Consider the following 55,469-nt stretch of genomic DNA (forward strand, 5'->3'; position numbering starts at 1 on the left):
CGTCCGACCAGCCCCCGACCGCCCACGGAGCGGCCCCGGCAGGGCAGGGCGCGACCCCGGCAGGCCAGGGTGCGGCCCCGGCCGGTCCGGCCCCCGACGGGTCCTGGCCGCCCCCGCCCCCGGCCACCCCCTCCCACAGCTCCTACGGCTCCTACGGCGACGGAGCCGCTTACGGCGGTGGCGGACCGTCCTACGGCGGTGACGCCGGCGGTCCGGGCACCGGCTGGGGAGCCTCCTGGCAGCAGCCCGCGCCCAAGCCGCGCGCCGGACGCGGCGGCCTGGTGGCGGCGGTCCTGGTGGCCGCGCTGGTCGCGGGCGGTCTGGGCGGCGGTCTCGGCTACACGCTGGCCAAGGACCGGGACGACCGCGGCTCCACCACGGTCTCCGCCCCCGACAGCGCCACGCAGGTCAAGCGCGCGCCGGGCACGATCGCCAACGTGGCCGCCAAGGCGCTGCCCAGCACGGTGACGATCCAGGCCGAGAGCAGCGACGGCGAGGGCGGCACCGGCACCGGGTTCGTCTTCGACACCCAGGGCCACATCGTCACCAACAACCACGTGGTCGCGGAGGCGGTGGACGGCGGCCGGCTCACGGCCACCTTCCCGAGCGGGAAGAAGTACGACGCCGAGGTCGTCGGTCACGCCCAGGGCTACGACGTCGCGGTCATCAAGCTCAAGAACGCCCCTTCCGATCTGCGGCCGCTCGCCCTCGGCGACTCCGACAAGGTGGCCGTCGGTGACGAGACGATCGCCATCGGCGCGCCCTTCGGCCTGTCCAACACGGTGACGACGGGCATCATCAGCGCCAAGGACCGTCCGGTGGCCTCCAGCGACGGCAGCTCCAGCAGCAAGGCGTCCTACATGAGCGCCCTGCAGACCGACGCGTCCATCAACCCGGGCAACTCCGGCGGCCCGCTGCTGGACGCCTCCGGGGCGGTCATCGGCATCAACTCCGCGATCCAGTCCACGGGCAGCGGCGGCTTCGGCTCCGGTCAGTCCGGATCGATCGGCCTGGGCTTCGCCATCCCGATCAACCAGGCGAAGTACGTCGCCCAGCAGCTGATCAAGACCGGCAAGCCGGTGTACGCCAAGATCGGCGCGTCCGTCTCCCTGGAGGACTCCTCCGACGGCGCGAAGATCACCGACCAGGGCACGGGCGGCGCCGCCGCGGTCGAGTCCGGCGGCCCGGCGGACAAGGCCGGCCTGAAGCCCGGCGACGTCATCACCAAGCTCGACGACCACGTGATCGACAGCGGCCCCACCCTGATCGGCGAGATCTGGACCCACGAGCCCGGCGACAAGGTCACGATCACCTACAAGCGGGGCGGCCAGGAGCACACGGTGGACCTGACGCTGGGCGCACGCGAGGGCGACAGCTGACGGGGCCACCCGCCGCGGCCGACGGGCCGGTAATCTGTACCCGCGCCGTCGGTCTCCGCCGGCGCGGGGAGGTGTGCCCGAGCGGCCTAAGGGAACGGTCTTGAAAACCGTCGTGGCAGCGATGTCACCGTGGGTTCAAATCCCACCGCCTCCGCAGAAGTTGTGGATACGCAGGTCAGAAGGGGTGCTCCTTGATGAGGGGCGCCCCTTTTGCATGCGTTCCTCTCTGAACGCGGGCCGGCCTCTGGCTGTCGGCTCAGAAGCCTGCGGCAGCCATCACGCGGGAGCGCAGGGGCTCGGTCGTGAGCATGTCGGCGAACTGCCACGAGTAGTTCGTGACCTCTTCCTCTTGCAGTTCGACCGCGTCGGCGGTGGTGCGGAACAGGAACCGGAAGTCGAAGTGCGGGTGCTCTGGTTCGTTTCCTCGGCCAGCTCGCGCAGGGCGGCGTCCCGCAGGCTTGTGTCCTCGGCCTCGATGTGCCCGCCGGGCAGCAGCCACTTGCGCAGGGCCCGGTGCCCGATGGTGAGGACGCGGCCGTCCGGGCGGACGAGGGCGGCGCCCGTCCTGTGGAAGGCGAGCTGAACCGGCCGCACGGTGCGGATGCGGCCACGGTGCGGTGCGGCTACTCCACGGCCGGGTCCTCCTGGGTCTGGCGTACCGCGCGGCGTACCGCCTGTTCGACTTCGTGGGGGTCGGTGCCCGTCGCCGCGGCCCGGGAGGTGATCGCCTCGTGCACCGCGTCCGAGGCCGCGCAGAAGCGGCGCCGCTGCTCGTCGTACGCCTCGCCGGTCAGGCCCGCCAGGCGGGCGCGTTCCTCCTCGGCGGTGCGTTCCAGCCTGATCAGTTCATCCGGTATGTCCGTCACGTTCGGATCGTAAAAGGGTTCGCGCCCTGGCGCCTGCCCAGCCGCCCGGGGCCGTCGCTCAGCGGCCTTGGTGCCCGGTCATCCGGGCCGCCGACGCGATCGTGGCGCGGGCCTCGCGCTCGGCCAGGCCGGTCGTCCGGGCCGCCTCGGTCAGGGCGTCCGCCAGGGCGGGGCCGAGGCCGTTCTCGTAGGCGCGGCAGGCCGCCCAGAACAGGCGGGTGTTGCGCTGGCCCTCGTGCGCGCAGAGGACGAAGTGGACCAGGCCGTGACCCTGGTCCCCGGGGGCGGTCGGCGCCGGGTGGCTGGACCGGGGCGGCGGGACCAGGAGGCGGAGCAGGGCCGGCGGGCAGGGGGCCGGAGGCAGCTGGGCGGTGCCGGGGGCCACGGTGTAGACGCCGTGCTCGGTGCGGGAGCCGGGGCCCACCAGGTAGCCGCCGGCGCCCCGGATGTCGATGCCGGGGGCGAGCCGGCCGGCCGAGTTGGGGACCACGGTGTCCGGCGGGCCGCTCAGCCACAGGTGACGGCCGCCGCTCGGGGTGAGTACGACGACCGTCTCCGGGATCGTGAACAGGTGGCGCAGGGCCAGTTCGCGCAGGGCGGCGGCGGAGTCCGTGCCGGACTTGGTGTCCAGGTCGACGCCGATCAGGTGGTACGGCGGCAGTCCACAGGCGATGCCGTAGCCGGTGGCCCAGGGTGCGGCGGCGAACAGGGCGCGGACGCGTCCGGGGTCGGTGGTGGCGTCGTACACGCCGTGGCCGGGGCGGCCGCAGGCGCCGTGGCAGGGCGGTCCGCCCCGGGCCGGTTCGTCGCGGTGCGGTGAGCGCAGGGCCGGGAGTTTCGTCCGGGACAGGGGGATGACGGCCAGGCCGCGCTCGGCGGCGGACAGGGCGTGCGCGAGGGCCAGTGCCGTGGCCTGCCGGTCGGTGGTGGCCATGACTCCATAGTCGTACAAGTGTTCGATGAAGGGAAGGGTGGATGTCGGTTACGCGCCGACGGGGGGTGCGTGGCGAGATCTGTGGCGGAACGATTCACCCGTTGTGTCGCTTATGGGGCGGAAGGGCTTACCGGTCCTGTCTCGGGCGGGAAACGGCTAAAGACGCCGATAGGGGTTTATCGACTTGTCATCACGCTTGAGTGCGAATCATGGCTTCCGACGTGGTTCGCCGGTGATCCGCTGGGCAACTCTGGTTCCGCGACGTCGTCCACGAGCGTCAAGGCGGCCGGCCGACCGCCTCGACACGAGCAGCGGTTCACACACTTCGGGCCCTCGGGCCGCTCAGTGCTTGGTTCTGGAGGAACACATGGCAAGCATCCGTACCGCCCGCGTTCTCGCCGCCGTCTCCGCCCTGCCGCTCGCGGCCGTCCTCTTCACCGGTGTCGCGGCGGCGGACAACGGCGCCTTAGCGGCCGACGGATCGAACGCCGGGGGCGGCGGGGGTGCTCGGCAGCGGTGTCGGTGACAACCGCAACGCGTCCGTCAACTTCACGCCGTTGTGGGGGTGAGTGTCTGGGGCATGAGTTCGTGGGGTGGGTGAGTTCGTGGGGGTGAGTTCCTAGGGGGCTCCGTCGAGGTTCTTCGTGGGGAGGGGCCTCGTGGGGTGAGGTGCTTCAGGGTCGTGACACGGCTGCGCGGCGGTTGCTTCGGTGCCGCCGCGTTGTCGTGTCCGGCGACCTTGACAGCAGCTGGAGGAGTTCGGTTCTGCGGCAGGGAGCGGGCGGGACTCCGTGGCCGAGCGGCGGCTGCCGCCGAACACCCGCGGGGGTCCCGGCATCAGGGCTGGTCCTGACCTCGTACGGGTGAGTCCTCAGGGCCGTACCCGGTCACTCCCCAGGGTCGTCTCCGGTGGCTCCTCGGGGTCGTACTCGGCGGCTCCTCAGGGTCGTACCCGCAGACGGGGCGGACCCGTGCTCCACCTTCAGGAGGTGGAGGCAGCCCTACCCCTACAACCTGAGGGGGACCCGCCATCAGGACCTGCGGCCGATACCCGGGCGGGGTCCCCGCTCCTAGCGTGGAGCCATGACCACACCCGTCTGCACCAGCGCCTCGGCCGCCGCCGCACCCAGGCGGCAGACCCCCCTCTATCCGACGTTCGCGGCGTACGTGCGGGCCCGCCAGCCGGTCCTGCTGCGCACCGCGCGCTCGCTGACCGCGAACCCGAACGACGCCGAGGACCTGCTGCAGACCGCGCTGGCCAAGACCTATGTCGCCTGGGAGCGGATCGAGGACCACCGGGCGCTGGACGGCTATGTGCGCCGGGCGCTCGTGAACACCCGTACCTCCCAGTGGCGCAAGCGCCGGGTGGACGAGTTCGCCTGCGAGGAGCTGCCCGAGCCCGAGCCGCTGCCCCAGGGCGAGGACCCGGCCGAGCGGCAGGCGCTGCGCGACGCGATGTGGCGGGCGGTGCTGAGGCTGCCGGCGCGCCAGCGGGCGATGGTCGTCCTCAGGTACTACGAGGACCTGAGCGAGGCCCAGACCGCCGAGCTGCTCGGGGTGTCGGTGGGCACGGTGAAGTCGGCGGTCTCCCGGGCGCTGGGCAAGCTGCGCGAGGACCCGGAGCTGACCCCGGCCCGCTAGACCGCCGCGCCCGTGGTGACCACCGGCCCGCCGGAGAACTCCGCCCTCGGTGACCGGAGCGTGACGCACCCCCTAGTGACATACCGCGTGGTATGTGCGCAGAATCAGCGCAACCTCTACCACCGCGTAGGCAATGTCGCCCGGGAGGACTCCGTGCTGAGCACCATGCAGGACGTACCGCTGCTGATCTCCAGGATCCTGACCCACGGGTCCACGGTCCACGGATCGTCGCGGGTGACCACCTGGACCGGGGAGTCCGAGCCGCACCGGCGCACCTTCGCCGAGATCGGGGCCCGTGCCGCCCGGCTGGCCCACGCCCTGCGGGACGAGCTGGGCGTGACCGGCGACGACCGGGTCGGCACGCTCATGTGGAACAACTCGGAGCACGTCGAGGCGTACTTCGCCGTGCCGTCCATGGGCGCGGTGCTGCACACCCTCAATCTGCGACTGCCCGCCGAGCAGTTGGTGTGGATCGTCAACCACGCGGCCGACAAGGTCGTCATCGTCAACGGCTCGCTGGTCCCGCTGCTCGCGCCGCTGCTCCCGCAGCTGCCGACGGTCGAGCACATCGTCGTCTCCGGTCCCGGCGACCGCGCCCCGCTGGCCGGTGCCGCCGCCCGGGTGCACGAGTACGAGGAGCTGATCGCCGGCCGGCCCGACCACTACGACTGGCCCGAGCTGGACGAACGCCAGGCCGCCGCCATGTGCTACACCTCCGGTACGACCGGCGAGCCCAAGGGCGTGGTCTACAGCCACCGTTCGGTCTACCTGCACTCCATGCAGGTCAACATGGCCCAGTCGATGGGCCTGACCGACCAGGACACCTCCCTGGTGGTGGTGCCGCAGTTCCATGTGAACGCGTGGGGGCTGCCGCACGCCACCTTCATGACCGGCGTGAACCTGCTGATGCCGGACCGCTTCCTCCAGCCGGCCCCGCTCGCCGAGATGATCGAGTCCGAACGGCCCACCCACGCGGCGGCCGTCCCGACCATCTGGCAGGGCCTGCTCGGCGAGCTCACCGCGCGGCCACGGGACGTCTCCTCCCTCGCCCAGGTCACCATCGGTGGCGCGGCCTGCCCGCCGTCCCTGATGACGGCCTTCGACAAGCTGGGCATGCGGGTCTGCCACGCCTGGGGCATGACGGAGACCTCCCCGCTGGGCACGGTGGCCCGCCCGCCGGCTCACGCGGCCGGCACCGACGAGGAGTTCCGCTACCGCGTCACCCAGGGCCGCTTCCCGGCGGGCGTCGAGGCCCGCCTCACCGGTCCCGACGGCGCGCGCCTGCCCTGGGACGGCGAGTCGGCCGGCGAGCTGGAGGTGCGCGGCCCCTGGATCGCGGGCGCCTACTACAACGGCCCCGACGCCGAACCCCTGCGCCCCGGCGACAAGTTCAGCGCGGACGGCTGGCTGAAGACCGGGGACGTCGGCACCGTCTCCCCCGACGGCTATCTCACCCTCACCGACCGGGCCAAGGACGTCATCAAGTCCGGCGGTGAGTGGATCTCCTCGGTCGAGCTGGAGAACGCGCTGATGTCCCACCCGGACGTGGCCGAGGCCGCCGTGGTCGCCGTACCCGACGACAAGTGGGGCGAGCGCCCGCTGGCCACGGTCGTCCTGCGGCCCGGCGCGAGCGCCGACTTCCTGGCCCTGCGCACCTTCCTCGCCGAGGAGGTCCGGATCGCCCGCTGGCAGCTGCCCGAGCGCTGGACCACCGTCGAGTCGGTCCCGAAGACGAGCGTGGGCAAGTTCGACAAGAAGGTGCTGCGCCGGCGGTACGCGGAGGGGGAACTGGAGGTCACCCGCCTGTGACGGCGGTACGGACGCCCCGGCCGTGACGGTCGCGGGTACGTGCCCGGCCCTCTCCTGTCGCTGAACGAGGCCGGGGCCGGAGCCCACACGTGGTGGGTTCCGGCCCCGGCCTGCGGTGTCGGCGTCTCGGCGTCAGCGCCGGCCGGTCCGCAGCGTCGTCGCCCAGCCCAGCGCCAGCCACACGCCCGCCACCGCGCACACCCCGGCCCAGCCCCAGTGTCCGAAGGCGGGCCCCGCGGCGGCCGAGGCGAGGGCGCCGCCGGCGAAGCCCGAGACGACGTAGGCCGTGTTGGCGGTGGCCGGTGTGGTGGTCGTGGTCAGGGCCACGGTCTGGTTGGCCACGTGCGAGGCGACCAGGGCCGCGTGGATCGCGATCGCGGCGGCGAACAGCGCCGGCAGCACGTGCCCGCCGAGCCAGAACAGCGGTACGGCGACGGCGGCCAGCGCGAACGCGGTGCCGACGACCCGCGCGGCACCGAACCGGTCCACCAGGCCGCCCGCCAGCGGCGCCACCGCGCTCGCGGTCAGCCCGAAGAGGCCGAAGAGCCCGGCGGTCGCGGTGGACAGGCCGTACGCCGGCCCGGTCAGCAGCAGGGACAGCGAGGTCCACAGGGCGCTCCAGGCGCCGAACATCCCCGCCTGCCGGAGGCACGCCCGGCGCAGCTCGGGGGAGCGGCGCAGCAGCCCCGGCAGCTCGGCTATCCCGGAGAACAGCCCGCCCTGCCGCGCCGGCCGGTCGGACGGCAGGGCCAGCGCGGTGGCCAGCCCCAGGGCCAGGGTGAGGACGGCGGACCCGGCGAACACCCAGCGCCAGCCGAGGCCCTGCCCGGCGAGGCCGCCGAGCACCCGGGCCGCGACGATGCCGGTGAACAGCCCGGCGATGACGGCGGCGACGTGCCGGGCACGCCGGTCGGCCGGGGCGCGGGCGGCCACCAGCGGGACCAGCAGCTGCGGGATGACGGTCGCCGCGGCGGCGACGAAGACGGCGGCGGCCAGGGCCGCGGTGCCCGGTGCCACGGCCGCGGCGAGCAGCGCGACCGTGGTGGCGACGGAGAGCCAGGCGACGAGCGGGCGGCGGTTGACGCGGTCGCCGAGCGGCGCGAAGAAGAGCAGGCCGGCGGCGTAACCGAGCTGCGCCACGGAGGCGATCCAGGCGACGGCCGACGGGGTGGTGCCGAAGTCGTGGGAGATCAGCGGGAGCAGCGGGGCCGCGAGGTAGATGTTGGCGGCCGTGACGGCGGTGCAGACGGCGATGAGCAGGAGGAAGAGGGAGCCGGAGGCCGGTCGCTCACGGATGGGTTCCCGGACGGGCGATGCCTGGTGGGTGGTGGTGGCTGACGGCATGGGGGGAGCTTCTCCTTAGAGCCGGCTCACACAACTAACTGGTTGGTTGACAGACGTCAACAGCGTGCGTCAGCGTCCGCATTCCCGTCAACCAAATAGTTGGTTACCGACTCCCGGGCGCCTACCCTGTCCCCATGGCAACAGTGAGGGACCCCGAGGCCACCAAGGCCCGGATCTTCGAGGCGGCGGTCGCCGAGTTCTCCCGGCACGGCATCGCGGGCGCCCGCATCGACCGCATCGCCGCCGCGGCCAAGGCCAACAAGCAGCTGATCTACGCCTACTTCGGCAACAAGGCGGAGCTGTTCACGCAGGTCCTCGGCCGGTGCATGGTCGACCTGGCCTCGGCCGTGCCCGTCGACCCCGACGACGTCGACGGCTGGGTGGACCGCCTCCTCGACTACCACGCCACCCACCCCGAGCTGCTGCGCCTGCTCTTCTGGGAGGGCATCGAGTACGGCACCGCCGAACTGCCCGACGAGGAGGCCCGCCAGGACCACTACGCCCGCAAGGTCACCCAGATCCGGGACGCCCAGGAACGGGGTGTCATCACGGACACCATCCCGGCCGGCGACCTGCTGATCCTGCTGATCTCCCTGACGAACTGGGTCTCCGCGGTCCCGCAGATGCGGCGCATCCTCGCGGGCCCGGGGGACGGCGACCAGGACCGCCTGCGGACCTCCGTGAAGGAGGCGGCCCGCAGGCTGGTCGCGCGCTAGTCCGTTGCCGTGTCCGGCAGGCGGGGAGCCTAGTTGGTGCCGATCCGGGCCAGCAGGTCGACGATCCTGCTCTGCACCTCGGTGCTGGTGGACCGCTCGGCGAGGAACAGCACGGTCTCGCCGGAGGCCAGCCGGGGCCGGTCGGCCTGGTCGACGGCGGCGGTGTAGACGACCAGCGGGGTGCGGTTGAGCTGCCCGTTCGCCCGCAGCCAGTCCACGATCCCGGCGCGGCGGCGGTGCACCTGCATCAGGTCCATCACCACCAGGTTCGGCCGGAACTGCCCCGCCAGCGTCACCGCGTCGTTGTCGCTCGCGGCCCGCGCCACCTGCATCCCGCGCCGCTCCAGCGTCGTGGTCAGCGCCAGTGCGATCTCCGCGTGCTCCTCGATGAGCAGCACCCGCGGCGGATGCTGCTCGCTGTCCCGGGGCGCCAGCGCCTTCAGCAGTACGGCGGGATCGGCGCCGTACGCCGCCTCGCGCGACGCCTGGCCGAGCCCGGCCGTGACCAGCACCGGCACCTCGGCCGCCACGGCGGCCTGACGCAGCGACTGCAGGGCCGTCCGGGTGATGGGCCCGGTCAGCGGGTCCACGAAGAGCGCGGCGGGGAAGGCCGCGATCTGCGCGTCGACCTCCTCGCGCGAGTGCACGATGACCGGCCGGTAGCCGCGGTCGCTGAGCGCCTGCTGGGTCGTCACGTCCGGCGCGGGCCACACCAGCAGCCGGCGCGGGTTGTCCAGCGGCTCCGGGGGCAGCTCGTCGTCCAGCGGCTGCGGGCGCGGGGTGTCCGCCACCTCCACGGCCCCGCCCGGACCGTCCAGCGGCTCCGGTCCCTCGGCGGCGTCGGGCTCCGGGGCGCCGATGGCGTACGACCGCCCGGCACCCTCGGTACCGGGGGCCGGCCGTCCCGGCATGGGCGGCTGACCGGCCGGCGAGGGCTGCGGCGCCTGGGGCCGGCCGACGGGTGCCGGGTGCCCGGGCACCGGCTCGGCCGCCGGGTGCGGCCGGGCGTCCTGGCGGGCGGCCGGGTCCGGGGGCGTGCCCAGCTTGCGCCGGCGGCCGGAACCGCCGGGCGCGTGCGGCGGCGGGGTCGCCGTCGGCTGCTGCACCTGCGCGGCCTGCCGGGCGAACGGCACGCCCTGTCCGAGCGTTCGCACGGAGATCGCCCGGCCCTGCGTCGAGTCCGGGTCGACCGGTGTGCCGCCCGCGGCCTCGGCGGGCAACGGCTGCGCGGCACGCGGCGGTTGACCGGCGTGGGGGGCGGCGGGAGCGGCAGGTGTGGTGGGGGCCGGGGTGCCGTGCGCCGGTGTGGGAGCCGGGAGCGGGGTTCCCGCGCCGGCGGTGTCGCCGGCACCCGGCCACTGCGGCGGGACGCCGGCCGCGGGGCCGCCGACGGGCGGCGCGGGCACGGGCCGGGCCCCCGGCGCCTGACCGGGCGCGGCCTCGGCGGGCAACGGCAGCGGGCCCGGACCCGCCACCGGGGTACCGGCGGGCGGGGTGCCCGGCTGCGCGGCGGCCGGAGCCTGCGGGGCCCGCGCGGGGGTGGGCTGCCCGGCGGCACCCTCGACGGGAGTGCCCTGGGCGGGAGTGTTCTGGGCGGGCATGCCGTGGGCGGGGGTGCCCTGGGGCGGCGTGGCCGGGGCCGGGGCCGCCGGGGCGGGCGCCGCCGGCGCGGACGGGGGCTGTCCCGGCGTGCCCTGGGCGGGTACGGGGGCGGCGCCGGGCCGGGCGCCGGGAGCCACGGGACCGCTCTGGAGGGGACCGCCCTGGAGGGGGATGCCCTGCCCGATCGTGCCCTGCGCGGCCGTGCCCTGCGCCGGAACGCCGGGCGCGGGGACGTGCGGACCGGGAACCGGCGGTACGGCGGCGGTCCCCTGCGGCACCTGGCCGTCAGCGTCCGGCACCGGCAGGGGCCGGGCCTGGCCGGGTACGGTCCCCGGCGCCACCGCCTGGGCGGCCTCGGCGGGCTGCGCCACGGCCCGGCGCCGGCGGCCGGTCGGTGCGCTGGTCGGGTGAGGCTGCGGCGGGGTGTGGTCCTCGGCCTGGTCGAGCGGTACGGCGTCGTGACGCCCGTCGACACCCGGCAGCCCCTCGACGGACACCGGCATCTGGGCGGGCAACTGCACCTGACCGGGCAGCGGCCCGGCACCGGGAACGCGCGGCCGACCGCCCTCGGCGATCCCGGCCCCCGGAGCGACGGGCGTACCGGCCACACCGGCGTCCGGCGCCGTGGGCACACCGGCACCGGGAGCCACCGGTACGGCCGTACCCGCGCCCGGGACCGTACCCGCGCCCGGGACCGTACCGTCGCTCGGGACCACGCCCGCGCCCGGGACCGGAGCCGTATCACTCATCGGGGCCGGAGTCTCCTGCGTCCCCTCAGCCCCATGGGTCCCGTCGGCCTCATGGGTTCCGTCTGTCGCGGGGGACCGGTCGGCGTCGGCCGGAGGCAGGGCGAAGACCGTGCGCGGACCGCTCGCCTCCTGCGCCGCGGCACGCTCCGCTGCGGCGGCCAGCGCGCGCCGGCGCCGCCCGCCCGGCGCCGCTTCGGCACCGGCCGCGGACCCGGCTTCGGCCGCCGGAAGGGCGGGCGGCAGGGCGGCCTGCGGCGCGGCGTCCACCTCGTGGCGGGCGGGCCGGCCCGTGCCCACGGGCACACCCTGCGGCGGTACGGTGCCGCCCAGCCCCGTACCCGAGGCGGCGGCCCCCGCGCTCTGCTCGGCCGAGGTCACGACGGCTCCTTCGGCCACGCCGGCGCCCTCACCGGTACCCGCGTCCACACCGTCGGCCGGCCGGGCGCGGCGCCGTCCGGTCCCGCCGGACGCGCTCTCCGCGCCCTCGGCCGCAACCGCGCCGGTCTCCCCGGCGGGCGCGGCGGCCCGCCGCCGGCGCCGTCCGGTCGGGGCCGGTGCCTCGATCTCACCGGTGTCACCGGCACCGGCCAGGTCACTTTCCAGGAAGGCGTCGGTGGAGGACCGGCGGGCCCGCCGCCGGCCACCCCCGCCGCCCTGCTCGGCCGCGCCGGCGTCGTCCCCGGCGGCCTCACCGGCGTCCGGCAGCGGCGCGGCGGCCACGGCGTCCGGCAGCGGCGCACCGGCGACAGCGTCCGGCAGCGGCCCGCCGGCCACGGCATCCGGCAGCGGTCCGCCGGGCACGGCACCGGCCACGGCGCCCGCGATGCGCGCGCCGGCGGCGTCCAGGGCCTGCGGGGCGATCGCGCCCGCTCCGCCTCCGAGGGGCACTTCGAGGACGTACGCGCTGCCGCTCATGCCCGGCACCTCGTGCGTCTGGAGCACGCCTCCATGGGCGCGCACGATCCCGCGCACGATCGGCTCGTGCACCGGGTCTCCCCCGGCGTACGGCCCGCGTACCTCGATCCGCGCGACCTCGCCCCGCTGGGCGGCGGCGACCACGACGGTGTTGTCCAGGTAACCGCCGGCCGACACGGGCGTGTTGCCGGTGGCGTCGACCCCGGCGACGTCCGCGACGAGGTGCGCGAGCGCCACGGCGAGCCGCTGCGGGTCGACCTCGGCCTCGATGGGCGGCGCGTGCACGGCGAACTGCACCCGCCCCGGCCCGATCAGTTCGACGGCCCCGTCCACACCGGCGGCGACGACGGCGTCCAGCATCACCTTCGTACGGGTGATGTCCTCGGTGCCCGTGTCCAGCCGCTGGTAGCCGAGGACGTTGTCGATGAGGGTGGTGATCCGGGAGTACCCGGCGGACAGGTGGTGCAGCACCTGGTTGGCCTCGGGCCACAGCTGGCCGGCGTCGTCGGCCGCCAGCGCGGACAGCTCGCGCCGCAGCTCGTCCAGCGGCCCGCGCAGCGACTGCCCGAGCAGGGTCAGCAACTGCTCGTGCCGCCCGGAGAGGGCCTCGTACCGGTCCTTCTCCCGCTCGGCCAGCGCCGCGTACCGCTCCTCGCCGGCCGCCAGCTCCTCCGCGTGCTTCTCGCGCTGCTCCTCGACCTCGGCGTCGTGCTGCCGGCGCAGTTCCTCGATCTCGGCGACGTGCTGCTGGCGCAGCGCGGTCAGGTCGGAGGCGTGTTCCTCGGAGAGCCGCTCCAGCTCGTCGGCGTGCGCCTTCTCCAGCGCGGCCTTCTCCTCCACCACCGCGTCGTACGGCCGGCGGTCGGTGAAGGTCATCACGGCGCCGACGAGCTGGTCGCCGTCCCGCACCGGCGCGGTGGTCAGGTCGACCGGCACCTTCTGGTCGCCCTTGGACCACAGCACCTGGCCGCGCACCCGGTGCTTGCGGCCGGAGCGCAGGGTGTCGGCGAGCGGCGACTCGTCGTACGGGAAGGGCGAGCCGTCGGCGCGCGAGTGCAGCACGAGGGTGTGCAGCTCCTTGCCGCCCAGCTCACCGGCCCGGTACCCCAGTATCTGGGCGGCGGCCGGGTTGACCAGCACGATCCGCCCGTCGGTGTCGGTGCCCACGACACCTTCCGCGGCCGCCCGCAGGATCATCTCGGTCTGCCGCTGCGAGCGGGCCAGCTCCGCCTCGGTGTCGACGGTCCCGGACAGATCCCGGACCACGATCATCAGCAGCTCGTCGCCGGTGTAGCCGTAACCGTCGTACGCCTGCTGCCCGTTCTCCAGGTTCGCGCTGGTCACCTCGACCGGGAACTCGGTTCCGTCGGTGCGCCGCGCGACCATCCGGGTGGGCTTGGTCCGCCCCTGCGGGGCCATGTGGTCGGGCCGCCGCATCGAGCCGGGGATGAGCCGCGAGTCGAACTGCGGCAGCAGGTCGAGCAGCCCACGGCCGACGAGAGCCGTGCCCGGCGTCTCGAAGGCCTCCAGCGCGATGGTGTTGGCGTTGACGACGGTTCCGTTGGCGTTGACCAGGACCAACGCGTCCGGCAGCGCGTCGAGTATGGCTGCGAGGCGAGCAGCGCCTCGGGATGGCCTGCTGCTCACGAGACGCCTTCCTCCCTGTTACCGCACCTTGCCGACCGCTCGGGCCATCTTGCCAAGGGGCCCGCGACGTGTCACGCGAGGGAGTCTAAGGGCACGGGTCGTCCTCGCGGCGCCGGATGGCGGGGAGGTCCCACGAGGAAGTGACGGCGAACGCATGACCGATACCCCGGCTGCGCGAGACCTTCCCGGCTCCTTTACGGAACCGGCGCGCCCGCCGAACCCACACGTCACGCCCGCCGCCGGCGGTCGGGTCGGCCCGACGGGAGCCACCGGTCCAGGGCTCGGCTCAGACGGGGGTGCGGGTTCGTGGGGTGGCCTGGAGAGGGGTGCCGGTACGTGGGCCGGCCTGGGCCGGGTTGCCGGTCTGTGGGTCGGTGCGGGCGGGGCCGCCAGTCCTTGGGTCGACGGGGGCGGGGCTGCCGTTCTGCGGCCCGGCCCAAGAGGAGCCGCCGATGCGCGGCAGCAGGGGCACCATGTGGTCCCACCGGGCGATCCGGCACCCGTCCCCGCGGTCGTACGTGGCGTCGACCGGGCGTCCGGCCCAGGTGCCGGTGATCCGGGCGGTGGCCGGACCGCCGTGGACCATGGCGCAGACGGTGCCGGGGGCGACCGGCGCGAAGGGATCCCGCCCCCACCGCGTGTTCTCGTCGAGCACCCGGCAGGCCCCGGCGACATCCGGGTGCCGGCCGGACTCGGGGTGGCAGCGCACGTCGTACCTCCCGTCCCGCCCGACACCGGCGTGCCGGATCACGACGGTGAGGTGATCACCCTGGTCCTCGGGCCGGACGGGGGGCGGCATGGCCCCGGACGGGCGGTCCTCGGGCCGGACCGGCGGCGGCATGGCCCCGGCCGCGGCGGCGGGTACGGCGGCGAGGGGGAGGAGGCAGGCGGCGACGGCGAGGGACGCCAGGACACGGTGGCGGCACCGCGCGATGACCGACGGGATGGACGGGACGGGTGGGACCGGAAGGACCGGCAGGACGGAGACCATGCCCTGTCAACGCCGGACGGGCCGCGACGTTGCGCCGCGCCGTCCGGGAGGTCGGACCGTGCCGTCCGGGACGCTGGGCCATTCCCTCGGGAAGCCCTTTGCCCTGTGGCCCGACTGCCTAGTACCGTGGGGGGCGATTGGTGACAGGGCACTCGCCTGTGTCATCATCTGCACGCACCACTCGCGCGCTCGCGTGAGCGGTTGTGCTGGAGGCGTCGCCTAGTCCGGTCTATGGCGCCGCACTGCTAATGCGGTTTGGGCCTTAAAGCCCATCGAGGGTTCAAATCCCTCCGCCTCCGCTCCCAACCGAAGCCCCGGTCCCCAGGACCGGGGCTTCGTCGTTCCCCCGGTTCACTCCCCCCACCCTGAGTCTGCGGACGTTTCCGCAGGTCAGAGGGGGTACGGGGACCGGATTTCACATGACGGCGGCAGTCATGTAATGTTCTTCCTGTCGCCGCGAGCGGGCCGAAAGGACCGGGAGCGAAGGCAGAAAATAAGAAAACAAGCACTCGTAGCTTAACGGATAGAGCATCTGACTACGGATCAGAAGGTTGCAGGTTCGAATCCTGCCGAGTGCACACAGGTGAGAGGCCCCGGAGAAATCCGGGGCCTCTTGCGTTTCAGGGGCGTACAGCGGCGGAGTACAGCAACCCCGTCAGCCGGCACCGCTGAGGTGTGGCCCACTGGCCGAGACGCCCGCGTCGCATCTACGCCGGTGAACGGAGAAGGGTGACCATGGCGCGGACCGAGTACTACGACGATTCGGCGGCACCGGATCCGAACAGCTTGGTGGTCGCCGCGTCCGCCGTGGTGACCGACGACGAGGGACGCATTCTCCTCCAGCGCCGACGGGACAACGATCTCTGGGCGCTGCCAGGCGGCGGTATGGAGATGACCGACTCACTCCCGGGAACAGCCGTCCGCGAGGTGAAGGAGGAGACCGGCCTGGACGTGGAGATCACCGGGCTCGTGGGCACGTACACCGACCCTCGTCACGTCATCGCCTACTCGGACGGTGAGGTGCGCAGGCAGTTCAATGTCTGCTTCACCGCCCGTGTGGTCGGCGGCCGGCTCGCGATCTCGGACGAGTCGACGGAGGTGCGGTTCGTCCAGCCGGAGGAGATCGATCAGCTGCCGATGCACCACACGCAGCGGCTGCGGATCCGTCACTTCCTGGAAGGCCGGGATCGGCCCTATCTCGGCTGATTCGGCCCGGGGTGTGTCGGACCCACCCCGTACCCTCCCCGGTGATGGCACAGGTCTGGAGATGTTCGGGGCTTCGCTGGTCGGTGGATGGGCCGGTGTTGGTGTGGGGTGGTGGGCGGCGTAGCGCGCTGGCCCGGGGGAGGCGGATCGCCTTTGCCGTGCCGGAGGGGGGTGTGCGGGCGTGTGCCGGGGCGCGGGGGAACGAGTGTCCGGTGCGGGCCGTCGTACCGGGACGGAGTACGGGCGGCCGGTGCGAGGAGTGCGCGCGGCTGGCGCGGGCGCACTCGGTGGCCGCCGACACGGTCGCCGACGACCCCCGGCCGTACCGGGTCTACCTGGCCTGGTTCGGGCCGGGCCTGGTGAAGGCCGGCATCACCGCCGTGGAGCGCGGACCGGCCCGGCTGCTCGAACAGGGCGCCGTCTGTTTCAGCTGGCTCGGCACCGGTCCGCTGATGGCCGCCCGGCGCGCCGAGGAGCTGCTGCGGGCCGCGCTGCGCGTGCCGGACCGGGTTCCGTACACCGAGAAGCGGGCGGTCCGGTCGGCACTGCCGGGCACCGAAGCGGAGCGTGTCGCCGAGGTGCGGGAGCTGCACGCGCGGGCCGTCGCGCTCGCCGGGTGGCCGGAGTCGCTGCGCGCCGAGCCCTGCCAGGTCGTGGACCACGTGGGGGTGTTCGGGCTCGCGGGGGTCCCGGAGGCGTACGGCGAGGTGCTGGAACTCGTGCCGGGCGGGAGCGTGCGCGGGGAGCTGGTCGCGGCCGCCGGACCCGATCTCCATCTGGCCGTCGGCGGGCGCGGAGCCGTCGTCCTCGACACCCGGCTGATGACGGGGTGGGAGCTGGTGCCGGCCGAAGGGGCGGTGGACGGATGCGCTTTCCCCGTCCGGGAGTTCGGCAGGGAGCCGGACGGGCTGTTCTGACCGGCGGGGCACCGCCGGTATCCGGCTCCCGGGCCGCCCCAGGCGTTTCTCAGAGAAAACACAGAATCCGGAAAGCGTCTTCTCAGAGCGCCCCGACAGGGTGACCGGCATGACCACGACCTCGCCCCAGGGGCGCACCGAACTGCTGAGGCCGGACGGGAGCCCCGTCCGCGTGCTTGTGGTGGACGACGAGCTGTCGATCACCGAACTGCTGAGCATGGCCCTGCGCTACGAGGGCTGGCAGATCAGGAGCGCGGGCGACGGACAGGGGGCCGTCCAGGCGGCCCGCGAGTTCCGGCCCGACGCCGTCGTGCTCGACATGATGCTGCCGGACATGGACGGCCTGTCCGTGCTCGGGCGGCTGCGGCGCGAACTGCCGGACGTGCCCGTGCTGTTCCTCACCGCCAAGGACGCGGTGGAGGACCGTATCGCCGGGCTCACCGCCGGCGGCGACGACTACGTCACCAAGCCGTTCAGCCTGGAGGAGGTCGTCGCCCGGCTGCGCGGGCTGATCCGCCGGTCGGGCGCCACCGACCGGCGCTCCGACTCCGTGCTCGTCGTGGGCGACCTGACCCTGGACGAGGACAGCCACGAGGTCTTCCGGGGCGGTGAGTCCATCCACCTCACCGCCACCGAGTTCGAACTGCTGCGCTTCCTCATGCGCAACCCCCGGCGGGTGCTCAGCAAGGCGCAGATCCTGGACCGCGTGTGGTCGTACGACTTCGGCGGCCAGGCCAATGTCGTGGAGCTGTACATCTCCTACCTGCGGCGGAAGATCGACGCCGGGCGCGAGCCGATGATCCACACGCGGCGGGGGGCCGGTTATCTGATCAAGCCCGCCGCGTCGTGAGCGGACGGCGGCGGCCCGGTCCGCGACGGCGCCGGACGGGTCAGCCGCGCACCCTGCGGACCCGGCTCGTCGTCGCGTCCGTGACGCTGATCGCGGTGGTGTGCGCGGTGATCGGCACGGTGACCACGCTGGCGCTGCGCTCGCATCTGTACGGCCAACTGGACGAGCAGCTGCGAGAGGCCACGGCGCGCGCGTCGGGCGCCTTCGCGCCGCCCGGCCCGGACACGGGCATCGGCCTGCCCGGCCAGGGAGCCCGCCAGCCGCGCCGCACGCCGGCCGACCTCGGCGAGTTCGTCAGGCACGGTCCCCAGCCCAGCGGCACGGTCGCGGCCGTCGTCAACGGCGGCGCCGTCGGCTACGGCAAGGTCGGCGAGAAGTCCGCGTCCACGTTCGCCATGAGCGCCAAGGACCTCACCGACGCCCAGAAGAGCGCGCTCGGGGAGGTGGCCCGGGACGGCAGGGCGCACACCGCGCGGCTGCCGGGGCTCGGCACGTACCGGGTCCAGTACCGGAGTGGCTACTACGTCGGCATCCCCACCCGGGAGACCGACAGCAACATCAACACCCTCATCCTGGTCGAAGTCTGCGTCACCGCCGCCGGACTCGTCGCCGCCGCCATCGCCGGCTACGTGCTCGTCGGTGTCGCCACCCGCCCCCTGCGCAGGGTCGCCGCCACCGCCACCCGCGTCTCCGAACTGCCACTGCACACCGGCGAGGTGAACCTCAGCGAGCGGGTCCCGGTGGCGGAGTGCGACCCGCACACGGAGGTCGGCCGGGTCGGCGCCGCGCTCAACCGGATGCTGGATCACGTCCACGGCGCCCTGCACGCCCGCCAGCAGAGCGAGACACGGGTACGCCAGTTCGTGGCCGACGCCAGCCACGAGCTGCGCACCCCGCTCGCCTCCATCCGCGGCTACGCCGAACTCACCCGACGCGGACACGAGGAGATCGGCCCCGACACCCGGCACGCCCTCGGGCGGATCGAGTCCGAGGCCGGGCGGATGAGCCTGCTCGTGGAGGACCTGCTGCTGCTCGCCCGGCTCGACGCGGGCCGGCCGCTCCAGTGGGAGCACACCGATCTGGTCCCGCTGGTCGTCGACACCGTCAGCGACTCCCGCGCGGCGGGCCCGGACCACACCTGGCGGCTCGACCTGCCCGACGCGCCGGCCCTGGTCTCGGCGGACCCGGTGCGCATCCAGCAGGTGCTGGTCAACCTGCTGGGCAACGCCCGCAAGCACACCCCGCCCGGTACGACCGTCACCGCGCGGGTGCGCCGGCACGGGCCGTGGATGTGCGTGGACGTGGAGGACGACGGGCCGGGCATCCCGGCCCGGCTGCTGCCGCACGTCTTCGAGCGGTTCGCCCGGGGTGACTCCGCGCGCTCCCGGGCCACCGGGTCCACGGGCCTCGGGCTCGCCATCGTGCAGGCCGTGGCCGCCGCGCACGGGGGCGCCGTGACCGTGGACAGCGCGCCCGGCCGCACGGTGTTCACGCTGCACCTGCCCGCCCTGCCCGCCCTGCCCGCCGCCGGCCCCGTACGGGAAGCGCACCCCACCGCCCCGGCCCCGGCAGCACCCCCGCGTCCCCACTCACAGCCGCAGCACAGCGCCACCACATGGGCGCGACAGGGGGCCTGAGAAGAGTCGGTGCCATGCGAACCGACTCTTCTCCCGGCACCCTGCCGGCGCGGGAGCACCTCCCGGCCGGAGACGCCGGTACGCCTGTCCTGGACGTAGTGATCCCCGTCTACAACGAGGAGAAGGACCTCCCGCCCTGTGTGCGCCGGCTGCACGAGCACCTCGCGCGCACCTTCCCGTACGCGTTCCGCATCACCATCGCGGACAACGCCTCCACGGACACCACCCCCCTGGTGGCGGCGCGGCTGGCGGCCGAGATACCCGAGGTGGGCACCGTACGGCTGGAGCAGAAGGGCCGGGGACGGGCGCTGCGGACCGTGTGGTCGGCCTCCGACGCCCCGGTCCTCGCGTACATGGACGTCGACCTGTCCACCGATCTCAACGCCCTGCTGCCGCTGGTGGCGCCGCTGATCTCCGGCCACTCGGACCTGGCGATCGGCTCCCGGCTGGCCCGCGCCTCCCGGGTCGTACGGGGTCCCAAGCGGGAGTTCATCAGCCGGGCCTACAACCTGATCCTGCGCGGTTCGCTCCAGGCCCGCTTCTCGGACGCGCAGTGCGGCTTCAAGGCGATCCGCCGGGACGTGGCCCAGGTGCTGCTGCCGCTGGTGGAGGACACCGGCTGGTTCTTCGACACCGAACTGCTGGTGCTGGCCGAGCGGGCGGGCCTGAGGATCCACGAGGTGCCGGTCGACTGGGTCGACGACCCCGACTCCACCGTGCACATCGTCAGGACGGCCACCGAGGACCTCAAGGGCGTGTGGCGGGTCGGCAAGGCCCTGGCCACCGGTTCGCTGCCGCTGGACCGGCTGACCCGGCCCTTCGGTGACGATCCGCGCGACCGCGAGCTGACCGGCGTGCCGCACGGCCTGGCCCGCCAGCTCGTCGGCTTCTGCGTGGTCGGCGGTCTGTCCACCCTCTTCTACCTGGTGCTGTACAGCGCCTTCCGGCAGGCCGCCGGCCCCCAGACCGCCAACGCGCTCGCGCTGCTGGTCTCCGCCGTCGCCAACACGGCCGCCAACCGCCGGCTCACCTTCGGGGTGCGCGGGCGGGGCGGCGCGGCCCGGCACCAGGCGCAGGGCCTGGTCGTCTTCGGCATCGGGCTCGCCCTGACCAGCGGCTCGCTCGCCGCCCTGAACGCGGCCGGCGACAGCCCGGCGCACTCCACCGAACTGGCGGTGCTCATCGCCGCCAACCTCGCGGCGACCGTGCTGCGGTTCCTGCTCTTCCGCGCCTGGGTCTTCCCGGACCGGACGGACACCGGCTCGGCCCCGACCGCCCCGGTCCCGACGGCCGCCCGGCCCGCCCCGGCCCCGTACGCGTGGCCGCACCAAGCCCCCACGTACCTCCACGCCACCGAGACCACCACAAGCGCCACCACACCACTGCGGCCGGCGTGCCCGCACTCCACCGACCCGGGGGACACCCGATGACCACCCATGACGCCCCGCCGACGACCGCGCCCGGCGCCACGACCGTACGGGAGCCGGCCGCCGGGCCGGGACAGCCGTTCGTACGGCGGCTGTGGCGCGGCCGGCCCGAGGACCCCCGCTGGGCGCGCCCGGCGCTGCTGGTCCTGCTGGCCGCCACCCTCCTGCTCTACCTGTACGGCCTCGGCGCCTCCGGCTACGCCAACTCCTTCTACTCGGCGGCCGTCCAGGCGGGCAGCACGTCCTGGAAGGCGTTCTTCTTCGGCTCGCTGGACGCGGGCAACGCCATCACCGTGGACAAGCCGCCGGCCGCGCTGTGGCCGATGGCGCTGTCCGTGCGCCTCTTCGGCCTGAACTCCTGGGCGATCCTGGCGCCCGAGGTGCTGATGGGCGTGGCGACCGTCGCCGTCGTGTACGCGGCCGTGCGCCGCCGGTTCTCTCCGGTGGCCGGTCTGGTCGCGGGTACGGTGCTGGCGCTCACCCCGGTCGCGGCGCTGATGTTCCGGTTCAACAATCCGGACGCGCTGCTGGCCCTGCTGATGTCGGCGGCCTGCTACCTCGTCGTCCGCGCCCTGGAGGACGGCCGGACGAAGTGGCTGGTGTGGGCCGGGACCGCGGTCGGTTTCGCGTTCCTCGCCAAGACGCTCCAGGCGTTCCTGATCCTGCCGGCGCTGGCGGTCGTCTACGCGGTGTGCGCCCCGGTGCCGCTGAGGAAGCGCTTCGCCCAGCTGGCCGCGGCGACGCTCGCGCTGGTCGTCTCGGGCGGCTGGTGGGTCGCGGTCGTCGAGCTGTGGCCGGCCTCCTCCCGCCCGTACATCGGCGGTTCGCAGCACAACAGCTTCCTGGAGCTGACCTTCGGCTACAACGGCCTCGGCCGGCTGAACGGCGAGGAGACCGGCAGCGTCGGCGGCGGTGGGGGCGCGCGCGGCGGCGGGATGTGGGGCGAGACCGGCTGGGACCGGATGTTCGACTCCGAGATCGGCGGCCAGATCTCCTGGCTGCTGCCCACCGCGCTGATCCTGCTCGCCGCCGGCCTGGTGGCCACGCGCGGGGCCCGCAGGACCTCGGTCACCCGTGCCTCGTTCCTGGTCTGGGGCGGCTCGCTGCTGACGACCATGGTGGTGTTCAGCTACATGGCGGGCATCTTCCACCAGTACTACACGGTGGCCCTCGCCCCCTACCTCGCCGCCGTGACCGGCATGGGCGCCGGGCTGCTGTGGGAGCGGCGGCGCGAGGGATGGGCGGCCGTCACGCTCGCCGCGTCCCTCGTCGCGGCGGCGGCCTGGGGCTACGTCCTGCTCCACCGCACCCCGGACTACCTGCCCTGGCTGCGGTGGCTGGTCCTGGTCGGCGGGCTGGTCGCGGCGCTCGGCCTGGTCTTCGCCGGCCGGCTGACCCGGCGGCTCGCCCTCGCGACGGCGGCCGTGGGCCTGGTCGCCGCGCTGGCCGGACCGGCCGCGTACACCCTCAGCACCGTCCGGCAGGGCCACACCGGTTCGATCGTCACGGCCGGTCCGGCGGGCGCGAGCATGATGGGCGGCCGGGGCGGTGGTCCGGGCGGCCCCGGTGGCGGCCGCACCTGGGAGGGCATGCCCGGCCAGGGACAACGGAACCAGCAGAACCAGCAGGGGCAGCAGAACCAGCAGGGCGGACCCGGCGGGCAGGGCAACGGTTTCCCGGGCGGCGGTTTCCCCGGCGGCACACCGGGCCAGAACCAGCAGAACGGCACCCCCCGGAACGGCGCCCAGCCGAATGGCGCCCAGCCGAACGGCAACGGCTTCCCCGGCGGCGGCCGGACCCGTGAGGGCGGCATGAGCGGCGTCGGCGGCCTGCTGAACGGCGCGAGCGTGCCGGCCGAGGCCAGGAAGCTGCTGGAGCAGGACGCCGGTGACTACACCTGGGCGGCCGCCTCCACCGGTTCGCAGAACGCGGCGAGCTACCAGCTGGCCACGGGTGAGGCGGTGATGGCGATCGGCGGCTTCAACGGCACCGACCCGTCCCCGACGCTCGCCCAATTCAAGAAGTACGTCGCGGACGGCAGGATCCACTACTTCATCGCGGGCGGCGGCATGGGCGGGGGCATGGGCGGCGGCAACGGCACCGCCTCCCGGATCAGCTCCTGGGTGCAGAGCACGTTCACGAAGGTGACGGTGGGCTCGGCGACGTTCTACGACCTGACGCGGAAGGCGGACGACTGAGTCCGGAGACCGACCGGAAACTGTGTTGTACACCGTATAGCAACGCCTATACGGTGTACGGCATGTCCACCTCCCAAGGCCATCCCCAGCGCTGGCTGATTCTCGGCGTCATCTGTCTCGCGCAGCTCACCGTGCTGCTCGACAACACCGTCCTGAACGTGGCCATCCCCTCGCTCACCCGCGAGCTGCACGCGACGACCTCCGACATCCAGTGGATGATCAACGCGTACTCCCTGGTCCAGTCCGGCCTGCTGCTCACCGCCGGCAGCGCCGCCGACCGCTACGGCCGCAAGAAGATGCTGATCACCGGGCTCGTCCTGTTCGGCGCCGGTTCGCTGGTGGCCGGGCTCGCCGGCAGCACCGGCCAGCTGATCGCCGCGCGGGCCGGCATGGGCATCGGCGGCGCGCTGCTGATGACCACCACGCTGGCCGTGGCGATGCAGATCTTCGCGCCCGAGGAGCAGCCGAAGGCGATCGGCATCTGGAGCGCGGTCAACGCGCTCGGGTTCGCCGGCGGCCCGCTGATCGGCGGCTTCGTGCTCGACCACTTCTGGTGGGGCGCGATCTTCCTGATCAACCTGCCGGTCGCGGCGCTGGCCGTGGTCGCGGTGGTGATCCTCGTGCCCGAGTCCAAGAACCCGCGCGGCGACCGCCCGGACCTGGTCGGCGCGGTGCTGTCCACCATCGGCATGGCCTCGCTCGTCTACGCGATCATCTCCGGGCCCGGTCACGGCTGGACGTCGGCGCGGGTGCTGGTCACGGCGGCCGTCGCGGTGCTGGTGCTGGGCGCCTTCGCCTGGTGGGAGAGCCGGACCGAGGATCCGATGCTCGACATCCACTTCTTCCGGGACCGGCGGTTCACCGGCGCGGTCGCCGGGGCCGTGCTCATCGTGTTCGGCATGGGCGGCGCGCTGTTCCTGCTCACCCAGCACCTCCAGTTCGTCCTCGGCTACGAGCCGCTGGAGGCCGGTCTGCGGACCGCTCCGCTGGCGCTGACGGTGGTGGTGCTGAACTTCAGCGGGCTGTCCGCGAAGTGGTCGGCGCGGCTGGGCACGCCGGCGTCGATCGCGCTGGGGATGGTGTGCATGTCCGCGGGCCTGGTGTCCATCGCGGAGGTGGACTCCGGCGGCTACGCGGGCACGCTGCTCGGGCTGCTGCTGATCGGCGCGGGCTGCGCGGTGGCGAACCCGGCGATGGCGCACGCCATCATGAGCGCCATACCGCCGGAGAAGGCGGGGGTGGGCGCCGGCATCAACGGCACGCTGGCCGAGTTCGGCAACGGTCTCGGGGTGGCCGTCCTCGGCGCCGTGCTCAGCTCTTCCGTGGCCTCGGGCGAGTCGCTGTCCGCGGGGCTGGGCACGGGACAGCTGGTGGGAGCCGTCGCCGTGCTGGTCGGCGGGTTCGTGGCGGCCGGTCTGCTGCGCCGGGCGGAACGGGTCTCCGCCTGACGGGCCGGTGGCCCTCGGGCGCGGGGCCGCGCCCGCGTGGCGGCAGCCGCACGTCGGCTCGGCACGGCCCCGCGCCCCTTCGCGGCGGCCTCGGACCTAGCATCTTGGCAAGCGATGTGAGCTGGAGAAAGGTGCGCCGGTGACGAAGCAGGCAGGCCGGTCGGCGCGGGACAGCGTCTGGCGGGAGCGCAAGCCCCGGCGCGGGGGACGCGGCGGGCAGCCCTCCGGGCTGGACCGGGAGCGGATCACCGAGGCGTCGGTGCGGCTGCTGGACGCCGAGGGGCTCGCCAAGTTCTCCATGCGCCGGCTGGCCGCCGAGCTGAACGTCACCGCGATGTCTCTGTACTGGTACGTCGACACCAAGGACGACCTGCTCGAACTCGCCCTGGACGCGGTCTACGCCGAGCTGCGGCTGCCCGACCCGGACGACACCGGAGAGGACTGGCGCGAGCAGCTGCGGGGCATGGCCACCGCCTACCGGCAGCTGCTCGTGCGCCACCCCTGGCTGTCGCCGCTGGCCGGGCGCTTCCTCAACATCGGCCCGAGGTCGCTCGCGTTCTCCCGCGCGGTGCAGCGGGTCGTCCGCCGGGCGGGACTGCCCGCGCACGGGGTGACCGGGGCGATCTCGGCCGTCTTCCAGTTCGTCTATGGCTACGGCACGATCGAGAGCCACTTCATGACCCGGGTCGCGGACACCGGGCTGTCGCCGGAGGAGTACTTCGAGCAGTCCATGGCCCTGGTGGACGAGGTCCCCGGGACCGCCGAGATCATCGGGGAGTCCAAGGACATCATGGCGGCGCGCGGCGGCGACACGGTGGCGGAGATGCTGGACCGCGACTTCACCTTCGCGCTGGACCTGCTGGTCGCGGGCATCGAGGCGATGGTCGCCCGGGGCTGACTAGTCCTCCTGGACCAGCCGCGCCGGGAACCCGCCGGTCGCCACCGGCCCCCACCGCTTCGGGGTCACCCGGATGAGGGACTTGCCCTGCTTGAGCATGGCCTGCCGGTACTCGTCCCAGTCGGGGTGCTCGCCGGCGATGTTGCGGTAGTACTCGACCAGGGGTTCCACGGAGTCCGGGCTGTCGATGACCTCGGCCGTGCCGTCGATCTGCACCCAGGGGCCGTTCCAGTCGTCGCTGAGGACGACCAGGCTGACCCGCTCGTCCCGCTTGGCGTTGCGCGTCTTGGCCCGCTCCGGGTAGGTGGAGACCACGATCCGCCCGGAGTCGTCCACCCCGCAGGTCAGCGGGGACGCCTGCGGGGAGCCGTCGGACCGGCGGGTGATCAGCAGGGCCCGGTGCCGGGGCCGTACGAAGTCCAGCAGCTCGTCCAGCGGTACACGGGTGGTGGTAGCGATGTTCGGTGCCATGGGGGCAGCCTAGGGGCAGCCTAGGGGCAGCGGGTGCCCCCGTGGCTGACCCTGCTGTGCCTACGCCTGGGGCAGCGAGTCGCCCTGTACGGCCTGGATGTCCAGCTCCACCTTCAGGGTGGTGCCGATGGCGGCGATGCCCGCCTGGAGGACCTGGTTGTAGTTCATCGCGAAGTCCTCGCGGCGCAGTTCGGCGGTGGCCCGGAACGCGGCGCGGGTGCCGCCCCAGGGGTCGGCGCCGGTGCCCAGGTAGGCGAGGTCCAGGTCCACCGGCCGTACGACGCCGTGCAGGGACAGCTCGCCCTGCACGGTCCAGCGGTCGGGGCCGGCCTGGGTCAGGCCCGTCGAGCGGTAGGTGATCTCCGGGTGCCGTTCGACGTCCAGGAAGTCCGCGGAGCGCAGGTGCGTGTCGCGCATGCCGTTGCCGGTGTCGATGGAGGCCGCCCGGATCACCGCCTCCACCCGGGACTTGCCGATGTCGTCGGGGGCGATCTCGATGGTGCCGCCGAACTCCGTGAACCGGCCGTGCACGCTGGAGATGCCCAGGTGCTGGGCGACCGCGGCGACGGAGGAGTGCGCCGGGTCGATGGTCCAGGGTCCGGGCGGCGGCAGCTCGGTGCCGCCCTGCCGGGCCAGCGTGACCGTGCCGACCTCGGCCCGGCCGCTCGCGGTGACGATCGCGGAGGAGGCCGCGGGCGCGTAGCCGACGGCCGTGACGATCACGGTGTAGGCCCCCGGCGCCAGCTCGGTGGTGTCCCGTACGGCTCCCTCGTGATCCGCCTCGGCGCGCAGCACCTGCGTACCGGTCATGTCGGTCACCGTGACGACCGCGTGCGACACGGCCCACCCGTCCCGCGTACGGATCTTCGCGGTCAGTCCCATCCCGTTTCTCCCTGAAAAAGGCTCAAAAATTGCTCGTACGAGACCGGCCCGCGGCGGGCGCGCCCTGAAGCTCAGGGCGCGCACCGCCACGGGCCGGGGTGTGACTACTCGCCGGGGTGGGCGAGTTCGATGTCGTGGCCGTCCACGCCGGGGCCGGTCACGGTCAGCGCGGTGGCCACCGGCGGGTAGCCGGTCGCGATGACGGTGTACTCGCCGCCGTCCAGGTCGGTGAAGGCGTACGCCCCGTCCGAGCCGGTGGTGGCGGTGCCGACCACGTTGCCCGCCTGGTCGACCAGGGTGACCCGGGCGTCGGCCAGCGGGCCGTGCGGGGCCCGGACGACACCCTGGAGCCGGGCGCCGGCGTCCAGGTCGATCTCGATCCGGGTGACGCCGGTGGCGCCGACCTCGACCGGCAGGGCCCGCGGCCGGTACCCGCTCGCGTTGACCGCGACGGTCACCGTGCCGGGCACCAGGTCGGTGAGGGCGAAGTCGCCCTGCTCCCCGGTGGCGGCGGTGGCCAGCAGGTCACCGCGCACATCGGTGACGATCACCATCGCGTCCTTGACCGGCAGCGCGCTCCCGGCGGCCCGGACCACACCGGTCAGCCCGCTGGTGCCGCTGAGCAGGATGTCGTACGCCACCGGCTCCTCGCCCACCACGATGGTGGAGGCCTGCGGCTGGTAGCCGTCGGCGGAGGCGATCAGGACGTAGCTGCCGGTGCCCGGGGCGTTCAGCGCGTAGGAACCGTCGGCCTGGGCGACCGAGCGGCCCAGCTGGCGGCCGGACAGCGAGATCAGGGTGACCGCGGCCTGCGGGACCGGGGCGCTCTCGGCGCCGCGGACGAAGCCGTGCACCGGGGTGCCGCCCTGACCCGTGCCGGGCTCGGCGATCGTGGCGACGGCCGCCAGGGGACGGGTGTCGGCGGCGGTGCCGTCGGACGCGGCCGGGGCGGTCCGGGCGACCGCGGCCGGGACCGGGGCCTGGGCCGCGGTGGCCGCGGCGGCGGCCGGGGCCTCGGCCTGGGCCGGGGTGTCGCCGTCGGCGGACTGCGCGAGCGCGCCCTTGGTCTTCAGCGGGACCTCCTTGATGAACAGCGTGATCAGGAAGGCGATGGCGGCGAGGCAGCCGGCGATGAGGAAGACATCGGCGATGCCGTGGCCGTAGGCGCTCTCCATCAGCGTCCGGATGGGCGCCGGGAGCTTGTCCATGTCCGGGATGCTGTCGGTCGAGCCGGAGCCGCCGGCCAGCGCGGCCTGGGACTTCGGGTCGAGCGCGGAGACGCCGTCCTGGACGTAGTGGGTGATCCGGCGGGACATCACGGCACCGAGCGCGGAGACGCCGACCGCACCGCCGAGGGAGCGGAAGAAGGTGACCGTGGAGCTGGCCGAGCCGAGGTCGGAGGGCGACACCTGGTTCTGCGTGGCGAGCACCAGGTTCTGCATCATCATGCCGATGCCGAGACCCAGCAGGGCCATGAAGATGGCCATCTTCCAGTAGTCCGTGTCGTACCGGATGCCGCCGAGCAGCAGCAGTCCGGCCGTCACCAGCACGCCACCGCTGACCAGCCACGCCTTCCAGCGGCCGGTGCGGGTGATGAACTGACCCGAGACGGTCGAGGAGACGAACAGACCGCCGATCATCGGGATGGTCATGACGCCCGACATGGTCGGGGACTTGTCGCGGGCCAGCTGGAAGTACTGGCTGAAGAACACGGTGCCGGAGAACATCGCGATACCGACGAACAGCGAGGCGAGCGACGCCAGCGTGATCGTGCGGTTCTTGAACAGGCGCAGCGGGATGATCGGCTCGCTGGCCTTGGACTCCACGAGCACGAACAGCGCGCCGAGGACGATCGAACCGCCGACCATCGCGTAGGTCTGCCAGGACAGCCAGTCGTACTTGTCACCGGCGAAGGTGACCCAGACCAGCAGCAGGGAGACGGCGGCGGCGATCAGGGTCGCGCCGCCCCAGTCGACCTTGACCTGGCGCTTGACCACGGGCAGGTGCAGGGTCTTCTGCAGCACGATCAGCGCGATGATCGCGAAGGGCACGCCGACGTAGAAGCACCAGCGCCAGCCCAGCCAGGAGGTGTCGGTGATGACACCGCCGAGCAGCGGGCCGCCGACGGTGGCGACGGCGAAGGTGGCGCCGAGGTAGCCGGAGTACCGGCCGCGCTCGCGCGGGGAGATCATCGCCGCCATGACGATCTGGGCCAGGGCGGACAGACCGCCCACGCCGATGCCCTGGAACACCCGGAAGGTGATGAGCATGCCGGGGTTCTGCGACAGGCCGGCCGCCATGGAGGCGACGACGTAGATGACGAGGGCTATCTGGACGAGAGCCTTCTTGCTGTACAGGTCGGCGAGCTTGCCCCACAGGGGAGTGGCCGCGGTCATCGACAGCAGGGCGGCGGTGACCACCCAGGTGTAGGCGGACTGGCCGCCGCCGAGGTCTCCGATGATGTGCGGCAGGGCGTTGGAGACGATCGTGGACGACAGGATCGCCACGAACATGCCGAGCAGCAGCCCGGACAGGGCCTCCATGATCTGCCGGTGCGTCATCGGGGCGTCGCCTTGGCCTCCCCCGTGCTTGGCGTGAGCCCGCACACCGGCTGGTGTGGTCGTTGCCATGGGCTTCCTTTTCTTACGTGCTTGCGGGTGTACGGGTGGTCTCTTCGACTACGGGGGCGGGGAGCCGGACCGGGGCGGACCGGCAGTCGCCGAACGAGTCGCGCAGTCGCGTCATCAGCCGGATCAGCTGGCCGACCTCGTCGTCGGTCCAGTCCGCCAGCCGCTCGGCGAGCAGATGCGTGGTCCGCCGGGACAGCTCGTCGAGCTGCTCCAGACCCTCCGGGGTCAGCCGCAGGATGCGCGACCGTTTGTCCGCCGGGTCCGGGAGCCGCTCGATCCAGCCGCGTGCGGCCACGTGCGCGACATGCCGGCTGGTGACCGACATGTCCACGGCGAGCAGTTCCGCGAGCTTGCTCATGCGCATGTCGCCGTGGCGGCCAAGCAGGGTCAGCACGGCGGCCGAGCCTGCCGGGCAGTCGGGCGGCAGGATCCGCCCCATGTCCCGTTTCACGGCTCCGACGGCACTGAGCTGACGCGCCAGCTCTTCAAACTGCGCCCGCTCGGCCATCACACCTCCCGTATTCGTTGCTTGGGGCAACCATAAGACTGTTTGGTTGCTGAAGGCAAACAATCATGGGGGTGGCCGCTGCAAAAACTTGGCAAAGGCAAGTATTGCGAACGTAAATGTGCAGGTGGGTGCGGGTGGGGTGCCCCCGTCTGTCCCGAAGGCCCCGCACTTGGGCCGGTCACCTGGATTCGCTAGGGTCTCGGGGCATGGCTAACACCCAGGGCCCCCAGGGCAATTACGACCCCGCAGGCAGCACCCAGATGTTCCGCGCCTTCGTCGACGAGGCGCCCCAGGGGCGCCAGCCGCAGGCGGCCTCCTCCGGCCCCCGGGTCGGGCTGATCATCGGCGTCGTCGTGGCGCTCGCCGTGGTGGCCGGCGTCGCCTGGCTGGCGCTGAAGTAGGGGCCGGCCCGCAAGGGCTCGGTCCCGTAAGCGCTCAGTCCCCGTCGGCCGAGACCTCCCGCGTCCCGGTACGCATCCCGAGCGGCACTCTCCGGGCATCCACGCACACCGTCCACGCCGGTCTCTTCCGCGCGCCCGGAGCGAGCGGCAGCGGCACGGTCGACTCCACCGTCCCCCAGTCCACGCCGAGCGCGCCGCCGATGTGCGTCCCGCACGTCACCGAGCCCAAAGGCACCGCCGTACCGGAGGAGTTGGGGAAGGCGACGGTCACCTCCTGACACCAGCGCCGGCCGGTGTCCTCGGTCACCGGCTCCTCCCAGGACAGAGCGGCGGGGGCCGGGGTCGTACGGCCGGGCGCCGGGCTGCCGGGCGGGGTGGCCGGCGAGGCCGGAGGCGTGGAGGCGGCCGGGGCCGGCGGTGTCGTCGTACGGCCGTCCTGCCCGCCGCTCGTCTCGGCGGTGCCGGGGGCGTGCCGCGCGTGCCCGGCGCGCCTTGAGTTGTCGGCCTGCCGGCGCCCGCCCGCCCGGCCGGGCCCTGCGTGCGTGTCGCCGGGTCGCTGGCGTGCGGGGCCTCTCCTCCGCTCGTCTCGGCGGTGCCGGGGGGCGTGCCGCGCGTGGCCGCCGCGTCTTGAGTTGTCGGCCTGCCGGCGTCCGCCTGTCCGGTCGGGCCTTGCGTGCGTGTCGCCGGGTCGCTGGCGTGCGGGGCCTGCCCGCCGCTCGTCTCGGCGGCGCCGGGGGGCGTGCCGCGCGTGCCCGGCGCGCTTTGATTTGTCGGCCTGCCGGCGTCCGCCTGCCCGGCCGGGCCTTGCGTGCGTGTCGCCGGGGCGCTCGCGTGCGGGGCCTCCCCTCCGCTCGCCCCGCCCGTCGTGGGCCCGTCCGGCGGCACCGGCTCCGTCGGCGCCACGGCCGTCGGTCCGGCCGGGCCCGCGCCAAGCGCGGTGTACCCGCCGCCCGGGCCGCCGCCCCGCACGCGGCCACCACCGCGCCCAGGACGACGACGGCCGCCGAAGCCGCCGTGACGGCGCCCCGGCGGCCGCGTGTCCATGCCGTCGTGTGCGGTACCCCGGTACGCGGCCTCCGCACAGGGCGACTGACTGGGCGTCAGAGGGGAAGCCGGGCGGCGGGCCTCAGTCCGAGATCAGGCCCTCGCGCAGCTGGGCCAGCGTCCGGGTCAGCAGCCGGGAGACATGCATCTGGGAGATGCCGACCTCCTCGCCGATCTGCGACTGCGTCATGTTGGCGAAGAAGCGCAGCATGATGATTCTGCGTTCCCGGGGCGGGAGTTTGGCCAGCAGGGGCTTGAGGGACTCGCGGTACTCCACGCCCTCCAGCGCCGTGTCCTCGTAGCCGAGCCGGTCGGCCAGCGAGCCCTCGCCGCCGTCGTCCTCGGGGGCCGGGGAGTCGAGGGAGGAGGCGGTGTAGGCGTTGCCGACCGCGAGGCCGTCGACCACGTCCTCCTCGGAGACGCCGAGCACGGCGGCCAGTTCGGTGACCGTGGGGGAGCGGTCCAGCTTCTGGGACAGCTCGTCGCTGGCCTTGGTCAGGGCCAGGCGCAGCTCCTGGAGGCGCCGCGGCACCCGCACGGACCACGAGGTGTCCCGGAAGAACCGCTTGATCTCGCCGACCACGGTGGGCATCGCGAACGTCGGGAACTCCACGCCCCGCTCGCAGTCGAACCGGTCGATCGCCTTGATCAGGCCGATGGTGCCGACCTGGACGATGTCCTCCATCGGCTCGTTGCGGGAGCGGAAGCGGGCCGCCGCGTACCGGACCAGCGGGAGGTTCAGCTCGATCAGGGTGTCCCGGACGTACGCCCGCTCGGGGCTGTCCTGCTCCAGCGCGGCCAGGCGCAGGAACAGCGACCGGGACAGGGTGCGGGTGTCCAGGTTCGCCGCCACCTGCGGGGCCGGGAGCGTTTCGGCGGCCGGGTCGACGGCCTGGGCCGGCACGGTGTCGAGGGCCGGCACGGCATCGAGGGCCGTGACACCCTCGAAGCCGTCGAGGACGTCGAGAGCGTCGAGCTCCTTGGGCGCTGCCTCGCTCTTCGTGGGCGTCAGCACCTTCGAGCTGCCCTGGTCTGCGGACATGCCACCCCCTTTGGGTCGCGGGACGGTCGCGGCGGCGCCGTCTTCGGCAACGCAGCCTTCACCTGAATACCGGAGCCGGAGCCACGGCAAACGCGCTTCCCGCAGAATGTCACATGTCGGCAACGCGCTGTACCGACATGTCGACATGCGAACGGCGAATCGGCCCTGGAGAAAAGGGGTCTGACGGCATTTCGGGCCGTGTCTGTCGGCATCCGCCCTGGTGAGCGATTCGCTCGCGACGGTTACCGATCGATCGGGTTTGCGATGCAGCACCGTCGGTGCCGTGCTTCCGTGCGCCCGTCATGCACCAGGCGAACACCCGGCGTGCTCCGGTCCGGTGCGGGGGGAGTCCGCGTACCGTTCGTGGATTACGCGTCGATGCGGTTCGCCGAGCGCAGCCGCTGGAAGCTGCGGGCGAGCAGCCGGGAGACGTGCATCTGGGAGACGCCGAGTTCGGCGCTGATCTGGGACTGGGTGAGGTTGCTGTAGTAGCGCAGCAGCAGGATGCGCTGTTCCCGCTCGGGGAGCTGGACGAGGAGGTGGCGGACCAGGTCGCGGTGTTCGACGCCGTCCAGGGCCGGGTCCTCGTAGCCGATCCGGTCCAGCAGGCCGGGCAGTCCGTCGCCCTCCTGGGCGGCCTCCAGGGAGGTGGCGTGGTAGGAGCGCCCCGCCTCGATGCAGCTGAGCACCTCCTCCTCGCTGATCCGCAGCCGTTCGGCGATCTCGGCGGTGCTCGGCGAGCGGCCGTGGAGCGTGGTCAGGTCCTCGGTCGCGCTGTTGACCTGCACCCACAGCTCGTGCAGCCGGCGCGGCACGTGGACGGTGCGGACGTTGTCGCGGAAGTAGCGCTTGATCTCGCCGACCACGGTGGGCATCGCGAAGGTCGGGAACTGCACGCCCCGGTCCGGGTCGAACCGGTCGATGGCGTTGATCAGGCCGATGGTGCCGACCTGGATGACGTCCTCCATCGGCTCGTTGCGGGAGCGGAAGCGGGCGGCGGCGTAGCGTACGAGCGGGAGGTTCGCCTCGATCAGCGCCCCGCGCACCCGGTTGTGCTCCGGCGTGCCGGGGGTCAGCTGCTTCAGTTCGGTGAAGAGCACCTGGGTCAGGGCGCGGGTGTCCGCGCCACGGCGCTTTCCGGGGGCCGACGGGGTCGGGGACGCCGCCTCGTCCTGAGGGGGCGCAGTACTGGCCGACACGGTCAACGCCACCTCTTCATCCGTCAATCATCCGTCAAAAGCGGTCATAGCATCACAAGACATGTGCACTGTGTGCAAGCACCTGATAACGCCGTGTTGTCGCCGGAGACCGACAAGTTGACGGATGGGTGCCCATGCGAAAGCCCCCGCCGGAAACGCTCGGCGGGGGCTGACGGGGGGCTTTCGGGAGGCCGGGGGCTCAGAACTCGTAGTCGGCGATCACCCAGGTGGCGAACTCGCGCCACTGCGCACCGGCCGCCTGGTGGGCCGGGTGCTCCAGGTAGCGCTTGAGGGCGTCGGCGTCGTCGACGGCCGAGTTGATGGCGAAGTCATAGGCGATGGGGCGGTCGCTGATGTTCCAGGCGCACTCCCAGAACCGCACCTCCTCGATCTGCCCGCCGAGGGCCCGGAAGGCCTCGACGCCTGCCACGACCCGCGGATCGTCGCGCTCGACACCCTCGTTGAGCTTGAAGAGGACCAGATGGCGGATCATAGGGGTACCTCAGCTCTTTCCTCCGTTGGCGGCCCAGGTCATGAAGTCCCCTATGGCCCCGGCCGCGTCCGATATGGCTTCGAAGCCTATCTGGACGTAGTCGGCCGCCTTGGCCGGGTCCGTGATGATCACGTACAGCGCGAAGACCACCAGTACGTACACGGCGATCTTCTTGACGTTCACCGCCACCACGGCCTCCCCTGTGCCGGGCCCCGAGGCCCCCTGCTGCCGGCCGCGAGTGTAACCTCCGGGCCCCGCGCACCGGGCCGACGCCCCTTCCGCGCCCGCCCGTTGTGACCCGGAACACGCGAAAGACCCCGCCGGACGACGGGGCCTTTCGAAGAGCGGTAGCGGAGGGATTTGAACCCTCGGTGACTTGCGCCACACTCGCTTTCGAGGCGAGCTCCTTCGGCCGCTCGGACACGCTACCGAGGGAGACCCTACAGCACAGGGCGGCATGGTTCGAAATCGATGTCCCGGCGGCGGTCCGGCGGCCTGGGTCAGCGGTCCCGGAAGAACTCCGTGAGCGGCCGGGCGCACTCCGCCGCGAGGACGCCCTCGATCACCTCCGGACGGTGGTTGAGCCGCCGGTCGCGGATCACGTCCCACAGGGAGCCGGCCGCGCCCGCCTTGTCGTCGCGGGCGCCGTAGACCACCCGGTCCACCCGGGACTGCACGAGCGCGCCGGCGCACATCGTGCAGGGTTCCAGGGTCACCACGAGCGTGCAGCCGGTCAGCCGCCACTCGCGTGCCCGCCGCCCGGGGCCCGCCGCCTCGTTCAGGGTGGCCGCGGCCCGCCGGATGGCGAGGATCTCCGCGTGGGCCGTGGGATCGCCGGTGGCCTCACGCTCGTTGTGCCCGGTGCCGAGCACCGTCGTACCGTCCGGGGACAGCACGACGGCGCCGACGGGGACGTCGCCGCCCCGGACGGCCAGGCCGGCCTGGTCCAGGGCGAGCCGCATCGCCGCCCGCCAGCGGTCCCGAACCGGGTCCGGGGTGCCCTGCGGGTCCCGTACCGGGTCCGGGGTGTCCTGCGGATTCCGTGCCGTGGTCAGCGGACGGTCTCCAGCACCTCCGAGGCGCCCAGCGCCTCGGCGATCGTGTTCAGCGCGTCGTTCGCGTCCAGGGTGCGCAGCTCCTTCTCGCTGATGCCCAGGTCGTCGAGGATGCCGCTGTCGCCCACCGGGCTGTGCGTCACCGCGTCGGCGGCGCCGACCACCACCTCCTCGTCGTCGTCCTCGGACTCGCCGTCCTCGGTGCCGTCGAGGTCGAGGGCGTCCAGGTCCGGGCCGTCGTCCGCGCCGGGCTCCCGGCCGAGCAGCTCGTCGGTGAGCAGCAGCTCCCCGTACGCGCTGCGGCGGGCGGCGGCGGCGTCCGAGACGTAGATGCGAGGGTCGTCCTCGCCGTCCACGCGGACGACACCGAACCAGGAGTCCTCCTGTTCGATCAGGACGAGCACCGTGTCCTCGTCGGGAGAGGCTTCCCGGGCCAGGTCGGCCAGATCCGACAGGGTCTCCACATCGTCGAGCTCTGTGTCGCTCGCTTCCCACCCGTCTTCGGTGCGCGCGAGCAGTGCGGCGAAGTACACCGTGACTCTCCCACTGGTCATAGGCGTGCCGGTTGGGGGTCCCCCCGGCGGAGGTACATGGGCGGAGAGAGCTGGGCTCCGAGCCCCACCCACTCGGAATCGTGGCAGAAACAAGGCGTACAGGGGACGTCTTCGGCTCCCTGTGTCTGGCTGTTTCGATCGCGGATCCGTGATCGGCCCAGCAGCGCACTCATTGCGGCCACCTGCGGATCGTACGCGGCTTTTCCCCGGGCACACGCACGGCGGCCTCCCCAACACCGGTGCGGGCGCCGCCCGTCCGCGCCGGTCCCCGCCCCGCGGGACTACCAGCGGAACGTGCGCATCCGCAGCGCCTGGCGCAGCCGGGCGGCCTTGGTGCGCCGGGGCCGCACCCGGGCGCGCAGCTCCCGGGCCTCGGCGAGATCGCGCAGGAACCGGGCGCGCCGTCTGCGGCGTTCGGCGTCGGTCTCGGGTTTCTCGGGCTGGTCAGGCAGATCGGACACGTCACACCACCCCACTCCGTCCTTCCCACTTTCCCCCGGACGGCCGTTTTGACGCCAGCGTGAGGGCGGCCGGAGGCGCAGGTACCGTTAGGAGCATGCGTCTCCATGTCGTCGACCACCCCCTGGTCGCTCACAAGCTCACCACGCTGCGCGACCAGCGCACCGACTCCGCGACCTTCCGGCGGCTCGCCGACGAGCTGGTCACCCTGCTCGCCTACGAGGCCACGCGGGACGTGCGCACCGAGGCCGTCGACATCCAGACACCGGTCGCCCGCACCACGGGGGTGAAGCTGGCCCGTCCCCGTCCGCTGGTGGTGCCGATCCTGCGGGCCGGTCTCGGCATGCTGGACGGCATGGTCCGGCTGCTGCCGACCGCCGAGGTGGGCTTCCTGGGCATGATCCGCAACGAGGAGACGCTGGAGGCGTCCACGTACGCCTCGCGCATGCCCGAGGACCTGTCGGGCCGCCAGGTGTACGTGCTGGACCCGATGCTGGCCACGGGCGGCACCCTGGTCGCGGCGATCCAGGAGCTGATCAAGCGCGGTGCGGACGATGTGACGGCCGTGGTGCTGCTGGCCTCTCCCGAGGGCGTGGCCGTGGTGGAGCGCGAGCTGGCGGGCACGCCGGTGACCGTGGTCACCGCGGCCGTCGACGACCACCTCAACGAGCAGGGCTACATCGTGCCGGGGCTCGGGGACGCCGGGGACCGGCTGTACGGGTCCGCGGAGTAGTTCCTTCGGGCGCGCCTGCCGGGGTGGGGCTTGAAGAGCGTTCGCGGGCGCGTCGTGGTCGATCGCGCCGTTCCCCGCGCCCCTTTCGGGGCGCGCTGATCAGCAGGTCTTCTTCGCGGGCGCAGGCGCCGTGGTGCCCGGGGCCGTCAGCGTCGTCACGGCCTTGTCGGCGGTCTGCTGACGGGTCAGGGTCTTGAACGCGTCGCCGATGATCAGGTCCAGGTCGGCGCCCTTGCGGGCGTCGGCGCGCAGGGGCGCGCCGGTCAGCTGGGTGGCGAGCACCCGCAGCGAGGTGTCCTGGGCGGCGGGGGAGCCGAGGAGCAGGCCCGGGCCCTTGACCTTCTTGTCGTACTCCTTGGTCGCGTTGCCCACCTTGCCGATCCTGAAGCCGCGGCGGCGCAGTTCGTCCGCGGTCTTCTTGGCGAGCCCGCTGCGCGGGGTGGCGTTGTAGACGTTCACGGTGATCCGGCCGGGCGCGGGCAGGGACTGCGCCTGGGCCGCGGGGGCCTGCCCGGTCCCGGCGGCGGTCCTGGTGCGGCAGTCCGTCGTACGGCCGGCCGCCGTGGCGTTGCCGCCGCCGCCGGTGAAGACGTCGATGAGCTGCACGGTGCCCCAGCCGAGCAGGCCGAGCACGGCGGCGGAGGCCACCGCCGCGGCCACGAGCCTGCCGCGCCGGCGGGACGGACGCATGCGGGGGTACTTGTCCCCCGTGATCCGGTACTGGCCGCCCATGCCGGGGGGAGTCAGCATGCTCATGAACGCAGCGTAGTGCGCCCGGGCGGCGATGCCTATCAGATGATCAGCCGAGGGGGTTCAGCGGAACCCGAAAGGGCCAACGGACGTGTCGGGCCGGGTCAGTCGAGCTCGAGCACGCGGGCGTGCAGCACCTGGCGCTGCTGGAGGGCGGCGCGGACCGCGCGGTGCAGTCCGTCCTCCAGATAGAGGTCGCCCTGCCACTTCACGACGTGCGCGAAGAGGTCGCCGTAGAACGTCGAGTCCTCCGCGAGCAGGGTCTCCAGATCGAGCTGCTGCTTGGTGGTCACGAGCTGATCGAGGCGGACCGGGCGCGGCGCGACGTCCGCCCACTGCCGGGTGCTCTCCCGGCCGTGGTCGGGGTACGGCCGGCCGTTTCCGATGCGCTTGAAGATCACACGGAAAGCCTACCGGGCCAGACGTTCCGGGCGCAGCCATGGAGGCCCGGTGCGACGCTGGAAAAGACGGATTGAAGACAGGTGAGAGACGGATCAAACGGTCATACGGGTCGTGAGGGGAACAGGGGCCGGAGATGAGTGACAGCGAGTCCGTGCCGCCCGCCGGCACCCCGGAGGCCGCCGCCGCACCGCCCGGTCCGGCCCGGCGGATCGCCTCCGGTTACGCCTTCACCGGTCCCGCGCTCGACCTCGGCGCCCTCCTGTGGGAGGGGCGGTGCCTGACCGGCGCGCCGGTCCGGATCCCGCTGTCCGTGCTCAACCGGCACGGGCTGGTCGCGGGAGCCACCGGCACCGGCAAGACCAAGACCCTGCAGCTGATCGCCGAGCAGCTGTCGGCGCGGGGCGTGCCGGTGTTCCTCGCGGACGTCAAGGGCGACCTGTCCGGCATCGCGCGGCCCGGACAGGACGGCGACCGGGTACGGCGCCGGGCCGCCGAGGCCGGCCAGGAGTGGGCCCCGGCCGGCTTCCCGGCGGAGTTCTACGCGCTCGGCGGCCTCGGCCACGGCATTCCGGTCCGGGCCACCGTCACCAGCTTCGGCCCGCTGCTGCTGGCCAAGGCGCTCGGCCTGAACCGCACCCAGGAGCAGTCCCTCGGCCTGATCTTCCACTACGCCGACGGCAAGGGCCTGGAGCTGGTCGACCTCAAGGACCTGCGCGCGGTCACCGCCTTCCTCACCTCCGACGAGGGCAGGGCCGAGCTGAAGGCCATCGGAGGGCTGTCCACCGCCACCGCCGGGGTGATCCTGCGCTCGCTGACGGCGTTCGAGGCGCAGGGCATGGCGGACTTCTTCGGCGAGCCGGAGTTCGACACGGCCGATCTGCTGCGCACGGCGCCGGACGGCCGGGGTGTCGTCTCGGTCCTGGAGCTGCCCGCCGTCCAGGACAAGCCGCTGCTGTTCTCCACCTTCCTGATGTGGCTGCTCGCCGACCTCTTCCACGACCTGCCCGAGGTCGGCGATGTGGACCGGCCGAAACTGGTCTTCTTCTTCGACGAGGCGCACCTGCTGTTCGACGACGCCTCCAAGGCCTTCCTGGAGTCCGTCACCCGGACCGTGCGGCTGATCCGCTCCAAGGGCGTCGGCGTCTTCTTCGTCACCCAGACCCCGAAGGACGTGCCCGGCGACGTCCTCGCCCAGCTCGGCAGCCGGATCCAGCACGCGCTGCGCGCCTTCACCCCGGACGACCACAAGGCCCTGCGGGCGACCGTGCGGACCTTCCCGGAGTCGGCGTACGACCTGGAGGAGCTGCTCACCGGGCTGGGCACCGGTGAGGCCGTGGTGACCGTGCTGGGCGAGACCGGCGCGCCCACCCCGGTCGCCGCCACCCGGCTGCGCGCCCCGGAGTCCCTGATGGGCCCGGTGGAGGCCGCCGGACTGGACGAGGCGGTCCGCCGCTCCCCGCTCCACGCGCGTTATGCACAGGCTGTGGACCGGGAGTCGGCGTACGAGAGGCTGAGCGCGGCCCGGCCCCCGGAAACGGCGCCCGCACCGGCGTCCCGGCACCGGCCCGGGGACCGGCCCAAGGAGGAGCCGTCGCTGGTCGAACAGGTGGTGCACAGCGGGGTGTTCAGATCGCTGGCCCGCTCGGTCGGCACCCAGCTGGGCCGGGAGATCACCCGTTCCCTGTTCGGCACGGCCCGGCGGAGACGGTAACCCCGGGCCGAGGGGCCGGGGGCCGGGGGCCGGGCCGGTGGACCGGGAGGCCCGGGGTTCACAGCGTCCGCGGCACCCGGCGGGCCCGGCCGCGCATGCGCAGCGCGGTGAGGATCTCCCCGACGCCCACCGCGACCAGCCAGATCCCGCCGACGAGGGTGAGCACCGCGACCGACTCCAGCGGCGAGTCGATGAGCACGACGCCGGCGGCGAAGGTGAGGATCCCGAGGAAGATCTGCCAGCCCCGGGCGGGCATCCGGGGATCGTGCACGGCGGCCAGGAACTGGGTGATCCCCCGGAACAGCCAGCCGATGCCGATCCACAGGGCGAGCAGCAGCAGCGACCGCGTGGGCCCGCGGAAGCAGAGCAGGCCGAGCAGGATCGACAGCGCGCCGCTGATGAAGGCCAGCACCCGCAGCGAGGTCGCCTGGTGGGTGCCGAAGGCGGAGACCAGCTGGAAGACCCCGGTGTAGAGCAGGTACAGGCCGAAGAGGACGCCGACGGCGAGCAGGGAGGCGCCCGGCCAGACCAGCACCAGGACGCCGAGCACCAGGGAGCCGATCCCGGTGAGCAGGACGGTCTGCCAGGCGGCCCGGGCCAGGGTGTGCAGCGGGCCCTCGAAGGGCGGTTCCGGTTCCGGGTGGCCGCGGGCCGGTTCCGCCGCCGGGTGCCCCCGGGCCGGGTCCGCCGCGTGGACGTGCCGGTCGTCGTACTCACGGTCCCCGGCGGGGCCGCCGCTCGGTGCCTCGGTCATGCTTCATGCTCGGAGCGGGAGGGGCGTCGCGGCCACCGGGGGTGGGCCGAACGGGGGAAGCGGCCCCGCTGCTTCTTCTTCCGCTCCTTCTGCCTCTTCTGCTCCTTCTTCTTCCTCTACTACTTCTTGGCCGCCTTGGCCGCCTTGGCCGCCGCCTTCATCTCCTGCTTGTGGGCGCGCACCTTGGCCAGCGACTCCGGGCCGGTGATGTCGGCGACGGAGCGGTAGGAGCCGGGTTCGCCGTAGGCGCCGGCCGCCTCCCGCCAGCCCTCCGGCGCGACCCCGAGCCGCTTGCCGAGCAGGGCCAGGAAGATCTGCGCCTTCTGCTTGCCGAACCCCGGCAGCTCCTCCAGCCGGCGCAGCAGCTCCCGCCCGCTGCCGGCGTCCCGCCAGACCGCCTCCGCGTCCCCGTCGTAGTGCTCGACGAGGTACTGGCACAGCTGCTGGATGCGCTTGGCCATCGAGCCCGGGTAGCGGTGCACCGCGGGCTTGCCGGAGAGCAGCGCGGCGAAGGCCTCCGGGTCCATCGCGGCGATCTCGTGGGCGTCCAGGTCCTCGGTGCCGAGCCGGTCGGCGATGGTCCGGGGGCCCTTGAACGCTAACTCCATCGGGATCTGCTGGTCCAGCAGCATTCCGGTCAGCGCGGCGAGCGGGGAGCGCCCGAGCAGCGCGTCGGCCGCGGGGTCCTGGGCGAGGTGCAGGGTGACGTCCATGCGTCGATGATCCCGCGCCGCCGCGCGCCCCGCCCGCTCAGTCCGCTCCCCGGGGCGCGGGCTGGGCGCGCCAGTAGCCGAGCGCGTGCACCCGCTGCCTGGGCACGCCCAGTTCCTTGCGCACGTAGGCCGCGAGGGTGCGGGTGGTCGCGGTGTCGCAGGCGATCCAGACGTACGGGTGCGGGGTGCCGGCGAGGACGGCGGGCAGTTCGGCGCGGACCCGTTCCACCAGGTGGGCGCCCGCGTCCCGGCGGGGTACCGGGCGGATCTCGTGCCGACCGGGCTCGGTCCGGCAGGGCAGCCCCGCCGGGTCGCCCTCGAACCAGACGGTCGCCGGGGCCGTACCCAGGGCGTCCAGGAGGGAGTTGACGGCGGGCAGCGAGGCCGCATCGCCGATCGCGACGAGGTGGGACGGGGCGGGGTCGGGGTGCTGGAAGCCGGTGCCCTGGACGGTGGCCTCGACGGTGTCGCCGGGGCGCGCGGCCCGCGCCCAGTCGGAGGCCACGCCCTCGTGCAGGGCGAACTCCAGGCCGAAGGTGCCGGTGGCCGGGTCGGGGTCGACCAGGGTGTAGGCCCGCTGGTGCGGCCGGCCCTGGTCGGAGAACCACAGCCGGACCCACATCGTCGGGTGGACGCCGGTCGCGGCGAGCAGTCCGCCGTCGCTCAGCCGCAGCCGCCGGTAGTGAGGGGTCACGTCCTCGGTCCCGAGGACGGTCAGTACGAAGTCCTTGGCGCGCATCAGCCGTAGCACCGCGCCTTCCCAGCCCCGCCCCTGTCCCATGCCCCCTCCATCGTTCGCGTACGATTCCGCCACAGAAAATACTTAGGCAAGGCTAACCTAAAATCTCCTAGGGGGTCCCTCGTGGCCATCGAGATCCACCGCGACGCCTGGGGCGTCCCCCACCTGCGCGCGTCCGACGTCCGCGAACTCGCCCGCGCCCAGGGCCTGGTCACCGCGTACGACCGGGCCTGGCAGCTGGAGGTGGAGCGGCACCGGGCGCAGGGCACCTCCGCGTCCTTCCTCGGCGCCGACGCCCTGTCCTGGGATGTCTTCGCCCGCCGGGCCCGGCTGGCGGACACCGCCCGGCGCTGCTTCGCCGCGCTGGAGCGCCGGGACGCCGAGACGGCGGACTGGATACGGGCGTACGTCGCCGGCGTCAACGAGGGCCTGGCCGAAGGCGCCCGCCGCGCCCCCGAGTTCGACCGCACCGGGCTGGCCCCGGGCCGCTGGCGGCCCTGGACGCCCCTCGCGGTCTGGCTCGGCACGCACATCCTGTTCGCCGGGTTCCCCGCCAAGCTCTGGCGGGAGCAGGCGATACGGCACCTCGGTCCGGAGGCCGTCGGCCTGTTCGCCACCGACGGGACGGATACGGCGGGCAGCAACGGCTGGCTGGTCACCGGCGAACGCACCGCCACCGGGCGGGCGCTGCTCGCCGGCGACCCGCACCGGTTCATCGAGGACCCCGGTGTCTACCAGCAGATCCGCCTGGCCTGCCCCGAGTTCGACGTCGTCGGCCTCGCCGTGCCCGGCGTGCCCGGCATCCCGCACTTCGGCCACACCGGCACGGTCGCCTGGGCGATCACCAACGCCATGGCCGACTACCAGGACCTCTACCGCGAACGGCTCCGCCGCACCGGCGCGGGCATCGAGGCCCTCGGCCCGGACGGCACCTGGCAACGCGTCACCCGCCACACGGAGACCGTCCGCATCGCGTCCGAACCACCGCTGGGGATAGAGCTGATCGAGACGCCCCGGGGGCCGGTGATAGCCGGGGGGCCGGAGGGCCTGGACGCGATCACCGCACCGGGTGAGGAGCCGCCGTGCGAACCCGCGGCCGACGGCGAGACCGAGGCGCTCGCCCTGCGCTACCCGCCCCGCGTCACCGAGGACCTCGGCTTCAGCGCCCTCCTCCCCCTCCTGCGCGCCCGCACCGTCGCCGACGTCGACCGCGCCCTGGACGCCTGGACCGAGCCGGTCAACGTCGTCCAAGCCGCCGACACCGCCGGCGGCACCCTGCACCGCGTCGCCGGAAAGGTCCCCCTGCGCGCCGAGGCCAACCGCCTCCACCCGGTACCGGCCTGGCTCCCCGGCCACGACTGGCACGGCACGCACGAGACGCCGTACGCCGACCCGCCCACCACCGACGGCCTCGCGGTGATGGCCAACGCCCGCGGTCTCGCCGCCCCCCTCGGCATCGAGTTCGCCCCGCCCCACCGCGCCGCCCGGATCGGCGCCCTGCTCGACACCCGCCGTACCTGGACGGCCGACGACATGGCCGCCATCCACACTGACACCCACCTGGGCTCCGCCGCCCCGCTGCTGGAGCGCCTCACCGCCCTCACCGGCCTCGGCCCCGCCGCCGCGGCCCTCCGCGACCGCCTGCTCGACTGGGACCGCCGGATGGACGCGGACAGCACCGACGCGGCGGCGTTCGCGGCGCTGCGCCACGCGGTCGTACGCCGGCTCGCCGCGCACCCGGTCCTCGCCCCGCTCGCCGAGCCCCCGGCCTACCCGGAGGTCCTGCTGCCCTGGCTGGCCCTCGTACCCCGCGTCGGCCTCGCCCTCGAACACCTCCTGGACGCCAAGGAGCTGTACGACATCGACCGCACGGCCGCCGTCCGCGACGCCCTGGAGGAGGTCGCCGCCGCACCGCCGGCCCGCCCCTGGTCCGCCACCCACCGGCTGGCCCCCTGGCGGGCGCTGCCCGGGCAGCCGGCCGGCTACGGCGCCGAACCCGGTCTCGGCGGCGACCACGACTGCGTGCTGTGCACCTCGGCCGTCCCCGGCGTCACCGACCGCGCCGCCCGCGGTCCGGCCGCCCGCTACGTCTGGGACCTGGCCGACCGGGAGGGCAGCCGCTGGGTGGTGCCCTTCGGCGCCGACGGCGTCCCCGGCAGCCCCCACCACCACGACCAGCTCCCCCTGTGGCTCCGGGGCGAACTCGCCCCGGTGGTCACCGACTGGGCCCGGCTCACCCCCGAGCGGACCCTCCCCGACACCCCGAGGAACCCGATGACCGACCTGCACGTCCAGCACATCGACGGCTTCGGCACCGTCCGTATCCGTCCCGTCGACCCGGAGGGCGACGCGGAGCTGATCCACTCGTGGGTCAGCGACGAACGCGCCGTGTTCTGGGGCATGAACGGCCTCACCAGAGACCGGGTCGCCGAGATATACGCCCACCTGGCCACCCTCGACACCCACCACGCCCATCTGGTCACCAAGGACGGCGAACCGGCCGCGCTCCTCCAGACCTACGAGCCGTCCGCCGACCGGGTCGGCGAGTGCTACGACGTCCGCCCCGGCGACCTCGGCGTCCACCTCCTCCTCGCCCCCGCCGGCCCCGACGGTCCGCACCCCGGCTGGACGTCCGGACTGGTCGAGGCGATGACCACGTACGTGCTGCGGGTCCTGGACCGGCCGCGGATCGTCATCGACCCGGATGTGCGCAACACCAAGGCGATCGCCCGCTTCGAACGCCAGGGCTTCACCCGCGGCCCGGCCGTCGTCCTGCCCGAGGTCGACCTGCCCGAGGTGTACCTGCCCGAGAAGCACGCCCAACTCGCCTTCCTGGAGCGGGCGGTAGCCTTCCCCGGGTGACGACGCCCGAAGAGCTGACCGCCCGCTACGGCCTCGAACCCCTGCCCCGCGAAGGCGGCCTGTTCCGGCGCACCTGGGCCGGGCCCGAGCGCCCGGACGGCCGCCCCGAGGGGTCGGCCATCGTGGCCCTGCTCACCGCCGACGACTACTCCGCCCTGCACCGGCTGCCCTTCGACGAGGTCTGGCACTTCTACCTGGGCGACCCCCTCCACCTGCTCCTCCTCGCCCCGGACGGCACGACCCGGCACCCCGTCCTGGGTCCGGACCCCGGCGCCGGTCAGCACCTCCAGCTGACCGTGCCGGCCCGCACCTGGATGGGGGCGAGGGTGGTGGCGGGCGGCGCGTGGACGTTCTTCGGCTGCACGATGGCCCCCGGATTCACCTACGCGGACTACGAACACGGAAACCCGGCCGACCTCACGGCGCGTTACCCGGATGAGGCACCCCTGATCACGGAACTGTGCCGCCCATGACCCCGCCTGCTCCCACCCGCCTGCTCGACGGACAGACCGCGCTGGTGACCGGCGCGGGCGGCGGCATCGGCCGCGCCATCGCCCTGCGCTTCGCGGAACACGGCGCGGCGGTCGCCGTGCACTGCCGTACGGCGCTCACCGCCGCCACCGAGGTGGCCGACCGCATCCGGGCGGCGGGCGGCAGGGCGGTCGTGCTCCAGGCCGACCTGACGGACGAGACCGCCTGCCGCCGCCTGGTCGAGGAGACGACGGCCTGGTCGGACGGGCACCTGACCGCGCTCGTCAACAACGCGGCCGTCCAGCCCGTCCAGCCGCTCCCGGAGCTGACGGCCGAGGACTGGCGCACGGTCGTCGACACCAACCTCACCAGCGTCTTCGCCTGCACCCAGGCCGCCGCCGCCCCTATGCGCGCCCACGGCGGCGGCACCATCACCCACATCGCCTCGATCGAGGCCGCCCACCCGGCCCCCGGCCACGCCCACTACGGCGCGGCGAAGGCGGCGGTGGTCATGCACGCCCGCGCGGCGGCCCTGGAGTACGGTCCCGACGGTATCCGCGTCAACACGGTCTCGCCCGGGTTGATCGACCGGCCGGGGCTGACCGAGTCGTGGCCGGACGGCGTACGCCGCTGGCTCGCCGCGGCACCGGCCGGACGTCTGGGCCGCCCCGAGGACGTGGCCGACGCCTGCGCCTTCCTCGCCTCCCCGCTGGCCTCGTGGATCACCGGTCACGACCTGGTGGTGGACGGCGGGGTGACGTCCCGCCCGACCTGGTGAGCACACCGGCCGTCCCCTCCGTACGTATCCCGGGGCCCTGTCAGCGGGCACGGGCCCACGAGGGGACGGACGGAGGCCGAGGGTGGGGCGCGGCACAGAGGCGACACCACGACGACACGCCCACCGGGCCCGCCTCTTCCGCGGCCTGCTGTACCCCGTCCTCCTGCTCGGTCTGCTCCTGGCCGCGGCCGGCCCCGCCTCCGCGCACGCCGTGCTGCGGGCGGCGGACCCCGCCGACGGGACCGTCCTGCGGACCGCGCCCCGCTACATGACCCTGCGCTTCAGCGAGTCGGTCGGGCTGCCGGCCGGCTCCTTCCGGGTCTACGACCCCGGCAACCACCGCGTCCGCACCACCCCCGCCGACCACGCCCCCGGCCACTCCGACACCGTCCGGGTCGCCCTGCCCGCCCGCCTCGCCCCGGGCACGTACACCGTCGCCTGGCGGGTGGTGTCGGCCGACAGCCACCCGGTGTCCGGCGCCCTCACCTTCTCGGTGGGCGAGCGCACGGCGGCCCCGCCCGCCCCGCCCCCGGCACCGGCGGAGGACCCGGCCACCACCGCCCTGCACACGCTCGCGCGCCACCTCGCCTACCTCTCCCTGGCCCTGCTCCTGGGCACCGCCGCGTTCGTGGCGTACTGCCGCCCGCCCACGGCCGCCCGCCTGCGCGCCCCCGCCCTGGCCGCCGCCGGCACGCTGCTCGCCGCCACGGCCGCCGACTACCTCCTGCGGGCGCCGTACGAGCAGGGCACCTCCCCGGCGACCGCCCTCACCGCCTCCGCCCTCGCTCACACGGCGACGACCCGCCCCGGCCTGCTGCTCCTGGCCCGCACCGGGCTGCTGCTCCTGGTGGCGGCCGGCGCGGCCCTGCTGCGCCGGCGCCGCGTCCGCCTCCCGCGCCGTACCACCCTGGCGGCGGGCGCGGTCCTCGCCGTCGGCCTGTCCCTGACCTGGCCGGCCTCCGGCCACGCGGCGGCAGGCATCCAGGTCCCGCTGGCGCTCGTCTCGGCCACCCTGCACCTGCTGGCGATGGCGGTCTGGCTGGGCGGTCTGGCCGCGCTGCTGTGGACCCTGCGGCACCTCCCGGCACCGGACGGCCTGCCCGCTTCCGTCCCGGCCCGCTTCTCCCGGCTGGCGACCGCCTCGGTGACGGTCCTGGTGCTGACCGGCACCTACCAATCCTGGCGCGGCCTCGGCTCCTGGCAGGCACTGACCGGCACCACGTACGGGCGGATCCTGCTGGCCAAACTGGCGGCGGTCGCCGCCCTGCTCCTCGCGGCGGCCTGCTCCCGCAGCTGGACCACCCGCCTGACCAAGGAGCCCACCGCCACCCCCCACCCGCGCGCCCTGCGCCGCTCGGTCCTCGCGGAGGCGGCCGTGGCCACCGTCGTCCTGGCCCTGACCACCCTGCTGACCGGCACCGTCCCCGGCCGCGCGGCGACGGAGCCCGCCCAGGCCGCCGCCTCCCCGGCGACGGGCATCCCCACCGCCTCGGTCACCACGCTCCCCTTCGACACCGGCACCCCCGGCGGGCACGGCAAGGTCCAGATCACCCTGGACCCCGGCCGGGTGGGCGCGAACTCCGTGCAGGCGGTGGTCTACGGCCCCGACGGCGGCCTCTCCGCGGTTCCGGAACTCCGCGTCACCCTCACGCTCCCGGCCCGGCGCGTGGGCCCCCTGGACACCCGCGTCACGGACCGCGGCGGCTACTGGGCCACCGACGCCTTCACTCTCCCCCTTCCCGGCACCTGGACCCTGAAGGCGACGGTCCGCGTCTCGGAGCTGGACCAGGTGACGGTGTCGGCGCCGGTGCGGGTGGGGCGGTGAGGATCTCCTGGCGCCCGGGGCACCGCACGCCGAAGGGCCCCACCGCAAGCGGTGGGGCCCTTCGACAACGTGCCCGGTGAGGCACTGGCGGAGGATACGAGATTCGAACTCGTGAGGGGTTGCCCCCAACACGCTTTCCAACTGTGCGTCTGGCGGTACGGGGGCGTCCGTAGCGGTTCAAACGGCTGGTCGGACGGGGTGTGCGTACGACGATGAACGGTGGCGTTCGTTGGCGAACTGGACAAGGACCAGGACAACGAACGGCGTTGCCCACCCGTGCCGACCAGCAGTGATCACCATTGGCAGAACACTGCGGTGGCGTCGTCCCCCGACTTGTAGCGTGGCCAGCGCCGCCCGGTCGGGTCTGTCGCTTCAACCTTCCGGACGGTGTCGATCAACTCCCGTGGGCCCCCCTTCCGCAACATCGCGAACACTTCGGACCACGTCGCCATGGCGTACTCGGTGACGAGGCGTGAGACGCCATCGGACAAGACCGCTGCGGCTCGTACGTCCTCCACGGAGGAGCCACCTACCAGCGCGTGTTCTGCCGCTTCTGGGCTGGCGGCTGCCACCCAGTACCCAGAGGGTGTGTTGCGGATCTGCCGCTGTGCAGTCACGAAGCGTTGCAGTGCTGCCTGGTGCTCGACCGTGTGCGTCTCGTGCTGCTCCACCTCCGCTCGTAGCTCGGGGAGAACCTCGTCCACGCGGAGATCGGTGAGCACTGTGAGCCCACCGTGCCGTTCGAGCACGATGGGAGAGTCCGCTAGAACCAGGTGGTCTAGGGTCTCGTCCCGTTGTCGAAGAACTGCAACGGTGGCGGATGGCGTTCCTGGGTTGCCGAGGTCACATTCGGGGTGGAGCGCCGCCACCTGTTCGAGAGCGCTCGCGAGGCCATCTGTGAGTGAGCGGTCCGGGTCGGCGAGGGTGGCCACCAACCGGCTCCCGAGCTGAGCGACGTACCACGGCACGCCGTGGCGGCATCCGGTGTCCAGACCTGCGGTGCTGAGTCCATCCAGCACGATGGCAAGAGACGGGGTGCCGGCTGCCCAGTCTTCATTCGGAGCGGCTCCACCAGGTTGGGTGTCGATTGCGACGCGCATGTCCCTAACCTTCGTGTCGGTACAGCGGGGTGACGCGTCGACTTTCCAGCACTTCGAGCGTCTTCGGGTCGTAGCGACAAGAGATCAGGGTGGAGAAGCGACGAGTGCGTACCTCGCGGTAGATCTCTGCCAAGTTGTTCTCCAGGAAGTGGACGACGCCGTTTGCGCCGATGGCGTGGATGCCGGCGATGTAGAGGAACGTCCCCTTGCCGTCCAGGCGGGGGAGCCGCCCCAGGTAGCCGACGTCGCCGGCTGAGCCGTCTTCGTCTTCGGGTGACCTGTACTCCTTGCCAGCTACCTGGTCCACAAGGTGCCACGCCCTGTCTTTGGCAAACCGCAGGTTGTCGTCACCTTCCAGGACCTGCGCCAGGATCGGGGACAATCGCGGGCCGCAGATGACGACATGGTTGTCCCGGTTCAGGTTGACGATGCCGGTCGGCGGAATCACCTCGTACTGCGTGTCCAGCTTCATGCCACCAAGCAATTTGCGCAGGTGTTCGAAGTTGGAGAGGTCTTCCCGGGTGACTACCTCACTGGGGTGCTGGTCGGGTCCCTTGCCTGCTTCGTACTTGCCGCCCAGTGACACGGTCACCAGGTCCGTACCGAAGAAAGCGCGCTCCGGGGGCGGGCCGGCGGAAGCGAGCTGACCGACACGCCCGCGACTGACTCCGAGTCGCGTCGCGATCTCGGCTTGGGTCATCCCGGATGCCTGGGCCTCTTCGATGGCCTCCCGACGGATGCGGGACAGCTCGTTCACGTGGCTCTGATACCGCGCCATCAGGGCGATTGCGGATTTCGCGCGGTCGACGGGGTCCGTGATCCCCGCGACCTTCTCCATCTCGTTCTGCATGCCTCTCCCAACCGTGCCTAGGGGGTCTAGCCGACTCTATCGCGAGAGGGGGTTGCGCGGGGGTCCGGGTTTGCCTACCGTACCTATCAAGCGAGACGGCAACCCCCCCTAAGCAGAGTGGTTGAAGTCTTCCGTAACTGCTTTGACCTGCACGAATGGCCTGGGACCGCCCGCCAGGAAGGCGGCAGATACCTGCCGCACGCCACGGGCCCCGCGCTGATGTTCTTTGACAACTCCATAGGTGGGCCCCGTCTCCCCGAGTCGAAAAGACGGACCGCGCGGCGCTCGGCCGCGCATCGACCTTTCCGCAGCTCGTCTGCTGCGGTCGGTTGCCTCCCTCGCCCGTCCGGTCACGCACTCGGTGCGTCGGTCGTACGGGCGGGGCGTGGGGAGCCGGATCTACCGACTTCAACGGCGCGCGGCTCCCGGGTGGCACCCCGGGAGCCGCTGTTCGGGCCGTTCACCCTTGGAGAGGAACCACGACCCATGGACCTCATCGTCCCACTTCAGGACGCTGTTACCGCGTTCGCGGACTGGATCGAACCCACCAGCGCGGAGCTGGACGCGATCGAGCGGGAGATGCCGCTGATCCTGGCGGATGTCGACCTGCTTGACGCGCAGATCATCACCCTGGACCGCATCCCCAGCGAGCTGGACGAGCGCCGGATGCGTCGGGCCCGCCGCCGGGTGCTGGCCGAGCGGACCGCGCTCGCCAACCGCACCGTCACGGTGCCGGCGGGGGGTGCCGCATGAGCACCACGCCCATCAGCAAGGTCATCCCCGCCGAACTGCGTAGCTGGTCGGTGCCCTGGCCCGAGTACGCGCCGGCCGACGTCACGCCCCCGGAGCTGCTGCCCGCCGCCCTGGCCCAGGAGGTCCCGACCTGGGCCGAAGGAGCCGCGACCCCGGCCGACGTCCACGACTGGCCCCAGCGTCAGGCTGACGCGCTCTTCCCGTTCGAGCTGGACGGCCGTGGCTGGCCGCTGCACCCGTTGGGCCGCACCGGTCGCACCGGCCGCAACTTGGGCAAGTGGGGCGAAAATTCGGCGGCCGACCCGATCGTGGTCGCGGGGGCCGGTGCCGACCGCCGTCTGCTGCTGATCACCCGGAGCGACATCGAGCAGGAGGCGATCCCGGGCGGGATGGTCGACGCCGGGGAGACCGCTCCGGACGCGCTGTGGCGGGAGCTGCTGGAGGAGACCGGCGTCGACCTGAGGAAGCAGACGCCGGTGATCCTCGGCCGGGACATCGTGGATGACTGGCGGCAGTCGGACCATGCCTGGGTGGCCTCCACCAGCGCGCTCTACCTGCTGCCCGCCACGGTGACCGCCGTCGGCGACGACGACGCCCTGGAAGCCACCTGGTGGCCGTTCGGCAGCCTGGACCAGCTCGAAACCGCAATCGCCGGAGCCGGACGCACTCTGTATGCCGCCCACCGGCCCCTGCTGCGCCGCGCGCTGCGGGTGCTGGCCGCACTGGACGCTCCCGCCACCAGCACGCCGGTGACGAGCCTGCTCGGGGGTGCGGCATGAGCGCCACGATGGGACGGGATCTGAGGGCCGCGCACGCCGAGGTGAAGGCGGAGATCGCGCGGACGGACGGTAAGACCAGCCTTCTGCTGGCGTTCGTCGGCGCCGTCCTGGCGGGCGCCTGGAGCGTCGGCCACGACATCGCCCTGGGCTGGCCCGCCCGCATCACCGGCGGCGCCGGGATGGCGGTCCTGCTCGCGGCGGCCGGGCTGCTGCTGCGCTCGGTCCGCCCGGCCCTCGGCGGGCACGGCTTCCCGCTGTGGGCCACCCTGACCCCCGACGAGATCACCGCCGCCGTCTCGCGGGACCTGGCCGCCGACATCGCCGGCCTGTCCCGTCTGGCTGTCAGCAAGTTCTCCTGCCTGCGCCGGGCGGTCGACCTCACGCTGGCCGGCGGCGCCCTGCTCGTCATCTCCGCCCTGCTCACGGTCGGGGGTGCGGCATGAGCGAACCGCCTGTCGTCCGTGTCGGCTCCCTCCCGGCGCCGGCCGTGGCGCTGCTGCGCGCGGTCCGTGACGCGCTGGCCCTTCCGCTGCCGGGTTTGAGCGATGCCGACGAGCGCGCCTACCACGTGCTCATGCACGACCGGGCCAGCAAGGCGCGGATCATCCTGGAGTGCGTCCTGACCGACGGCCACGACCTGGGGCCTGCGGCCGAGACGCTGAACACCTGGACGGCCGAACTCCCAGTCACCTACGCCCCCTGGACCGATGACAGGGGGGCGGTATGACCCGCGAGCTGACCCGTGCCCAGAAGGTGGTTCTCGGGGCCGCGTTCGTCATCATGGCCGCTGTCGGCGGATTCGGCGGCTACGGCACGTTCTCCAACATCGGCCATGCCTACGGCACCGGCACCGCGCTCGGTGCGGTGGCCGCCGGTGAGGGCGCCACGGCCGTTCTCGGGCTGGTCCTGCTCGGGCTGACCATGCTGGGGCAGTCCTCACCCCGGATGGTCCGCCTCGGGCTGTGGGCGCTGCCGGCCGCCGCATCGGTGATGGCGGCGATGGCCGGCCCGGACGCCGGACGGACCGTGATCTACGCGGTGACCCCGATGGGCATGTGCGTCTCGGCGGAGGGGATGGCGTTTTTGGCCCGGCGGATCGTGGTGCACACCGACGGCCGCGACGCTGAGGCAGAGGCCCGCACGGCGGCAGTCGTGCGGCAGCTCGCCTATCACCGGGCCGTGGCCGCCAACCACCCCAGCAAGCGGCACCGCACGTGGTCGGACCGCCGATCGTGGAGCCTGGCCCGCAAGGTCGGCACCGGCGACCACACCCTGGGCGTGCGGCTGATCGACGTGCAGCGCGAGCGCATCACGTCCGGCGCGGACGCTGCGCTGGCGGAGATGTTCACCACCCCGATCGAACCGCCCGCACCGCCGACCACCACCCCGATCGACACCCCCGACGCAAACCAGGAGGAATCGACTCAGAGTGGGGTGTTTCAGTCGACGGCTGACGTGCCGGAATCGACCCCGGTCACGGTCGCGCTGACCCGGCTTCCGGTGCCCGATCCGGTGCCGGTCGATGCCGGGAAATCGACCCTCCCGCTCAAGCCCGTCCGCGCCCTGACCGCCCCGGTCGGATCGGCCCCGGTCACCCCGATCCGCAGCAAGCGGCCGGTCGCGGCGGAGTCGACCCGACCGCGCCGGACGACCTTCCGGGTACCGGAGTCGGCGAAGGCCCCGCGCGTGCGCCGCACGCCCGAACAGCTCCTGACCGAAGCGCTGGAGCTGACGGAGGGCTGGCCGCAGACGGACATCACGGCGGAGCGTCTGCGCCGGGAGATGCGGATCTCCCCGGAGCGGGCCCGCACGCTGCGCGATGTCCTGCTGGGCAAGCACGCGCCGGCTGAGGAAGCGAGCGCGTGATGGGGGCGCTGCCGGTGTTCCGGTGGCGCCTGGCCCCGGACGGCTACGCCACCCGACGGCAACTCCGCGCGCGGGGTCTGCGGCCGGGTGGTCAGGAGGTGGCGGCGCAGCTCGAACGGCCGCGCCGCCGCCGGGGCCCGCTGGTCGCCTACCTCTACCGCATTGACCTGGCCAAGCCCGTACGGCCCATGACGCCGGCGCGGTGGGCGGCACTGGCCAAGGCCAACCGCGCCCGCCGCATCTGCCCGCAGTGCGGCACCGACGCGGGCTACGTCATCCCCGCCGTGCTCGGCGCCTGCGTGCCCTGCGCCTTCCCCGAGCCGGCCGATTCCCCGAGGAGTACCTGAGCATGGGCAAGCCTGACACCCGTCGCCTGGACCGGGAGATCCAGCAGACGGAACGCAAGCTGAAGGCCGTCCGGGAGCGGGAGTTGTGGCCGCTGGACGGCCGCGAGCGCCGCGCGATCCTGGGCGCTGCGGTCGGTGGGGCGTACAGCCTGCACCGGGGCAACGGCACCGCCCGCGCCGACCGGCGGATGGACACCACGTGGGAGTCGGCCGAGACCCGCCTGAACGCGGAGATCGAGGCCCTGCGCACCGAGCGGCAGCGCGTGGTGAACGAGGCCGCCGCTGCGAAGGCGGCGAAGAAGTCGTCGGGGTGGTGGTGACCGTGGCCGCGCAGGAGACGCCTCCGGGTGAGTGCCCGCAGTGCTGGCAGCACGCCTACGACAAGTCCATCCACCGCCGCCTGGGTCCGCGTGAGGACTGCCCGGAGTGCGTGGACCACATGATCAACGGCTGCCCCTACCTGGTGCCGAAGAAGAAGTCCTTCTGGTGGTGACCGTGCCGTGCCGTACGCGCCACCGCGTACGGCACGGCCGCTCCCCCCACGCGGTGGTCCGGGGGTTCTCCGTTCGCGGATCGAGCCCCCGGCCGCTGCCCCCGCTTCCCGCCCCCGGGATCGACGGGGGCAGTCAGGAGACCACCGATGAGCGGCAACGTCGTTCACCTCTACAAGAGCCCCGACCCCGACCCCGATCCCTCGGGCGCCGGTCAGGGGCCGACTCTGACCATCGTCACCGACGACACCCCCACCGCCCCGATCGCGCCGGTGCTGCCGTTGTGGGTGCGCTCGGGCCGGGCCATCCGGCGCGCGGTCACGCACGAGCAGACCCGGACGGCCGCCCGCGCGATGGTCCGGCACTCCCTCTACGTGGTCGGCGGGGCCCGGATCGTGGCCCGCCGGGCGTGGGACGGGCGGACCGCCGCCCGCTACGAACGCATGCTCCGCGCGGCGGAAGCCGCGGGCAACATGGAGGCGGCTGCCGAGTGGGAGGAACGCGGGCAGCGCTTCCGTGAGGCACGCCACCGCCGCCGCATGGACCTGCTGCGCTCCCCGCAGGATGCCGCCAAGGGCGCGGCCGTCGGCGCGGGTATGGGCATCGGCGGTCTGGTCCTGCTCGGCATCGCCATGGCCGTCGCCACCAAGGACCCCGCCGATGTCGTGACCCCGCTGATGGCCGTCATCAAGTTCATCAACCTGATGATCACCATCGTGCGGGTGGTGTGGGGCCCGGCCCTGACGATCGGCCCGTTCCTGGCCCTGCTCGCCCTGTGGTCGGTCGGCGCCCACCAGAAGGCCGCACCCCAGTGGGCCCTGCCCGCAGGCGCCCGCACCGGCGGCGGGGAGCCGATCACGCCCTCCATCGTGGTGAAGGCCCTGCGGGACCTGGGCATCCCCGCCCTGCGCAAGGCCATCACGGAGATGGGCGACGCCGGCGCCGCCATGCTGTCCCCGATCGTGATCGCCGGATGCGGGGTGGAAGTCGATGTCACTCTCCCGTCCGGGGTGTCCACGGTGGAGGTCCAGGGCAGGCGGCGCAAGCTCGCCGAGAACTTGAGCAGGCACGAACACGAGGTGTTCATCACCATCCCCGAGGCGGCCCGCACCGTCAGGTTGTGGATCGCCGACTCCGGTGCGCTGGACGAGCCGATCGGCCCGTCCCCGCTGGTCACCGACGAGACCCTGACTGCCGACTACAAGAAGGGCCGCGCCCCCTGGGGCCAGGACCTGCGCGGCGACGCCGCCGTGCTGAGCCTGTATCAGCGGCACCTGCTCATCACGGGGCTGTCCAACCAGGGCAAGACGGCCGCTCTGCGCGCGCTGGCGCTGTGGGCGGCCCTGGACAAGACGGTTGAGTTCCGGATCGCCGACTTGAAGGGCGCCGGGGACTGGGCCATGTTCGAGGGGCTGGCCACCGTGCTCATCCAGGGGCCGGCCGACGAGCAGGTCATCCAGGCCACCGAGATGGTCGAGAGCCTGGTGGAGGAGATGAACCGCCGCATGGAGGCCCGCCGACGCGACCCGGGCACGGTGTTCGTGCCGCTGATCGGCATCGTGGACGAAGCCCAGGTGGCGTTCATGTGCCCGGTCAAGGACGAGGACGGCCGCCCCTACGGCGGCTCCAAGGC

The 55,469-nt window shown here is 73.3% G+C and carries 54 protein-coding genes and 4 tRNA genes (1 of these 58 running past the window's edge); 32 read left to right on the forward strand and 26 right to left on the reverse strand.

Going from position 1 to position 55,469, the window contains the following annotated elements; genetic code table 11:
* Both IH25_RS0131460 and IH25_RS0131465 read left to right on the forward strand, forming a co-directional pair.
* On the forward strand, nt 1-1,379 hold a 1,379-nt coding region (locus IH25_RS0131460), incomplete at its 5' end, for a S1C family serine protease (RefSeq protein ID WP_051754287.1).
* Nucleotides 1,380-1,446: 67 nt separating this feature from the next.
* Nucleotides 1,447-1,533: transfer RNA gene (locus tag IH25_RS0131465), tRNA-Ser, on the forward strand.
* A 122-nt stretch (nt 1,534-1,655) separates the two neighbouring features.
* On the opposite strand, the gene IH25_RS40105 is transcribed toward IH25_RS0131465, so the two are convergent.
* The 3 genes from IH25_RS40105 to IH25_RS0131480 are packed head-to-tail and all read right to left on the reverse strand — an operon-like array spanning nt 1,656 to nt 3,179.
* Nucleotides 1,656-1,973: an NUDIX domain-containing protein gene (locus IH25_RS40105; RefSeq protein WP_245172938.1), complete on the reverse strand. Its 318-nt coding sequence runs from the start codon at nt 1,971-1,973 to the stop codon at nt 1,656-1,658.
* A gap of 29 nt (nt 1,974-2,002) precedes the next feature.
* Nucleotides 2,003-2,245 (reverse strand): hypothetical protein, encoded by a 243-nt coding sequence (locus tag IH25_RS0131475; RefSeq protein ID WP_209445399.1) that lies wholly within the window; start codon nt 2,243-2,245, stop codon nt 2,003-2,005.
* Between the two features lie 58 nt (nt 2,246-2,303).
* Nucleotides 2,304-3,179 carry a bifunctional DNA primase/polymerase gene (locus tag IH25_RS0131480; RefSeq protein WP_030618456.1) on the reverse strand — a complete coding sequence of 292 codons (876 nt, stop codon included), beginning with the start codon at nt 3,177-3,179 and terminating at the stop codon, nt 2,304-2,306.
* A 367-nt stretch (nt 3,180-3,546) separates the two neighbouring features.
* On the opposite strand from IH25_RS0131480, the gene IH25_RS41815 reads away from it, so the two are divergent.
* The 3 genes from IH25_RS41815 (at nt 3,547) to IH25_RS0131495 (ending at nt 6,629) form a co-directional block, all read left to right on the forward strand.
* Nucleotides 3,547-3,705: a hypothetical protein gene (locus tag IH25_RS41815; protein WP_167346060.1), complete on the forward strand. Its 159-nt coding sequence runs from the start codon at nt 3,547-3,549 to the stop codon at nt 3,703-3,705.
* Between the two features lie 557 nt (nt 3,706-4,262).
* Nucleotides 4,263-4,820 carry a SigE family RNA polymerase sigma factor gene (locus IH25_RS0131490; protein ID WP_030618458.1) on the forward strand — a complete coding sequence of 186 codons (558 nt, stop codon included), beginning with the start codon at nt 4,263-4,265 and terminating at the stop codon, nt 4,818-4,820.
* Between the two features lie 153 nt (nt 4,821-4,973).
* Entirely contained in the window at nt 4,974-6,629 is a 1,656-nt protein-coding gene (locus tag IH25_RS0131495) for a long-chain fatty acid--CoA ligase (protein WP_030618460.1), read from the forward strand.
* Nucleotides 6,630-6,761: 132 nt separating this feature from the next.
* On the opposite strand, the gene IH25_RS0131500 is transcribed toward IH25_RS0131495, so the two are convergent.
* Complete coding sequence (locus tag IH25_RS0131500) at nt 6,762-7,973, reverse strand: MFS transporter (protein ID WP_030618464.1); 1,212 nt, start codon at nt 7,971-7,973, stop codon at nt 6,762-6,764.
* Between the two features lie 134 nt (nt 7,974-8,107).
* Between IH25_RS0131500 and IH25_RS0131505 the strand changes: the two genes are divergently transcribed.
* The gene (locus tag IH25_RS0131505) at nt 8,108-8,689 is read left to right on the forward strand and encodes a TetR family transcriptional regulator (protein ID WP_030618467.1); all 582 of its coding nucleotides are present in this window, start codon (nt 8,108-8,110) and stop codon (nt 8,687-8,689) included.
* 29 nt (nt 8,690-8,718) lie between these two features.
* Here IH25_RS0131505 and IH25_RS0131510 read toward each other — a convergent pair whose 3' ends face one another.
* Both IH25_RS0131510 and IH25_RS43235 read right to left on the reverse strand, forming a co-directional pair.
* Nucleotides 8,719-13,602, reverse strand: a complete 4,884-nt coding sequence (locus tag IH25_RS0131510; RefSeq protein ID WP_078844520.1) for a PAS domain-containing protein — start codon at nt 13,600-13,602, stop codon at nt 8,719-8,721.
* Nucleotides 13,603-13,888: 286 nt separating this feature from the next.
* Nucleotides 13,889-14,593 carry an SSI family serine proteinase inhibitor gene (locus IH25_RS43235; RefSeq protein ID WP_078844521.1) on the reverse strand — a complete coding sequence of 235 codons (705 nt, stop codon included), beginning with the start codon at nt 14,591-14,593 and terminating at the stop codon, nt 13,889-13,891.
* A gap of 208 nt (nt 14,594-14,801) precedes the next feature.
* Here IH25_RS43235 and IH25_RS0131520 point away from each other — a divergent pair.
* From IH25_RS0131520 to IH25_RS0131565, 10 genes are all read left to right on the forward strand, one after another.
* Nucleotides 14,802-14,892: transfer RNA gene (locus IH25_RS0131520), tRNA-Ser, on the forward strand.
* Nucleotides 14,893-15,098: 206 nt separating this feature from the next.
* Nucleotides 15,099-15,171, forward strand: a tRNA-Arg gene (locus tag IH25_RS0131525).
* Between the two features lie 157 nt (nt 15,172-15,328).
* Nucleotides 15,329-15,799, forward strand: coding sequence for an NUDIX domain-containing protein (locus IH25_RS0131530; RefSeq protein ID WP_030618476.1), 471 nt, complete (start codon nt 15,329-15,331; stop codon nt 15,797-15,799).
* 44 nt (nt 15,800-15,843) lie between these two features.
* Nucleotides 15,844-16,716, forward strand: a complete 873-nt coding sequence (locus IH25_RS0131535; RefSeq protein ID WP_078844522.1) for a DUF2797 domain-containing protein — start codon at nt 15,844-15,846, stop codon at nt 16,714-16,716.
* A gap of 109 nt (nt 16,717-16,825) precedes the next feature.
* Nucleotides 16,826-17,566, forward strand: a complete 741-nt coding sequence (locus IH25_RS0131540; RefSeq protein ID WP_030618481.1) for a response regulator transcription factor — start codon at nt 16,826-16,828, stop codon at nt 17,564-17,566.
* Nucleotides 17,563-19,203 (forward strand): sensor histidine kinase, encoded by a 1,641-nt coding sequence (locus IH25_RS0131545; protein ID WP_030618484.1) that lies wholly within the window; start codon nt 17,563-17,565, stop codon nt 19,201-19,203. The genes IH25_RS0131540 and IH25_RS0131545 overlap by 4 nt, the downstream gene beginning before the upstream one ends.
* Nucleotides 19,204-19,217: 14 nt before the next feature.
* Nucleotides 19,218-20,633: a bifunctional glycosyltransferase family 2/GtrA family protein gene (locus IH25_RS0131550; RefSeq protein WP_030618487.1), complete on the forward strand. Its 1,416-nt coding sequence runs from the start codon at nt 19,218-19,220 to the stop codon at nt 20,631-20,633.
* Nucleotides 20,630-22,828, forward strand: coding sequence for a glycosyltransferase family 39 protein (locus tag IH25_RS0131555; protein WP_030618489.1), 2,199 nt, complete (start codon nt 20,630-20,632; stop codon nt 22,826-22,828). The genes IH25_RS0131550 and IH25_RS0131555 overlap by 4 nt, the downstream gene beginning before the upstream one ends.
* A 62-nt stretch (nt 22,829-22,890) precedes the next feature.
* On the forward strand, nt 22,891-24,276 hold the full coding sequence (locus IH25_RS0131560; protein ID WP_245172939.1) for an MFS transporter: 1,386 nt from the start codon (nt 22,891-22,893) through the stop codon (nt 24,274-24,276).
* 139 nt (nt 24,277-24,415) lie between these two features.
* Complete coding sequence (locus IH25_RS0131565; RefSeq protein WP_030618494.1) at nt 24,416-25,174, forward strand: TetR/AcrR family transcriptional regulator; 759 nt, start codon at nt 24,416-24,418, stop codon at nt 25,172-25,174.
* Here the strand turns inward: IH25_RS0131565 and IH25_RS0131570 are convergent, their stop codons facing one another.
* The 4 genes from IH25_RS0131570 to IH25_RS0131585 form a co-directional block, all read right to left on the reverse strand.
* Entirely contained in the window at nt 25,175-25,645 is a 471-nt protein-coding gene (locus IH25_RS0131570) for a PPOX class F420-dependent oxidoreductase (RefSeq protein WP_030618497.1), read from the reverse strand.
* A 60-nt stretch (nt 25,646-25,705) separates the two neighbouring features.
* Entirely contained in the window at nt 25,706-26,527 is an 822-nt protein-coding gene (locus IH25_RS0131575; protein WP_030618499.1) for a YceI family protein, read from the reverse strand.
* 104 nt (nt 26,528-26,631) lie between these two features.
* Entirely contained in the window at nt 26,632-29,157 is a 2,526-nt protein-coding gene (locus tag IH25_RS0131580; RefSeq protein ID WP_030618501.1) for an MFS transporter, read from the reverse strand.
* A 13-nt stretch (nt 29,158-29,170) separates the two neighbouring features.
* Nucleotides 29,171-29,665 (reverse strand): MarR family winged helix-turn-helix transcriptional regulator, encoded by a 495-nt coding sequence (locus tag IH25_RS0131585; RefSeq protein WP_030618503.1) that lies wholly within the window; start codon nt 29,663-29,665, stop codon nt 29,171-29,173.
* Nucleotides 29,666-29,871: 206 nt separating this feature from the next.
* Between IH25_RS0131585 and IH25_RS0131590 the strand changes: the two genes are divergently transcribed.
* Nucleotides 29,872-30,066 carry a hypothetical protein gene (locus IH25_RS0131590; protein WP_030618505.1) on the forward strand — a complete coding sequence of 65 codons (195 nt, stop codon included), beginning with the start codon at nt 29,872-29,874 and terminating at the stop codon, nt 30,064-30,066.
* 34 nt (nt 30,067-30,100) lie between these two features.
* Here the strand turns inward: IH25_RS0131590 and IH25_RS40930 are convergent, their stop codons facing one another.
* The 9 genes from IH25_RS40930 to IH25_RS0131635 form a co-directional block, all read right to left on the reverse strand.
* Complete coding sequence (locus tag IH25_RS40930; RefSeq protein WP_030618506.1) at nt 30,101-30,373, reverse strand: hypothetical protein; 273 nt, start codon at nt 30,371-30,373, stop codon at nt 30,101-30,103.
* Between the two features lie 819 nt (nt 30,374-31,192).
* The gene (locus tag IH25_RS0131600; protein ID WP_030618508.1) at nt 31,193-32,152 is read right to left on the reverse strand and encodes an RNA polymerase sigma factor SigF; all 960 of its coding nucleotides are present in this window, start codon (nt 32,150-32,152) and stop codon (nt 31,193-31,195) included.
* A gap of 368 nt (nt 32,153-32,520) precedes the next feature.
* Nucleotides 32,521-33,357, reverse strand: coding sequence for an RNA polymerase sigma factor SigF (locus tag IH25_RS0131605; protein WP_030618510.1), 837 nt, complete (start codon nt 33,355-33,357; stop codon nt 32,521-32,523).
* Between the two features lie 193 nt (nt 33,358-33,550).
* Nucleotides 33,551-33,844, reverse strand: coding sequence for a Dabb family protein (locus tag IH25_RS0131610; protein WP_030618512.1), 294 nt, complete (start codon nt 33,842-33,844; stop codon nt 33,551-33,553).
* Nucleotides 33,845-33,853: 9 nt separating this feature from the next.
* The gene (locus IH25_RS0131615; protein ID WP_030618514.1) at nt 33,854-34,033 is read right to left on the reverse strand and encodes a hypothetical protein; all 180 of its coding nucleotides are present in this window, start codon (nt 34,031-34,033) and stop codon (nt 33,854-33,856) included.
* Between the two features lie 156 nt (nt 34,034-34,189).
* A tRNA-Ser gene (locus IH25_RS0131620) sits at nt 34,190-34,274 on the reverse strand.
* A gap of 70 nt (nt 34,275-34,344) precedes the next feature.
* Nucleotides 34,345-34,806, reverse strand: a complete 462-nt coding sequence (gene tadA / locus IH25_RS0131625) for a tRNA adenosine(34) deaminase TadA (protein ID WP_030618516.1) — start codon at nt 34,804-34,806, stop codon at nt 34,345-34,347.
* Nucleotides 34,807-34,895: 89 nt separating this feature from the next.
* Entirely contained in the window at nt 34,896-35,432 is a 537-nt protein-coding gene (locus IH25_RS0131630) for a tRNA adenosine deaminase-associated protein (protein ID WP_030618519.1), read from the reverse strand.
* 302 nt (nt 35,433-35,734) lie between these two features.
* The gene (locus IH25_RS0131635) at nt 35,735-35,929 is read right to left on the reverse strand and encodes a hypothetical protein (RefSeq protein ID WP_037656004.1); all 195 of its coding nucleotides are present in this window, start codon (nt 35,927-35,929) and stop codon (nt 35,735-35,737) included.
* A gap of 80 nt (nt 35,930-36,009) precedes the next feature.
* Here IH25_RS0131635 and upp point away from each other — a divergent pair, with 80 nt between their 5' ends.
* Nucleotides 36,010-36,645 carry a uracil phosphoribosyltransferase gene (gene upp / locus IH25_RS0131640; protein ID WP_030618523.1) on the forward strand — a complete coding sequence of 212 codons (636 nt, stop codon included), beginning with the start codon at nt 36,010-36,012 and terminating at the stop codon, nt 36,643-36,645.
* Between the two features lie 99 nt (nt 36,646-36,744).
* On the opposite strand, the gene IH25_RS0131645 is transcribed toward upp, so the two are convergent.
* Both IH25_RS0131645 and IH25_RS0131650 read right to left on the reverse strand, forming a co-directional pair.
* On the reverse strand, nt 36,745-37,401 hold the full coding sequence (locus tag IH25_RS0131645) for a LytR C-terminal domain-containing protein (protein ID WP_078844524.1): 657 nt from the start codon (nt 37,399-37,401) through the stop codon (nt 36,745-36,747).
* 98 nt (nt 37,402-37,499) lie between these two features.
* Nucleotides 37,500-37,796, reverse strand: a complete 297-nt coding sequence (locus tag IH25_RS0131650; protein WP_004943146.1) for a type II toxin-antitoxin system VapB family antitoxin — start codon at nt 37,794-37,796, stop codon at nt 37,500-37,502.
* 134 nt (nt 37,797-37,930) lie between these two features.
* Between IH25_RS0131650 and IH25_RS0131655 the strand changes: the two genes are divergently transcribed.
* Complete coding sequence (locus IH25_RS0131655; protein WP_030618528.1) at nt 37,931-39,508, forward strand: helicase HerA-like domain-containing protein; 1,578 nt, start codon at nt 37,931-37,933, stop codon at nt 39,506-39,508.
* Between the two features lie 58 nt (nt 39,509-39,566).
* Here the strand turns inward: IH25_RS0131655 and IH25_RS0131660 are convergent, their stop codons facing one another.
* From IH25_RS0131660 to IH25_RS0131670, 3 genes are all read right to left on the reverse strand, one after another.
* Nucleotides 39,567-40,262, reverse strand: a complete 696-nt coding sequence (locus IH25_RS0131660) for an HdeD family acid-resistance protein (RefSeq protein WP_030618530.1) — start codon at nt 40,260-40,262, stop codon at nt 39,567-39,569.
* Nucleotides 40,263-40,381: 119 nt separating this feature from the next.
* Nucleotides 40,382-40,975 (reverse strand): HhH-GPD-type base excision DNA repair protein, encoded by a 594-nt coding sequence (locus IH25_RS0131665; protein WP_030618533.1) that lies wholly within the window; start codon nt 40,973-40,975, stop codon nt 40,382-40,384.
* 37 nt (nt 40,976-41,012) lie between these two features.
* Nucleotides 41,013-41,756 (reverse strand): siderophore-interacting protein, encoded by a 744-nt coding sequence (locus IH25_RS0131670; RefSeq protein WP_030618536.1) that lies wholly within the window; start codon nt 41,754-41,756, stop codon nt 41,013-41,015.
* An 81-nt stretch (nt 41,757-41,837) separates the two neighbouring features.
* On the opposite strand from IH25_RS0131670, the gene IH25_RS38015 reads away from it, so the two are divergent.
* The 4 genes from IH25_RS38015 to IH25_RS0131690 all read left to right on the forward strand — a co-directional run bounded on the left by IH25_RS38015 (nt 41,838) and on the right by IH25_RS0131690 (nt 47,650).
* The gene (locus IH25_RS38015) at nt 41,838-44,576 is read left to right on the forward strand and encodes a GNAT family N-acetyltransferase (RefSeq protein ID WP_037656007.1); all 2,739 of its coding nucleotides are present in this window, start codon (nt 41,838-41,840) and stop codon (nt 44,574-44,576) included.
* Entirely contained in the window at nt 44,573-45,049 is a 477-nt protein-coding gene (locus tag IH25_RS0131680) for a cupin domain-containing protein (protein WP_030618543.1), read from the forward strand. Before IH25_RS38015 ends, IH25_RS0131680 begins: the two co-directional genes overlap by 4 nt.
* Nucleotides 45,046-45,825: an SDR family NAD(P)-dependent oxidoreductase gene (locus tag IH25_RS0131685; RefSeq protein WP_030618546.1), complete on the forward strand. Its 780-nt coding sequence runs from the start codon at nt 45,046-45,048 to the stop codon at nt 45,823-45,825. The genes IH25_RS0131680 and IH25_RS0131685 overlap by 4 nt, the downstream gene beginning before the upstream one ends.
* Nucleotides 45,826-45,907: 82 nt before the next feature.
* Complete coding sequence (locus IH25_RS0131690; RefSeq protein ID WP_394298456.1) at nt 45,908-47,650, forward strand: copper resistance CopC/CopD family protein; 1,743 nt, start codon at nt 45,908-45,910, stop codon at nt 47,648-47,650.
* Between the two features lie 293 nt (nt 47,651-47,943).
* Here the strand turns inward: IH25_RS0131690 and IH25_RS0131695 are convergent, their stop codons facing one another.
* Together IH25_RS0131695 and IH25_RS0131700 are read right to left on the reverse strand one after the other, a co-directional pair.
* Nucleotides 47,944-48,750, reverse strand: coding sequence for a protein phosphatase 2C domain-containing protein (locus tag IH25_RS0131695; protein WP_030618550.1), 807 nt, complete (start codon nt 48,748-48,750; stop codon nt 47,944-47,946).
* Nucleotides 48,751-48,754: 4 nt separating this feature from the next.
* Complete coding sequence (locus tag IH25_RS0131700) at nt 48,755-49,600, reverse strand: sigma factor-like helix-turn-helix DNA-binding protein (protein ID WP_030618553.1); 846 nt, start codon at nt 49,598-49,600, stop codon at nt 48,755-48,757.
* Between the two features lie 486 nt (nt 49,601-50,086).
* On the opposite strand from IH25_RS0131700, the gene IH25_RS0131705 reads away from it, so the two are divergent.
* The 9 genes from IH25_RS0131705 to IH25_RS0131745 all read left to right on the forward strand — a co-directional run.
* Nucleotides 50,087-50,353, forward strand: a complete 267-nt coding sequence (locus tag IH25_RS0131705; RefSeq protein WP_030618557.1) for a DUF6284 family protein — start codon at nt 50,087-50,089, stop codon at nt 50,351-50,353.
* Nucleotides 50,350-51,132 carry an NUDIX domain-containing protein gene (locus IH25_RS0131710; RefSeq protein WP_030618560.1) on the forward strand — a complete coding sequence of 261 codons (783 nt, stop codon included), beginning with the start codon at nt 50,350-50,352 and terminating at the stop codon, nt 51,130-51,132. Before IH25_RS0131705 ends, IH25_RS0131710 begins: the two co-directional genes overlap by 4 nt.
* Entirely contained in the window at nt 51,129-51,575 is a 447-nt protein-coding gene (locus IH25_RS0131715; protein ID WP_030618562.1) for a Pycsar system effector family protein, read from the forward strand. The genes IH25_RS0131710 and IH25_RS0131715 overlap by 4 nt, the downstream gene beginning before the upstream one ends.
* Complete coding sequence (locus tag IH25_RS0131720) at nt 51,572-51,859, forward strand: hypothetical protein (protein WP_030618564.1); 288 nt, start codon at nt 51,572-51,574, stop codon at nt 51,857-51,859. Before IH25_RS0131715 ends, IH25_RS0131720 begins: the two co-directional genes overlap by 4 nt.
* Nucleotides 51,856-52,998: a hypothetical protein gene (locus tag IH25_RS0131725; protein WP_030618567.1), complete on the forward strand. Its 1,143-nt coding sequence runs from the start codon at nt 51,856-51,858 to the stop codon at nt 52,996-52,998. The genes IH25_RS0131720 and IH25_RS0131725 overlap by 4 nt, the downstream gene beginning before the upstream one ends.
* Nucleotides 52,998-53,345, forward strand: a complete 348-nt coding sequence (locus IH25_RS0131730; RefSeq protein ID WP_030618570.1) for an RRQRL motif-containing zinc-binding protein — start codon at nt 52,998-53,000, stop codon at nt 53,343-53,345. The genes IH25_RS0131725 and IH25_RS0131730 overlap by 1 nt, the downstream gene beginning before the upstream one ends.
* Nucleotides 53,346-53,347: 2 nt before the next feature.
* Entirely contained in the window at nt 53,348-53,665 is a 318-nt protein-coding gene (locus IH25_RS0131735; protein ID WP_030618573.1) for a hypothetical protein, read from the forward strand.
* Nucleotides 53,662-53,838 (forward strand): hypothetical protein, encoded by a 177-nt coding sequence (locus tag IH25_RS0131740; protein WP_030618577.1) that lies wholly within the window; start codon nt 53,662-53,664, stop codon nt 53,836-53,838. Before IH25_RS0131735 ends, IH25_RS0131740 begins: the two co-directional genes overlap by 4 nt.
* A 147-nt stretch (nt 53,839-53,985) precedes the next feature.
* On the forward strand, nt 53,986-55,469 hold the 5' portion of the coding sequence (locus IH25_RS0131745; RefSeq protein WP_030618581.1) for an FtsK/SpoIIIE domain-containing protein. It continues 667 nt past the right edge of the window; only the first 1,484 of its 2,151 coding nucleotides appear in the window; it begins with the start codon at nt 53,986-53,988; its stop codon lies off the right edge, out of view.

Origin of the sequence: Streptomyces achromogenes subsp. achromogenes (genome assembly GCF_000720835.1) — a bacterium.
GTDB classification, from domain to species: Bacteria; Actinomycetota; Actinomycetes; order Streptomycetales; family Streptomycetaceae; genus Streptomyces; species Streptomyces achromogenes.

What these genes read in the sequence shown, in the direction of transcription:
- IH25_RS0131490 (WP_030618458.1), top strand. Translation starts at nt 4,263, where the DNA reads ATGACCACACCCGTCTGCACCAGCGCCTCGGCCGCCGCCGCACCCAGG.
- IH25_RS0131540 (WP_030618481.1), top strand. Translation starts at nt 16,826, where the DNA reads ATGACCACGACCTCGCCCCAGGGGCGCACCGAACTGCTGAGGCCGGAC.
- IH25_RS0131710 (WP_030618560.1), top strand. Translation starts at nt 50,350, where the DNA reads ATGAGCACCACGCCCATCAGCAAGGTCATCCCCGCCGAACTGCGTAGC.
- IH25_RS0131580 (WP_030618501.1), bottom strand. Translation starts at nt 29,157, where the DNA reads ATGGCAACGACCACACCAGCCGGTGTGCGGGCTCACGCCAAGCACGGG.
- IH25_RS0131530 (WP_030618476.1), top strand. Translation starts at nt 15,329, where the DNA reads ATGGCGCGGACCGAGTACTACGACGATTCGGCGGCACCGGATCCGAAC.
- tadA (WP_030618516.1), bottom strand. Translation starts at nt 34,806, where the DNA reads ATGCGGCTCGCCCTGGACCAGGCCGGCCTGGCCGTCCGGGGCGGCGAC.
- IH25_RS0131700 (WP_030618553.1), bottom strand. Translation starts at nt 49,600, where the DNA reads ATGCAGAACGAGATGGAGAAGGTCGCGGGGATCACGGACCCCGTCGAC.
- IH25_RS0131705 (WP_030618557.1), top strand. Translation starts at nt 50,087, where the DNA reads ATGGACCTCATCGTCCCACTTCAGGACGCTGTTACCGCGTTCGCGGAC.
- IH25_RS0131535 (WP_078844522.1), top strand. Translation starts at nt 15,844, where the DNA reads ATGGCACAGGTCTGGAGATGTTCGGGGCTTCGCTGGTCGGTGGATGGG.
- IH25_RS0131550 (WP_030618487.1), top strand. Translation starts at nt 19,218, where the DNA reads ATGCGAACCGACTCTTCTCCCGGCACCCTGCCGGCGCGGGAGCACCTC.
- IH25_RS0131735 (WP_030618573.1), top strand. Translation starts at nt 53,348, where the DNA reads ATGGGCAAGCCTGACACCCGTCGCCTGGACCGGGAGATCCAGCAGACG.
- IH25_RS0131480 (WP_030618456.1), bottom strand. Translation starts at nt 3,179, where the DNA reads ATGGCCACCACCGACCGGCAGGCCACGGCACTGGCCCTCGCGCACGCC.
- IH25_RS0131720 (WP_030618564.1), top strand. Translation starts at nt 51,572, where the DNA reads ATGAGCGAACCGCCTGTCGTCCGTGTCGGCTCCCTCCCGGCGCCGGCC.
- IH25_RS0131660 (WP_030618530.1), bottom strand. Translation starts at nt 40,262, where the DNA reads ATGACCGAGGCACCGAGCGGCGGCCCCGCCGGGGACCGTGAGTACGAC.
- IH25_RS0131695 (WP_030618550.1), bottom strand. Translation starts at nt 48,750, where the DNA reads ATGCGCGTCGCAATCGACACCCAACCTGGTGGAGCCGCTCCGAATGAA.
- upp (WP_030618523.1), top strand. Translation starts at nt 36,010, where the DNA reads ATGCGTCTCCATGTCGTCGACCACCCCCTGGTCGCTCACAAGCTCACC.
- IH25_RS0131685 (WP_030618546.1), top strand. Translation starts at nt 45,046, where the DNA reads ATGACCCCGCCTGCTCCCACCCGCCTGCTCGACGGACAGACCGCGCTG.
- IH25_RS0131715 (WP_030618562.1), top strand. Translation starts at nt 51,129, where the DNA reads ATGAGCGCCACGATGGGACGGGATCTGAGGGCCGCGCACGCCGAGGTG.
- IH25_RS0131505 (WP_030618467.1), top strand. Translation starts at nt 8,108, where the DNA reads ATGGCAACAGTGAGGGACCCCGAGGCCACCAAGGCCCGGATCTTCGAG.
- IH25_RS0131730 (WP_030618570.1), top strand. Translation starts at nt 52,998, where the DNA reads ATGGGGGCGCTGCCGGTGTTCCGGTGGCGCCTGGCCCCGGACGGCTAC.
- IH25_RS0131670 (WP_030618536.1), bottom strand. Translation starts at nt 41,756, where the DNA reads ATGGGACAGGGGCGGGGCTGGGAAGGCGCGGTGCTACGGCTGATGCGC.
- IH25_RS0131665 (WP_030618533.1), bottom strand. Translation starts at nt 40,975, where the DNA reads ATGGACGTCACCCTGCACCTCGCCCAGGACCCCGCGGCCGACGCGCTG.
- IH25_RS0131655 (WP_030618528.1), top strand. Translation starts at nt 37,931, where the DNA reads ATGAGTGACAGCGAGTCCGTGCCGCCCGCCGGCACCCCGGAGGCCGCC.
- IH25_RS41815 (WP_167346060.1), top strand. Translation starts at nt 3,547, where the DNA reads ATGGCAAGCATCCGTACCGCCCGCGTTCTCGCCGCCGTCTCCGCCCTG.
- IH25_RS0131585 (WP_030618503.1), bottom strand. Translation starts at nt 29,665, where the DNA reads ATGGCCGAGCGGGCGCAGTTTGAAGAGCTGGCGCGTCAGCTCAGTGCC.
- IH25_RS43235 (WP_078844521.1), bottom strand. Translation starts at nt 14,593, where the DNA reads ATGGTCTCCGTCCTGCCGGTCCTTCCGGTCCCACCCGTCCCGTCCATC.
- IH25_RS0131645 (WP_078844524.1), bottom strand. Translation starts at nt 37,401, where the DNA reads ATGAGCATGCTGACTCCCCCCGGCATGGGCGGCCAGTACCGGATCACG.
- IH25_RS0131610 (WP_030618512.1), bottom strand. Translation starts at nt 33,844, where the DNA reads ATGATCCGCCATCTGGTCCTCTTCAAGCTCAACGAGGGTGTCGAGCGC.
- IH25_RS0131570 (WP_030618497.1), bottom strand. Translation starts at nt 25,645, where the DNA reads ATGGCACCGAACATCGCTACCACCACCCGTGTACCGCTGGACGAGCTG.
- IH25_RS0131500 (WP_030618464.1), bottom strand. Translation starts at nt 7,973, where the DNA reads ATGCCGTCAGCCACCACCACCCACCAGGCATCGCCCGTCCGGGAACCC.
- IH25_RS0131590 (WP_030618505.1), top strand. Translation starts at nt 29,872, where the DNA reads ATGGCTAACACCCAGGGCCCCCAGGGCAATTACGACCCCGCAGGCAGC.
- IH25_RS0131575 (WP_030618499.1), bottom strand. Translation starts at nt 26,527, where the DNA reads ATGGGACTGACCGCGAAGATCCGTACGCGGGACGGGTGGGCCGTGTCG.
- IH25_RS0131555 (WP_030618489.1), top strand. Translation starts at nt 20,630, where the DNA reads ATGACCACCCATGACGCCCCGCCGACGACCGCGCCCGGCGCCACGACC.
- IH25_RS0131560 (WP_245172939.1), top strand. Translation starts at nt 22,891, where the DNA reads ATGTCCACCTCCCAAGGCCATCCCCAGCGCTGGCTGATTCTCGGCGTC.
- IH25_RS0131600 (WP_030618508.1), bottom strand. Translation starts at nt 32,152, where the DNA reads ATGTCCGCAGACCAGGGCAGCTCGAAGGTGCTGACGCCCACGAAGAGC.
- IH25_RS0131725 (WP_030618567.1), top strand. Translation starts at nt 51,856, where the DNA reads ATGACCCGCGAGCTGACCCGTGCCCAGAAGGTGGTTCTCGGGGCCGCG.